General features: G+C 46.6%; 55 protein-coding genes (2 of these 55 only partly in view). 19 read left to right on the forward strand and 36 right to left on the reverse strand.

What is annotated here, in order from left to right; genetic code table 11:
- On the forward strand, nt 1-830 hold the final stretch of the coding sequence (locus QTP81_RS00320; protein WP_434532960.1) for a tetratricopeptide repeat protein. 2023 nt of this gene lie to the left of the window's left edge; 830 of the gene's 2853 nt are visible here — the last part of the coding sequence; the start codon falls outside the window, past its left edge; the stop codon is at nt 828-830.
- Between the two features lie 479 nt (nt 831-1309).
- On the opposite strand, the gene QTP81_RS00325 is transcribed toward QTP81_RS00320, so the two are convergent.
- Nucleotides 1310-2272, reverse strand: coding sequence for a GGDEF domain-containing protein (locus QTP81_RS00325; RefSeq protein WP_289362941.1), 963 nt, complete (start codon nt 2270-2272; stop codon nt 1310-1312).
- Nucleotides 2273-2694: 422 nt separating this feature from the next.
- On the opposite strand from QTP81_RS00325, the gene QTP81_RS00330 reads away from it, so the two are divergent.
- On the forward strand, nt 2695-3243 hold the full coding sequence (locus QTP81_RS00330) for a hypothetical protein (RefSeq protein ID WP_289362942.1): 549 nt from the start codon (nt 2695-2697) through the stop codon (nt 3241-3243).
- A 125-nt stretch (nt 3244-3368) separates the two neighbouring features.
- Here the strand turns inward: QTP81_RS00330 and QTP81_RS00335 are convergent, their stop codons facing one another.
- The 3 genes from QTP81_RS00335 to QTP81_RS00345 form a co-directional block, all read right to left on the reverse strand.
- Nucleotides 3369-3851 (reverse strand): DUF4112 domain-containing protein, encoded by a 483-nt coding sequence (locus tag QTP81_RS00335; protein WP_289362943.1) that lies wholly within the window; start codon nt 3849-3851, stop codon nt 3369-3371.
- A 2-nt stretch (nt 3852-3853) separates the two neighbouring features.
- Entirely contained in the window at nt 3854-4933 is a 1080-nt protein-coding gene (gene hemH, locus QTP81_RS00340; protein WP_289362944.1) for a ferrochelatase, read from the reverse strand.
- Nucleotides 4934-5033: 100 nt separating this feature from the next.
- Entirely contained in the window at nt 5034-6629 is a 1596-nt protein-coding gene (locus QTP81_RS00345; protein ID WP_289362946.1) for an AbgT family transporter, read from the reverse strand.
- 264 nt (nt 6630-6893) lie between these two features.
- Here QTP81_RS00345 and QTP81_RS00350 point away from each other — a divergent pair, with 264 nt between their 5' ends.
- The 4 genes from QTP81_RS00350 to QTP81_RS00365 are packed head-to-tail and all read left to right on the forward strand — an operon-like array spanning nt 6894 to nt 11856.
- Nucleotides 6894-7433 (forward strand): hypothetical protein, encoded by a 540-nt coding sequence (locus QTP81_RS00350; protein WP_289362948.1) that lies wholly within the window; start codon nt 6894-6896, stop codon nt 7431-7433.
- A 5-nt stretch (nt 7434-7438) separates the two neighbouring features.
- Nucleotides 7439-9226, forward strand: coding sequence for an OmpA family protein (locus QTP81_RS00355; RefSeq protein WP_289362950.1), 1788 nt, complete (start codon nt 7439-7441; stop codon nt 9224-9226).
- On the forward strand, nt 9226-9717 hold the full coding sequence (locus QTP81_RS00360) for a Rab family GTPase (RefSeq protein WP_289362951.1): 492 nt from the start codon (nt 9226-9228) through the stop codon (nt 9715-9717). Before QTP81_RS00355 ends, QTP81_RS00360 begins: the two co-directional genes overlap by 1 nt.
- A gap of 3 nt (nt 9718-9720) precedes the next feature.
- Nucleotides 9721-11856 (forward strand): putative bifunctional diguanylate cyclase/phosphodiesterase, encoded by a 2136-nt coding sequence (locus QTP81_RS00365; RefSeq protein WP_289362952.1) that lies wholly within the window; start codon nt 9721-9723, stop codon nt 11854-11856.
- 55 nt (nt 11857-11911) lie between these two features.
- Here QTP81_RS00365 and hflC read toward each other — a convergent pair whose 3' ends face one another.
- The 9 genes from hflC to QTP81_RS00410 form a co-directional block, all read right to left on the reverse strand.
- Nucleotides 11912-12799: a protease modulator HflC gene (gene hflC / locus QTP81_RS00370; protein ID WP_289362953.1), complete on the reverse strand. Its 888-nt coding sequence runs from the start codon at nt 12797-12799 to the stop codon at nt 11912-11914.
- Between the two features lie 2 nt (nt 12800-12801).
- Nucleotides 12802-13953 carry an FtsH protease activity modulator HflK gene (hflK, locus tag QTP81_RS00375; RefSeq protein ID WP_289362954.1) on the reverse strand — a complete coding sequence of 384 codons (1152 nt, stop codon included), beginning with the start codon at nt 13951-13953 and terminating at the stop codon, nt 12802-12804.
- 83 nt (nt 13954-14036) lie between these two features.
- Nucleotides 14037-15326, reverse strand: a complete 1290-nt coding sequence (gene hflX / locus QTP81_RS00380; RefSeq protein ID WP_289362955.1) for a ribosome rescue GTPase HflX — start codon at nt 15324-15326, stop codon at nt 14037-14039.
- Between the two features lie 17 nt (nt 15327-15343).
- Entirely contained in the window at nt 15344-15589 is a 246-nt protein-coding gene (gene hfq, locus QTP81_RS00385) for an RNA chaperone Hfq (RefSeq protein WP_289362956.1), read from the reverse strand.
- Between the two features lie 80 nt (nt 15590-15669).
- Nucleotides 15670-16575, reverse strand: a complete 906-nt coding sequence (miaA, locus tag QTP81_RS00390; RefSeq protein WP_289363363.1) for a tRNA (adenosine(37)-N6)-dimethylallyltransferase MiaA — start codon at nt 16573-16575, stop codon at nt 15670-15672.
- 23 nt (nt 16576-16598) lie between these two features.
- Nucleotides 16599-18305 carry a DNA mismatch repair endonuclease MutL gene (gene mutL, locus QTP81_RS00395; protein ID WP_289362957.1) on the reverse strand — a complete coding sequence of 569 codons (1707 nt, stop codon included), beginning with the start codon at nt 18303-18305 and terminating at the stop codon, nt 16599-16601.
- 12 nt (nt 18306-18317) lie between these two features.
- On the reverse strand, nt 18318-19679 hold the full coding sequence (locus QTP81_RS00400) for an N-acetylmuramoyl-L-alanine amidase (protein ID WP_289362958.1): 1362 nt from the start codon (nt 19677-19679) through the stop codon (nt 18318-18320).
- A gap of 21 nt (nt 19680-19700) precedes the next feature.
- The gene (gene tsaE, locus QTP81_RS00405) at nt 19701-20186 is read right to left on the reverse strand and encodes a tRNA (adenosine(37)-N6)-threonylcarbamoyltransferase complex ATPase subunit type 1 TsaE (protein WP_289363364.1); all 486 of its coding nucleotides are present in this window, start codon (nt 20184-20186) and stop codon (nt 19701-19703) included.
- A gap of 30 nt (nt 20187-20216) precedes the next feature.
- The gene (locus QTP81_RS00410; RefSeq protein WP_289362959.1) at nt 20217-21725 is read right to left on the reverse strand and encodes an NAD(P)H-hydrate dehydratase; all 1509 of its coding nucleotides are present in this window, start codon (nt 21723-21725) and stop codon (nt 20217-20219) included.
- 6 nt (nt 21726-21731) lie between these two features.
- Between QTP81_RS00410 and queG the strand changes: the two genes are divergently transcribed.
- The gene (gene queG / locus QTP81_RS00415) at nt 21732-22874 is read left to right on the forward strand and encodes a tRNA epoxyqueuosine(34) reductase QueG (RefSeq protein WP_289362960.1); all 1143 of its coding nucleotides are present in this window, start codon (nt 21732-21734) and stop codon (nt 22872-22874) included.
- Between the two features lie 52 nt (nt 22875-22926).
- Here queG and hemE read toward each other — a convergent pair whose 3' ends face one another.
- Nucleotides 22927-23991 carry a uroporphyrinogen decarboxylase gene (hemE, locus tag QTP81_RS00420; protein WP_289362961.1) on the reverse strand — a complete coding sequence of 355 codons (1065 nt, stop codon included), beginning with the start codon at nt 23989-23991 and terminating at the stop codon, nt 22927-22929.
- 230 nt (nt 23992-24221) lie between these two features.
- Nucleotides 24222-25034 (reverse strand): NAD(+) diphosphatase, encoded by an 813-nt coding sequence (gene nudC / locus QTP81_RS00425; RefSeq protein WP_289362963.1) that lies wholly within the window; start codon nt 25032-25034, stop codon nt 24222-24224.
- Nucleotides 25035-25126: 92 nt separating this feature from the next.
- Between nudC and rsd the strand changes: the two genes are divergently transcribed.
- From rsd to QTP81_RS00445, 4 genes are all read left to right on the forward strand, one after another.
- Complete coding sequence (gene rsd / locus QTP81_RS00430; protein ID WP_289362965.1) at nt 25127-25600, forward strand: sigma D regulator; 474 nt, start codon at nt 25127-25129, stop codon at nt 25598-25600.
- Between the two features lie 107 nt (nt 25601-25707).
- Nucleotides 25708-26151, forward strand: coding sequence for a transcriptional repressor (locus QTP81_RS00435; protein ID WP_289362966.1), 444 nt, complete (start codon nt 25708-25710; stop codon nt 26149-26151).
- A 5-nt stretch (nt 26152-26156) separates the two neighbouring features.
- Nucleotides 26157-26585 carry a secondary thiamine-phosphate synthase enzyme YjbQ gene (locus QTP81_RS00440; protein ID WP_289362967.1) on the forward strand — a complete coding sequence of 143 codons (429 nt, stop codon included), beginning with the start codon at nt 26157-26159 and terminating at the stop codon, nt 26583-26585.
- Between the two features lie 71 nt (nt 26586-26656).
- On the forward strand, nt 26657-27883 hold the full coding sequence (locus QTP81_RS00445; RefSeq protein WP_289362968.1) for an OmpA family protein: 1227 nt from the start codon (nt 26657-26659) through the stop codon (nt 27881-27883).
- A 44-nt stretch (nt 27884-27927) separates the two neighbouring features.
- On the opposite strand, the gene dnaB is transcribed toward QTP81_RS00445, so the two are convergent.
- The 4 genes from dnaB to QTP81_RS00465 are packed head-to-tail and all read right to left on the reverse strand — an operon-like array spanning nt 27928 to nt 31455.
- On the reverse strand, nt 27928-29313 hold the full coding sequence (gene dnaB, locus QTP81_RS00450; protein WP_289362970.1) for a replicative DNA helicase: 1386 nt from the start codon (nt 29311-29313) through the stop codon (nt 27928-27930).
- A gap of 46 nt (nt 29314-29359) precedes the next feature.
- Nucleotides 29360-30358, reverse strand: coding sequence for a DUF4097 family beta strand repeat-containing protein (locus tag QTP81_RS00455; RefSeq protein ID WP_289362971.1), 999 nt, complete (start codon nt 30356-30358; stop codon nt 29360-29362).
- A 16-nt stretch (nt 30359-30374) separates the two neighbouring features.
- Nucleotides 30375-30893: a hypothetical protein gene (locus tag QTP81_RS00460; RefSeq protein ID WP_289362972.1), complete on the reverse strand. Its 519-nt coding sequence runs from the start codon at nt 30891-30893 to the stop codon at nt 30375-30377.
- Entirely contained in the window at nt 30886-31455 is a 570-nt protein-coding gene (locus QTP81_RS00465) for an RNA polymerase sigma factor (RefSeq protein WP_289362974.1), read from the reverse strand. The genes QTP81_RS00460 and QTP81_RS00465 overlap by 8 nt, the downstream gene beginning before the upstream one ends.
- Before the next feature lie 186 nt (nt 31456-31641).
- Here QTP81_RS00465 and QTP81_RS00470 point away from each other — a divergent pair, with 186 nt between their 5' ends.
- Together QTP81_RS00470 and htpX are read left to right on the forward strand one after the other, a co-directional pair.
- Nucleotides 31642-32292 (forward strand): MOSC domain-containing protein, encoded by a 651-nt coding sequence (locus tag QTP81_RS00470; protein WP_289362976.1) that lies wholly within the window; start codon nt 31642-31644, stop codon nt 32290-32292.
- Between the two features lie 11 nt (nt 32293-32303).
- The gene (gene htpX / locus QTP81_RS00475; protein WP_289363366.1) at nt 32304-33179 is read left to right on the forward strand and encodes a protease HtpX; all 876 of its coding nucleotides are present in this window, start codon (nt 32304-32306) and stop codon (nt 33177-33179) included.
- Between the two features lie 67 nt (nt 33180-33246).
- On the opposite strand, the gene rplI is transcribed toward htpX, so the two are convergent.
- From rplI to QTP81_RS00500, 5 genes are all read right to left on the reverse strand, one after another.
- The gene (gene rplI, locus QTP81_RS00480; RefSeq protein WP_289362977.1) at nt 33247-33699 is read right to left on the reverse strand and encodes a 50S ribosomal protein L9; all 453 of its coding nucleotides are present in this window, start codon (nt 33697-33699) and stop codon (nt 33247-33249) included.
- A 25-nt stretch (nt 33700-33724) separates the two neighbouring features.
- Nucleotides 33725-33952: a 30S ribosomal protein S18 gene (gene rpsR / locus QTP81_RS00485; RefSeq protein WP_289362978.1), complete on the reverse strand. Its 228-nt coding sequence runs from the start codon at nt 33950-33952 to the stop codon at nt 33725-33727.
- Between the two features lie 11 nt (nt 33953-33963).
- On the reverse strand, nt 33964-34344 hold the full coding sequence (gene rpsF / locus QTP81_RS00490; protein ID WP_289362979.1) for a 30S ribosomal protein S6: 381 nt from the start codon (nt 34342-34344) through the stop codon (nt 33964-33966).
- Between the two features lie 98 nt (nt 34345-34442).
- Nucleotides 34443-35318, reverse strand: coding sequence for a DMT family transporter (locus QTP81_RS00495; RefSeq protein WP_289362980.1), 876 nt, complete (start codon nt 35316-35318; stop codon nt 34443-34445).
- Between the two features lie 349 nt (nt 35319-35667).
- Nucleotides 35668-36129: an NfeD family protein gene (locus QTP81_RS00500; protein WP_289362981.1), complete on the reverse strand. Its 462-nt coding sequence runs from the start codon at nt 36127-36129 to the stop codon at nt 35668-35670.
- Nucleotides 36130-36213: 84 nt separating this feature from the next.
- Between QTP81_RS00500 and QTP81_RS00505 the strand changes: the two genes are divergently transcribed.
- On the forward strand, nt 36214-36693 hold the full coding sequence (locus tag QTP81_RS00505; RefSeq protein WP_289362982.1) for a cupin domain-containing protein: 480 nt from the start codon (nt 36214-36216) through the stop codon (nt 36691-36693).
- A gap of 17 nt (nt 36694-36710) precedes the next feature.
- On the opposite strand, the gene QTP81_RS00510 is transcribed toward QTP81_RS00505, so the two are convergent.
- From QTP81_RS00510 to QTP81_RS00520, 3 genes are all read right to left on the reverse strand, one after another.
- A complete protein-coding gene (locus QTP81_RS00510; protein ID WP_289362983.1) occupies nt 36711-37835 on the reverse strand; it encodes an energy transducer TonB in 1125 nt (374 codons plus the stop codon).
- A 144-nt stretch (nt 37836-37979) separates the two neighbouring features.
- The gene (locus QTP81_RS00515) at nt 37980-40292 is read right to left on the reverse strand and encodes a carbohydrate binding family 9 domain-containing protein (protein WP_289362984.1); all 2313 of its coding nucleotides are present in this window, start codon (nt 40290-40292) and stop codon (nt 37980-37982) included.
- Between the two features lie 153 nt (nt 40293-40445).
- Nucleotides 40446-41105, reverse strand: coding sequence for a hypothetical protein (locus QTP81_RS00520; RefSeq protein ID WP_289362985.1), 660 nt, complete (start codon nt 41103-41105; stop codon nt 40446-40448).
- Nucleotides 41106-41296: 191 nt separating this feature from the next.
- Here QTP81_RS00520 and QTP81_RS00525 point away from each other — a divergent pair, with 191 nt between their 5' ends.
- The 3 genes from QTP81_RS00525 to QTP81_RS00535 all read left to right on the forward strand — a co-directional run bounded on the left by QTP81_RS00525 (nt 41297) and on the right by QTP81_RS00535 (nt 44528).
- Nucleotides 41297-42223: an aminotransferase class IV gene (locus QTP81_RS00525; protein WP_289362986.1), complete on the forward strand. Its 927-nt coding sequence runs from the start codon at nt 41297-41299 to the stop codon at nt 42221-42223.
- A complete protein-coding gene (locus QTP81_RS00530; protein ID WP_289362987.1) occupies nt 42216-42944 on the forward strand; it encodes a sulfotransferase-like domain-containing protein in 729 nt (242 codons plus the stop codon). The genes QTP81_RS00525 and QTP81_RS00530 overlap by 8 nt, the downstream gene beginning before the upstream one ends.
- 246 nt (nt 42945-43190) lie before the next feature.
- The gene (locus QTP81_RS00535) at nt 43191-44528 is read left to right on the forward strand and encodes a winged helix-turn-helix domain-containing protein (protein WP_289362988.1); all 1338 of its coding nucleotides are present in this window, start codon (nt 43191-43193) and stop codon (nt 44526-44528) included.
- Between the two features lie 10 nt (nt 44529-44538).
- Here QTP81_RS00535 and QTP81_RS00540 read toward each other — a convergent pair whose 3' ends face one another.
- The 3 genes from QTP81_RS00540 to QTP81_RS00550 are packed head-to-tail and all read right to left on the reverse strand — an operon-like array spanning nt 44539 to nt 46928.
- Nucleotides 44539-46101 (reverse strand): tetratricopeptide repeat protein, encoded by a 1563-nt coding sequence (locus tag QTP81_RS00540; protein WP_289362989.1) that lies wholly within the window; start codon nt 46099-46101, stop codon nt 44539-44541.
- Nucleotides 46102-46142: 41 nt separating this feature from the next.
- On the reverse strand, nt 46143-46613 hold the full coding sequence (locus QTP81_RS00545; RefSeq protein ID WP_289362990.1) for an energy transducer TonB: 471 nt from the start codon (nt 46611-46613) through the stop codon (nt 46143-46145).
- 18 nt (nt 46614-46631) lie between these two features.
- A complete protein-coding gene (locus QTP81_RS00550) occupies nt 46632-46928 on the reverse strand; it encodes a hypothetical protein (RefSeq protein ID WP_289362991.1) in 297 nt (98 codons plus the stop codon).
- 219 nt (nt 46929-47147) lie between these two features.
- On the opposite strand from QTP81_RS00550, the gene QTP81_RS00555 reads away from it, so the two are divergent.
- Nucleotides 47148-48668 carry an Hsp70 family protein gene (locus tag QTP81_RS00555; protein ID WP_289362992.1) on the forward strand — a complete coding sequence of 507 codons (1521 nt, stop codon included), beginning with the start codon at nt 47148-47150 and terminating at the stop codon, nt 48666-48668.
- A 31-nt stretch (nt 48669-48699) separates the two neighbouring features.
- Here QTP81_RS00555 and QTP81_RS00560 read toward each other — a convergent pair whose 3' ends face one another.
- Genes QTP81_RS00560 through QTP81_RS00580 form a run of 5 tightly spaced genes read right to left on the reverse strand, consistent with a single transcriptional unit; the run spans nt 48700 to nt 55626 of the window.
- Nucleotides 48700-50019, reverse strand: a complete 1320-nt coding sequence (locus QTP81_RS00560) for a sugar MFS transporter (protein WP_289362993.1) — start codon at nt 50017-50019, stop codon at nt 48700-48702.
- A gap of 5 nt (nt 50020-50024) precedes the next feature.
- Nucleotides 50025-51161 carry an N-acetylglucosamine-6-phosphate deacetylase gene (nagA, locus tag QTP81_RS00565; RefSeq protein ID WP_289362994.1) on the reverse strand — a complete coding sequence of 379 codons (1137 nt, stop codon included), beginning with the start codon at nt 51159-51161 and terminating at the stop codon, nt 50025-50027.
- Complete coding sequence (nagB-II, locus tag QTP81_RS00570) at nt 51158-52156, reverse strand: glucosamine-6-phosphate deaminase NagB-II (RefSeq protein ID WP_289362995.1); 999 nt, start codon at nt 52154-52156, stop codon at nt 51158-51160. The genes nagA and nagB-II overlap by 4 nt, the downstream gene beginning before the upstream one ends.
- Nucleotides 52149-53042 carry a glucosamine kinase nucleotide-binding domain-containing protein gene (locus tag QTP81_RS00575; RefSeq protein ID WP_289362996.1) on the reverse strand — a complete coding sequence of 298 codons (894 nt, stop codon included), beginning with the start codon at nt 53040-53042 and terminating at the stop codon, nt 52149-52151. The genes nagB-II and QTP81_RS00575 overlap by 8 nt, the downstream gene beginning before the upstream one ends.
- 4 nt (nt 53043-53046) lie before the next feature.
- A complete protein-coding gene (locus QTP81_RS00580; protein ID WP_289362997.1) occupies nt 53047-55626 on the reverse strand; it encodes a family 20 glycosylhydrolase in 2580 nt (859 codons plus the stop codon).
- A 196-nt stretch (nt 55627-55822) separates the two neighbouring features.
- Here QTP81_RS00580 and QTP81_RS00585 point away from each other — a divergent pair, with 196 nt between their 5' ends.
- Entirely contained in the window at nt 55823-56869 is a 1047-nt protein-coding gene (locus QTP81_RS00585; protein WP_289363367.1) for a LacI family DNA-binding transcriptional regulator, read from the forward strand.
- Nucleotides 56870-56888: 19 nt separating this feature from the next.
- Here the strand turns inward: QTP81_RS00585 and QTP81_RS00590 are convergent, their stop codons facing one another.
- On the reverse strand, nt 56889-57671 hold the 3' portion of the coding sequence (locus QTP81_RS00590; protein ID WP_289362998.1) for an acyltransferase family protein. The gene runs 318 nt beyond the window's last position; only the last 783 of its 1101 coding nucleotides appear in the window; the start codon falls outside the window, past its right edge — the gene reads right to left on this strand; it ends in the stop codon at nt 56889-56891.

The following is a 57671-nucleotide window of genomic DNA, read 5'->3' on the forward strand; positions in this document are numbered from 1 at the left end:
ATCAGCAGGCACTGACGATTAGTAAGCAACTGGTGGCACAAGACCCGCAAAACGCCGGTAATCAGCGTGACCTGTCGGTATATTATGAGCGAATGGGCGATACCCAGTGGCAGTTAGGTAATACCGAAGCAGCGCTAGAGGCCTATCAGCAGGCACTGACGATTAGTAAGCAACTGGTGGCACAAGACCCGCAAAACGCCGGTAATCAGCGTGACCTGTCGCTATCTTATAAGCGAATGGGCGATACCCAGTGGCAGTTAGGTAATACCGAAGCAGCGCTAGAGGCCTATCAGCAGGCACTGACGATTAGTAAGCAACTGGTGGCACAAGACCCGCAAAACGCCGGTAATCAGCGTGACCTGTCGGTATATTATGAGCGAATGGGCGATATCCAGTGGCAATTAGGTAATACCGAAGCAGCACTAGAGGCCTATCAGCAGTCTCAGGCGATTTTTGAGCAACTGGTGGCACAAGACCCGCAAAACACCGATTTTCAGCGTGGCCTGTCGATATCTTATGAGCGAATGGGCGATACCCAGCGGCAGTTAGGTAATACCGATGCCGCCCTTGAGGCTTATCAGCAGGCGCTGACGATTAGAGAACAACTCATTGCACAAGACCCGCAAAATACCGGGTTTCAGCGTGATTTGTTAGTAAGTTTGGGGAAATTGGCAGATACCCTGGATAGCTTAGAAAGATATGAAGAGGCTAAGAATTTCTGGCAAAAATGCCTTGAGCAACTGTTATTAATACAGAGTAATGACACACTCCAAACCGACGACGCCCGATTCATTGAAATAGTCAGAAGTCGACTAGCTAACTACAACTGAAACGCATGAATTTACTGTCTGCTTTTCCCTTCTTTGCCGTTGACTACCAATCAAACCTGAACGGCTGAAATACGTACTTTATTGCCCTACAAACTGCATTTATCTGTTGAAATCAAGACAAAAAACGGACACTGAGGCTTCTTCAAAAGTAAGTTAACAATCGAGTAACCTGAATTGAAAGTGCCTGTTCAGTTATTTAATTATGCAGCATGGGGTTGCTTTACACATTAGGCGGTGTAATCGCATTAATTTTGGTCCCATTGCTATCAGCTTTATTTCAGCAGCTGTTCATTAGTTAATTTGGCGCGAAAAATAGACGGTAACGAATTATTAATCGGCACGGTGTGGGCGTTTAGTTGCCATTCATTGGTACTTGCGGGCCTGAACAACGTAATTGCTTAATCCTTCAACAACATGTTAGGCACCAGACACAAAAATACAATGGGCCTGCTTATGCAGCGGCCCCGTATGAGAAAAAACTAGCGCGATCGTGTACCTTTTTGTGCATACATGGCGTCATCAGCTTGCTTAATCATGTCTTCTATCGGTCGTTCATTATCAGCTGTGAAAGTTGCCGCACCAGCACTATAGGTAATTTTGTAAGGTTTATCATTGGAATCATTTTCTTGATTAACCGCGTCAGCAAACCTCGCCAGTATTGCTTCAATTTGCTGATTGGATGCGTCCGCTAACATTACAATAAATTCATCGCCACCAAGCCGCGCAACAATATCCGACTCTCGAAAGGTCTGGAGCATAAGTTGAGCAAATGCTTTTAAAACATAATCCCCTTCGTGATGTCCATAATCATCATTGATAGGCTTAAACTTATTGAGATCAAAGAGGATGAAGGTAATGTCGACTTTTTGGCGTCTACACATCTTAATCGAATGGTCGGCAAGTGTCAGAAAACCACGTCGATTTGATATCAGGGTCAGTTCGTCCAACGTTGCCATTTGGATTGATTTTACTTCCTGTTCAATCATTGCCCCCAAATCAGCGAGTAATTGTTGGTCTTCCTCGTCCATTTCTCGAGGCTTAGAGTCAATTAGGCATAAAGTACCAATATTTATCCCCTGTCGAAGTTTAATAGGATACCCAGCATAAAAACGTATTTCCGGTGCATCAGTCACAAGAGGATTGTCATGGAACCTTTCATCTTCAACTGCGTTAGGTACTATAAATAGACTACTTTCATTGATTGCATGACCACAGAACGATATCTCACGTGGTGTTTCGGTAGCGTCTAAGCCTTGTTTCGATTTAAACCACTGTCGATCACTATCTACCAGACTGACCAGGGATATCTCAACACCAAACATTCGTTTGGCCATGCGTGTTACGCGGTCAAATCGCTCTTCATGGGTCGTATCCAGTATTTCTAGGGTTCTAAGCGCGTGAAGGCGTTCGGCTTCATTTTCTGGGATTAAGGGAGTTTGCATTGGTACTCCAACAGCAGTATTGACAGAACACAGTATGCAAGATGCGAAGGACTTGTCAAATAATTACCAAGTAATGCTTAGTGAGTCTGTTTGTAGTAAGTTTTCTAGCCAAAGTGCCGCTTGTTACTAAGACATCAAAGTAACCACAATGATCGTCACTTTATTTAAATTAAAATGTCACAATGAGCTTAATAGAGAGCGGGCGAAAGTCCGCTTTTCAAGTATATGGAAGGAAATCGAGTCTTTAGCCAACTTTGGCTATACGTACATTTTGAGCATTCATTGCTTTGAGTCTTGATTCAGGCATAACAACCTTATCTTGTCTCTCAAAGACAACGAGTTATGAATCGAGTTTGTATCAAGCTATTTTAATTGCGATAGTCTGGTAAAGAACTAAAGGACCTTAATCAAGTGCGGGTCATATGGCTAAATTAAGCAAAGATGTCATATATGAATTTGTTAAAACTAGACAACAGCGGTCTCGTTTATTTGTCAACATGGCAATCATGTGCCTGCTCTATAATTTAGGCTTGTCGCTTTACGTTAAATTTGGGTCAGTTGAAATACCGGAGTCATTCAGGCTTATCGCTTACTGGGTTTTTTCAGTTGCTAGCTTGGTATTTTTCTACATTGCCTACTGGCACCGAAAACATCCAGCAACTTATCGAGCTTTAGTGACAAAAGAGCGGCTAATCGTTGAATATCCGCAATCAGAACAGTGGTCATTCAATATTGCTATTGAAGATATAGAGCGTTTTGAATCCCGCCAAAGCCTTAGCCATGCAGGAAGCGGTGTTATGCAAACAGGGGTTTTATTATCAGATGGCCGTTTTTACTCAATACCGGTCAATTATGGTCTTAATCTTGGCAAACTTCACAAAGCAATTAAGACCATTCGGCCAGAACTTGAATTCCCCACCAAGGTTAATAAGCGTATCGAAGGTTTTTTAGCTAAAGACTACGACCGTTAGTCAAATTGATTGTCAATTTAGAACAGCAGTATCAGATGAGAGATGCTTTAAAGATCTACCATTTTGCGCGTTAATATTGCGGGGCGTTAGACCATCATAGGTCCTAAGTCATCAGAATAATTTAGTTAAGGCGTGTTGCTGTTGGTATCAGACTTTTCAAGTTCAGCCATGCGCGCTTCCCACTCAGCAAACTTCTTAGCCGTGTTTTGATCAACGTCTGACTTGTGAGTTTCAATCCACCAACGTTCCAATAGCTGTACATTCTTGCGATTAGCTTTATAGAAGATATCGACAACATCCCCCACCAGCGGGATAAAACCAAGACCAAAATCGATCATTACGTTACGCAACATCTTACTCTGGATGTGTTCTGGCGCTCCGAGTTTTTTACCAAGATAAACAATTCGCAAAGACGCCAGCAGCATGCTGGCGTCTCCGACTCCGGGGATCAGACCAATAATAGAGTCTAGACCAACTGGGATGCCGATAATGGGCAGTTTAATGGCGGTATCAAGTAAATTGGCGATATCCTGCGCCTTACGCAGTTCGGCCGGTGCCATGGCATCGGCTTGGTCATTTTGTTCAAAGACAACAGGTTCTCGCGCCATAATTATTTCTCCGCGCCTAATTGTTTGGCGAGTGCTTCGCGCTGCTGATAATCATCACCTACGCACCAATCGGCTAAATTGCGCGCAATCAGCGTAAATAGCATATCTAAATGCGCATCGTCACTGTTAAGTGCTTCAATGTATTCGTATCGCTCACCGCCAGATTCCATAAAGTATTCGCGGTTTTCTTCACCAATCTCTTCAATGGTTTCCAGGCAATCCGCAGAGAAACCTGGGCAGACGATTTGCACCGACTTCACCCCTTGTGCAGGTAAGGATTTTAGCGTTTCATCAGTGTAAGGTTTTAACCACTCCTCGCGGCCAAAACGCGATTGGAATGTTGTTATGTACTCGTCTTTATTCAGGCCTAAACTCTCAGCCAATAAGCGTGACGTTTTATGGCATTCGCAATGATAAGGGTCACCATTGAGTAAGTAGCGTTTTGGAATACCGTGATACGAGAAAATCAACTTTTCTGCGCGCCCGTGCTCTTCCCAATGCACTTTAATTTTTTCAGCTTGAACATGAATAAATTCAGACTCATCGTGATAATGACTAATAAAGCGAAAGTCCGGTAGCCAGCGAGAGCGTTGAAAGTAAGCACTAACTGCGTCAAAGGTACTCCCCGTTGTTGAGGCACAATACTGTGGATATAGTGGTAAAACTAATAACTTGCGTACACCTTGTTGTTGCATCTTCTCTATGGTGTCGCTAATTGCTGGTTGCCCATAACGCATCGCAAAATCGACGATGACATCGTCGCCAAATACCTGTTTGCAACGTTCAGCGATGCCAGCCGCTTGATTCTGGGTGTGAACCATTAATGGTGATCCCTGCTCTGTCCATACAGTCGAGTATGCGGCTGCCGAACGCTTCGGTCGAATATTCAAAATAACGCCATTGAGGATCATCCACCACAGCAGTCGGGGCACTTCGACTACCCGAGGGTCAGATAAAAACTCGCGCAAATACACCTTCAAGGCTTTTTTCGTAGGCGCTTGTGGTGTTCCGAGGTTAGTAATTAAAACACCTATTTTATCGGCTTGCGAATGGCTAAAACCGGTATTGCTCTGATACTTCATATACGTTTATCTATAACTAGATTCAAAAAAAGGGTTAACAGCAATACGCTATTAACCCCAATTTAGACTTTTTCTTCGTTAACTCGCAACCACAAAGGTGTTACGGTGTGTAATAAGTCGCTGCACCTGGTCCTACAGGTAGGCCAAATACAAAGACCCACAAATAGAATAATAATGTCCAACCGACGATAAAGACCATCGAATACGGTAGCATGGTTGCTATCAGTGTCCCCATTCCCAGGTCTTTTTTGTATCGCGCCGCAATTGCTAGGATCAAACCGAAGTAACTCATCATCGGTGAGATTACGTTGGTAACAGAATCACCAATTCGATAAGCCGCCTGAATCACCTCGGGAGCAAAACCAATTAGCATTAACATCGGTACGAATATTGGGGCAGTAACTGCCCACTGCGCTGATGCACTGCCTAACGATAAGTTCACAATACCGCACATAATGATAAATAAGAAAAAGACCTCCGGACCATCTAACCCCAAAGTCTGTAACAACGTTGCACCTTTAACCGCCAATACCGTGCCCAAGTTAGTCCACTTGAAAAATGCCACAAACTGCGCTGCGAAAAACACTAGTGTGATGTAAAGGCCCATAGAGCCCATACTTTTCGACATCGCGTTGATAATATCTTTGTCGTTTTTCATGGTCCCGGCAACGCGGCCATACACAAACCCCGGCACCGCAAAAGTGATAAAGATAAATGCCACGATGCCTTTTAAGAATGGCGAGCCAGCAACCGCGCCCGTTTCGGGGTGACGCAAAATACCATTTTCCGGCACAATGGTGAGTGCCAAGATCGCACACATCACGGCAAAAGAAACACCTGCCCATGCCAGCGCTTTGCGCTCCTGTGCAGTAGGCGCCTCCATTTTCTGCTCGCCCAAATCAATTGATGCTTCACTGGGATCATAAGCACCTAATCGCGGCTCGACGATTTTTTCAGTCACAAACGCGCCCATAAATGCCACTGCGAAAGTACTAACAACCATAAAGTACCAATTGACTTCGGGGCCTACGACGTATGAAGGATCGAGCATGTGCGAAGCGGCTTCGGTGATCCCCGAGAGCAACGGATCAACTGTACCCAACAATAAGTTGGCACTATAACCACCAGATACACCAGCAAAGGCAGCCGCGAGTCCGGCCAAGGGGTGACGTCCCAGTGAGTGAAATATCATTGCTGCCAGTGGGATAAGAACGACATAGCCAAGCTCTGAAGCGGTATTTGAAATAATGCCAGCGAACACAACGGTCACCGTTACAGCCCGCTTTGAAGCATTCATTACCAATGCGCGCATGGCCGTTGATAGGAGGCCGGAATGCTCCGCCACAGAAACACCGAGAAGAGCTACAAGCACCGTACCTAATGGCGCAAAGCCCGTAAAGTTTGTCACTAACCCAGTCACAATGCGCTGCAGCCCCTCTGCGTTAAGTAGGGAGATAACTTCGATCATACCGTCTGGGTCACGGCCAATAGCCCCCAAGGGACGAGGATCTGCTACGCCGTAATCGAAAAAGCCAAGTAAACCGCTTAGCAAAACGATAAACAGGGCCAGCATTGCAAATAATGTAATTGGGTGCGGAAGTAAGTTACCTAACCACTCTACCGTAGCGAGGAAACGATTAAACCAGCCACTACCATTTCCCGCCTGTGGCGGCTTTGATACATCTGAAGAAGCCAAAAGAAACCCTCTGTCATGGCGATGCTCAGGCGATTGAATTGCCGGCATCGTTATAATAATTATTTTTTAAGAAGCTTAAGCTCTAACGGCTATGTTACCTAATTTAGCGTTAGATGTGCAGTGAATAACAAAGTCGCCAACCTTGAAGTGGTTATAAATTGTTCAAACGTAAAAAAACAGTTTATATTTCAATCTAGTGTCAAGAAATGTTGGGTGGTTTGAAAACCCTAAAACTTGGCTAATTCTGCTGACAAGGAGGCTGTAATGGCTGATTCAAAGCAAAAAACTAAGAAGAATGATAGCTCAGCGCCCGATAATGAACTTGGCCAATTACGCGAAATAGTATTCGGTGCGGCTAAGCGCGACATTGAAGCGCGTATCAATGCACTTGAGGCAAGCATGCAAAAAGGCTTTACCGAACTCCAACAAAGTCAATCTGACAATGTCGCCATGCTGCAAAAGACACTGAATGACACCGCCAATCAATTGGCCCAAAAGCTAGAAGGTGTAGACCAGAGTCATCAGCAAAAATCCGAAGAGCTCAATCAATATGTCGACCGCTTAGCTTCTGAATTAGAGATGTCCGACACCTCCAGTAAAGAAGATGCAGAGCAGTTACATGCGCGCATGGACAAGGAGGTGCGCGAGTTAACACAAAACTTCAACGACAAGTACGCAGATGCAATGGCGAAACTGGAGCAAGTCACTCAAGAGTTAACCTCGACCAAAACCGATCGCAAAACGCTGGCGAAGCTTCTTGCAACTATGGCGGTTAATCTCGAGACCGATGCGGACAACGCGTAACAGTCATGTCTGCTGCGGATAACGATCTTCCAGAATCAGAGCCGCAAGCTTCTGATCAACTGGCGCAATTGCGGGCCATTATTCATGGTCGCGATGGTGAGCATTTAATTGCAGCTATACAACCACACACACGCAAATTGGTAGGCGATGTTTTAATACAAGCATTGCACGATAAGCAACAGTCGGGTGAAGCCATTAATCGCGTCGTTGCACCGATGGTAGAAAAAACAGTTGAGCGTTCAGTCGCTAATCACAGCGAACAGTTCACCAGTATTCTCTACCCTTTAGTGGGTAGCTTAGTGCGCAAGGCTGTGAGTGCCTTTCTCTCGCAATTTATTGAACGCACCAATGACATTATCGAGAATGCCTTGTCACCGAAAGGTTTAAAATGGCGCTTTCAAGCGTGGCAAGCAGGGGTCAATTATTCTCAGTTCGTTGCCGCTCAAACCTATATTTATAAAGTAGAGCAATTGCTGCTTATTCACCGTGATACCGGGTTATTATTAAAATCCGTGTCAGCGGATGTCGAAGATGACAGTGATGCAGATTTGATCTCTTCAATGTTGTCGGCCATCAATGACTTCGTAGCCGATTCATTTAATCCACAAAATGCTGAACAACAATTAGGTGAAGTTAAGACGGACGACTTTACGTTGTTGATATGTCATAGTCCTCATGCGCTGCTGGTCGCGGCGGTGACCGGTAATGTGCCAAACTCTGTGCGGGTAAATTTGCAAGCTACACTGGATGAAATCCATGCGATGTATCGCGAAGATTTACTCGCATTTCAGGGCGATACTCTGGCGTTTGAAGTTACCGACACTACATTACGTGACTCACTTACCGCCGAAGTAAAACCTGAATATGAAAAGAAAAAACGCATACCCTGGTTTGGCTGGCTATTCTTCGTTGCCATCCTCTGTGGTATCGGCTGGTGGGCTTGGCAGCAATACGAGGATTATACGATTGCACAGAAAGTAACCGAGCTTAACGCAGAGCCTGGCATATTGATCACCGAACTAATACAAGCCGATGATGGCTATTTTGACGTCACGATATTGCGCGACTCAGCGAGCATCTCACTAGAGCGTTGGTTGCGCGAGCATGGATTAGCTAACGCTGATATCCGATTTAATCAGCAAGCGTTTATTTCGGTGGAGCCCACGATTGTGGTTCGCAAGCTCAAAAACTTGCAGCAGCGCTTTCCTGAAGTCGCCATGCACGGCGCACAGCCGATAGTCCTAAGCGGTGAGCTAGGCTGGCGAAAAATGCAGGCATTTAATGCAGAACTGGCAGCGCTTCCAGGTATTCACACGATACACATTGATCGCACGGCATTGAAGTTAAGTGAAGTCAGTATCCAAGCCGCCGATCAACCGGCAATTCAACGCCAACTGTTCGAACAATTAGTCGGTGAAATTTCAAGAATTAACATTGAATTTGCTAGCGGGGCTGCACAACTAGACGACATTGCGATTGAGAATGTTGTAGCACTGAAAAAGCTACTCGATGACGCCTTGAAAACTGCGCAATCGTTAAATTTAAGTGCTAACCTAATTATTATAGGGGCAAGTGATGCTACGGGCAGTTCGTCAGCCAATCAGCGCCTGAGTTTAGCGCGTGCCAACGCGGTAAAAACGGCTTTAATCAATCAAGGTATCAATGTCAGTCAATTATTTGCAACAGGCATAGGCGAAATCAACCTGTCAGATGACGCAGTTGCTACTCGTCGAGTGATGTTTAACTTAATGTACGCTGAAACTAGCCGCATTTCGGAGTTACAGGGAGAGTAATGATTCAAAAAAAGGTATGCATTCTTGGCGCTACGGGGGTCGGAAAAACGAGCTTAATTCGGCAGTTTGTCGAAGGCAGCTTTTCTGAAAAATACCTGACGACCATTGGCGTTAAGATTGACAAGAAACAAGTTGACGTTGACCAAACCAGTACCCAACTTTTGATCTGGGATTTGGAGGGAATCGATCGCTATTGTGGTTTTAATCCGCGATATCTTCGCGGTACCAGTGCCTTCTTCGTTGTCATGGACCAAACGAGGTCACAATCCCTGATTGAAGGGATGGAAATCCTTCACATGGCGCGAGACCACACTGCCGTACCTGCCATCATGATCATAAATAAGTGCGATTTAGATTCGGCTTGGCATTGGGATGCTGACAGTGTTAATCAGCGAGCGAGTGAATTTGATAATTGTTTTTATACTAGTGCGAAAACCGGTGAAAATGTCGAGCAAATGTTCACTGAAATTGCGCGACTTAGTCTTGGATAACCCATGAATTCGTCATTGTTCCAAGCCCTAGGTATTATCGATTGTGCAATCCTGCGTTACATGGGACGCAAGCATTTCGAAGTGATCTTTACCAAAGACGAATGGTTCTTTGACTTACTACCAGAAGCCACCGGGAATAGTAAGTTTGAACTTGCCGAGAACTCCGCTTTTCTGAATGACTTCTTACTCGACGCTGAAGACTTTTGGCAAAAACACAATACCGGCCAAATTCACTCTGGGATCTGGACTGAAAACACCGCTAACCGACAATTGCACCTTGAAGCGATTGCGGCCTACGCGGGTGGCGAACGGTTTATTGTTATCAACAATATGCAGCACGAGTACAAAGAACAGCAGAAGACCCTGCAAGTCGCGCGTGAACTGCTAATTAGTAACGATAAAATCCAAGCGCAACACCAATATCTCAATGACCGGTTGAGTAAGGTTCTATCTCAAAACGCAAGCTTGTTAGAATTAAACCTACCCATTCAGCAAGCAATTGAGCATGCATCTATTGGCGTTATCATCACTGATCAGAAGTTTAAACCTATCACCTTTAACCCTGCATCATGGAGTATCTTCGAGCTTGACCCGCAAAGCGCTGATACAACACCATTGGCAATTGTCACCGATATGTTTGACGACCAGTTTCCGGAAATAGAGCGTCTGAAAGCTCACCGCTCTAGCTGGAGTGGTGACCTTTATTGGCACTATCCACCGCGTTATCACAAGTGGCTCCAATGTGAGATACACCCCGTCATGGATGAGGGATTAGGCCTTAAGCATTGGGTGATCACATTAGCAGACGTCACGCGAATTAAATACCTGTTACAAACCAACGAAGATTTAGCGTTACATGATTCATTAACAGGATTGCCCAATCGTCAGTATTTTTGGCAAACGTTAGAGCAATCAATTCGCGCAGAGGAACACTTCTTCGTGATGTATGTAGATATCGATAAATTCAAAAATATCAATGAGCTACATGGCCATCTTACCGGTGACTCAATGCTTATTTCCGTAAGTAAACGGATTAAGAAGCGCTTGCAAAGAAGTGACTTTTTGGCGCGTATTGGCGCCGATGAATTCGCAATTGTGATTAAACCAAGTCCCGACATAGAACTGGAGCCCGGTTCAGATATCCTCGACCGAGTCACCGATATCGCAGCAGTCTTACGAGAAGATTCCCGCTCTCCTCACTTTACCGAGCGAGATGAACGCTGCAACTTACCTCTGCGCATTGGTATTGCTAGTTACCCCGCTGATGCATCAACGACAGAGGCGATAATGAAGGCTGCTGATCTGGCTTTACATGCAGCTAAGCTGTTCTCACAAGATCCAATCCAGTTTTACTCCTCCGATTTAAAGACTGCATCTGAAGCGCGTTTACGGCTGGAATCTCAGCTCCGCGAGGCGATCGCCAAAGAGCAACTGCAAGTTTATTTGCAACCTATATACGATTTAAGTTCAGGTCGGATCGTCAAAGCTGAAGCATTACTGCGCTGGTTCCCCACTAAGGATTCCAGTATCGGTCCTGATGTATTTATTCCGATCGCCGAGCAGACCGGGTTAATTTACCCTCTCGGTAAATGGGTGATAACCAAAGTGTGTGAATTACTCACCGTGTTTAAGCAACACAACATCAATATAAAGCTTGCTATGAACGTAAGCCCTCGCCAAGTGAGTGACCGTCATTTATTTGAATTTATTAAGTCAACTGCTGAGCGACTCGGTGTTGATGCGCATAAGTTAGAGTTAGAATTAACCGAAGGCGTATTGGTTGATAACTACAATAAAGCACAGAAGCTGCTCAACTCGCTGCGAGAGATGGGCGTAACCATTGCAATTGACGATTTTGGTACTGGCTACAGCTCGCTGTCATATCTAAAACATTTACCCATTGATCACCTCAAAATCGATCGTTCTTTAATCAGTGATATTGATACCAATGAGGATGATCGGGCAATCGTTTTAGCAATACTCGCTATGGCGACGCAACTGAGGTTGAAAGTCATTGCTGAAGGGGTTGAAACGATGGAGCAACAAGAGTTTCTTAAGCAGCACCGTTGCGCCTCAGCTCAGGGCTTTTATTACGCCAAGCCAATGCCATTGGAATCCTTCATAGCCTTCATGAAATAAAATTAAGGCGTAAAAAAAGCGCCTCAAAAGGCGCTTTCTATTGTACCTCAACAACTTATTGCGTCTCGCCGCCTTGAGAATTCAAATAGCGGAAGAAGTCGCTATTTGGCTCAACCACCAAGACGTCTTGTTTGCTATTAAAGCTGGCGCGATAAGCATCCATGCTTCTTAAAAAGCTATAAAACTCAGGATTCTTGCTGTATGCACTAGCATAAATGTTGGCAGCCAGAGCATCACCCTCACCGCGCAAACGACGCGCTTCTCGCTCTGCGGTAGCTAACATTACTTCGACCGTTGCATCGATATTAGAGCGCAAAACTTCCGCTTGCTCTTGACCTTCTGAACGGTGTTCACGAGCAACACCCGCCCGCTCAGCGCGCATGCGTTGGAAGATAGAAGCACTGACCTCTGTTGGTAAATTAATTTGCTTCACCCGAACATCGACGATCTCGATACCTAATTCATCAGAACTGCTTGACGCTTGTTCCATGGCTTGGTCCATTAACGCTGAACGCTCGCCCGATACGATTTGAGCAATGGTACGCGCACCGAATTCAGAACGCAGGCCATTATTCACCTTCTGCTTCAACAGGGCTTCCGCTTGGAATTTATTGCCGCCAGTAGATAAGTAATAACGCTCAAAATCTTCGATTCGCCACTTCACATAAGAGTCGACGATCAAGTCTTTCTTCTCCGATGTTACGAAGCGATCTGGCGCATCATCAAGTGTTTGAACACGCGCATCTAGCGGGCGAACTGTATCGATAAACGGGATCTTAAAGTGCAACCCAGGTTCAAACACTTTAGTTTCACCTGTTTGACTGTCTTTTTGAACTTTACCAAATTGAATCACAATCGCTTTGTTGCCTTCAGAAACAACAAATAGCGAGTTAAATCCCAAGAAGATAAGTACTGCGATAATAATTAATCCAAAATTCTTCATGATTAATTGCCTCCTCGGCCAAAACGGTCACCACGGGTACTTTGACGATTAGTCGTTGTCACCGGAGTGTCTGGTGTTGCAGCATTACGTAGGGTTTCAAGTGCATTGCGTGACTCATCTTGCGTTTGTTGCGTGCCTTGACGTTCTAGAATCTTATCTAATGGCAAGTACATCATGTTGCCACCCCCTTCAGAATCGATCATCACCTTGGTGGTATTACTAAACACGCTTTCCATTGTTTCTAGGTAAATCCGCTGACGGGTGACTTGTGGTGCAGCTTCGTATTGAGGTAGTAGCTCCTCAAATCGAGCCACTTCACCTTCGGCTTGCAAGATAACCCGCTCTTTATAGGCTTGCGCTTCTTCGTTCATCCGATTGACTCGACCACGAGCACGCGGCTCTAACTCGCGCGCATACGCTTCGGCTTCACGAATGAAGCGTTGTTCGTCCTCTTGTGCAGCGATTGCGTCATCGAACGCATCTTTTACTTCTTCTGGTGGACGTGCGTCTTTGAAGTTCATATCAATGATTTGCACGCCCATATCGTAAGGCTCAATAATGTCCTGCAACTCCTGCCAAACACGTTGACGCGTCTCTTCACGGCCATCAGTTAATACGTCGTCCATTTTAGAGTGACCCACAACGTAACGAATCGCGCTATCTAATGCTTGGCTCAAACTCACCTCGGGCTCCACCACCGCATATATCCAGCGGTAAGGGTCGATCACTCGAAACTGCATTTCCATCTGTACACGGACGAGGTTTTCATCTTCGGTTAGCATTGAACCCGATGACGATTGGTCGCGAATAGACTGGATGTCTACCGGAATTACCCGATCTATAAAACGTGGTGCCCAACGCAATCCAGGCTCAACCTGGGTGTAATACTCACCAAATCGCAACACTACGCCACGCTCAGCTTCACGAATGGTGTAGAATCCGCTAACGGCCCAGATCACTACAATCAGGCCGACTACTAGCCCGATACCAGCACTGCTGACCCCCTTGCCTGATCCGCCAGAGCCACCAGTACTCTTCGAAAACTTACCAAATAAATTCTTAAACACATCGTCAAGGTCGGGTGGACCTTGGTCGCGCCCCCCCTTGTTTTTCCAAGGGTCGTTGTTGTTACCACCCGGCTCATTCCAGGCCATAGATACACTCCGTAAACTACTGATTTAAAATTAACTACGTTTTTGCTAACAATTCAGTTTTATTTCACTGCGATTATAGTCGTCTAATTTGTCAAAATTAGGTCTTCCAACGCGCCTTTTTCACGTTTCAACAGACGTTGCCAGTCAGCACTTGGCATTCTTACGTCTACTACCCAGTCGCCCTGCTCGTTATATTCTTCGGCAGTTATGCAATTAAGCCCAAACAATACACCGCGTAGATGACTTGCTTGGGGTGGGATCCGTAAGCGTCGCTCAACAATAGACTGTGATAGTCTTTCAATGAGGGCTTGCTGCAATAATTCAATGCCCAAATTTTCCTGGGCTGAGATCCATACGCGGATAGGCTTGTCCATTTCATCACGATCAATACGTGGCTGCATCCCTTCCATGCGATCTATTTTGTTACAAACCATTAGCTGAGGCACTTCATCAGCATCGATTTCCTCTAACACCGCCTGTACTTGATCAGTATTTTCCTGATACTTATCATCAGCATAGTCAACCACGTGTAAAAGTAAATCGGCTTCTTGCGTTTCCTGCAAAGTCGCTTTAAACGCAGCCACTAGATCATGCGGCAAGTGGCGAATAAACCCTACTGTATCAGCGAGGATAATTGGTCCTACGTCACTGAGTTCGAGTTTGCGTAACGTCGGATCTAAGGTTGCAAACAATTGATCCGCCGCGTAAACCGACGCTTCGGTTAAGGTATTAAATAGTGTCGATTTGCCGGCATTGGTGTAGCCGACCAGTGAAACCGTAGGTATTTCTGCGCGCTTACGCGACCGACGCCCTTGCTCACGCTGCTTAGCCACTTTTTCCAAGCGCCGCAAAATGGCCTTTATTCTGCCGCGTAACAAACGGCGGTCAGTTTCCAACTGCGTTTCACCCGGGCCGCGCAATCCAATACCGCCTTTTTGACGCTCAAGGTGAGTCCAGCCACGGATCAAGCGCGTGGATATGTGCTTCAACTGAGCCAATTCCACCTGCAACTTACCTTCGTGGGTGCGTGCGCGCTGGGCGAAAATATCCAAAATGAGTCCAGTGCGATCAATCACTCGACATTTAAACACTTTTTCCAGATTGCGTTCTTGCGAGGGTGATAGCGCATGATTGAATATCACAACGTCAGCATTGAGGGTTCGCACGATATCGGCAATCTCGTCTGCTTTACCAGAACCTATAAATAGTTTTGCACTGGGGGCGTTGCGTGAGGTGGTCACTACATCGAGGGTGTTAACCCCTGCTGATGAAACCAACATCTCCAACTCAGAAAGGGCTTCCTTACTGGCTTCATCAGAGAATTCAACATGCACCAGTACTGCCTGCTCTCCTGATGCATAACGATCAAACAAAATGTACTCCGGTTGATTTAATCCGCAGCGTTATTCTCATCACCTTGGGAAGGCATTTGAATCGCGCGAGATGGCACGACTGTTGAGATTGCGTGCTTGTAAACCATTTGACTCACAGTGTTCTTTAACAAAATTACAAACTGATCAAACGATTCTACTTGGCCTTGTAATTTGATCCCGTTTACTAAATAAATCGATACTGGGATCCGCTCCTTTCTTAGCGCATTTAAGAATGGATCTTGTAGTGATTGCCCTTTAGCCATCATGAGTCCTTAATTTATTATCATTGTTCTAAGTGAGAGGATACACCCCAACCCACTGATTGTATAGCAAGTTACCTTGCTTAAATAGTGACCATTTCTACTATCTTAGTCGAATTTTCTTCGTCAAAGGTATCCAACCACTGTACCTTTGGCCAATTATTGAGCCAAGTGTGTTGTCTTTTGGCCAGCTGCCGCGTAGCAATTACGCCTTTTTCGCGCATAGTCTGACGGTCAAACTCACCGTCTAAGTACTGCCAGACCTGCCGATAACCCACACAACGCATTGAGGGTAAATCCAAGTGCAAATCACCGCGTGCTCGAAGAACCATCACTTCTTCAACAAAGCCGTTAGCTAACATTTGGTCGTAACGTAAAGCTATACGCTCGTGCAGCACCTTTCGATCGCTCGGCGCAATTGCAAATTGCCATAACTGAATATCAGCTTCTGCATCAATACCCAGTGTTTTTTGCGCCTGCCAATAGCTTAGCGGTTTGCCACTGGAGCGAAAAACTTCTAACGCTCTGCCAATACGCTGTGGGTCATTCGGATGTACTCGCTCAGCGACTTGCGGATCCACCTGCCGTAACTCAGCGTGTAAACTTGCCCAACCAGACTCCGCGGCTTCTTTTTGCAATACATCACGAATAGTTGGGTCCGCTGCTGGTATTTCGGAAATACCGTGAACCAGCGCATTGTAATACATCATGGTGCCACCGACTAACAGCGGGATTTTTCCCCGTTGATGGATCTCGCCAATTAAACGTTTAGTGTCGCGACAAAAATCAGCGACTGAATAACTATCGGCAGGATCAACAATATCGATGAGGTGATGTGGCACCAAAGCCTGTTCGGCCGCCGTTGGTTTTGCCGTTCCTATATCCATGTTGGTGTAGATCAGCGCAGAATCAACACTGATGATCTCACAGTTTAAACGCTGTCCGATATCGAGCGAAAGGCCAGTTTTACCTGATGCCGTCGGCCCCATCAGGGTTATTACGGGGTGGCGACTCACGACACCTGGCCTCGAGCCACTGACGACTGACCTAAATCTATCCACACCCCGTGATTAGCGAGTAATGTGTGTTGATGCTCCACAGCCATCGATGCCCACCACTGCAACGCCTCTTCGATCAACGACTCTCGCTCTACCAGCTGGGCAGCGCATAATTGACACAACTGCTCGGCTATATTACTGAGGCAAGTGCTGAGTAATGGTGCAAGCACCATCGACCATGGCATGCCGCGCCACCCAGCTGGCACCTGCTTTAAAATTAATTTGCTCGCGACCTTATCAACATGGATATTTAACTCAGCTAACGCTTGGCGCAAACTTTCTGACCACGATTCCGTTGACGGAATGGCCACTGGCATTAGTAACGGCTGTGACGTGCTGCACTGAGCCAAGCTTTGCTGCAGGTATAGATGCAGGAATACAGAATTTGATACCACCCAAAGACCATTGTCATCACGCTTGGCAAATGCTAACTGATTAGCGAGACGCATACTGGCAAAACCTGAAATGCGTTGTGATGCCTCTGTTACCGACATTAACTGGGTATAGGATTGACCTGCCCGAGCGATGTCGCTGGTACTTTGCGTCCGTGCATGTTGATGACTACTGCTACTTGCGCTCCTGGATTGGGGGGTCAGCTGCTGGGGCGGCGAGTACTGATGGCTTTTTAATGGTTCTAGTGGCGCTAGCGATTCTTCAATTTTTCCAGCAGCGGCAGCTGTAGACAATGTCTGCTTAACCTGGCTGACGATAAAATCGTGCACTGTACGGGCGTGATGAAAGCGCACCTCATGCTTGGCCGGGTGAACGTTAACGTCAACGTCACTGGGTTCAACTTCGACAAACAAGACATATTGCGCTTCGACGTCTGTCAAACCAAGTAGCTCAAATGCCTGTCGGATTGCATGATTAATCAGCTTATCTCGCATCGGTCGATGGTTGACGAAACTGTACTGCCAGTCTTGACCCGTTTGCGGCGCAGAAGGATTTACAATAAAGCCTTGCAGCGTCGCTTCTTCGCATTGTGCCTCAAGGGCCAGCAGTTGACGTTCATCAGTTTTGCCAAGCAAGTCAGAAACCCGTTTATACAATGACTCCGTTGCTTTCACTTGCTTAACGCGCTTGCCATTGTGTTTCAGGGTAAAACCAATGTTTTGGTGGCCAAGTGCTATGCGTCGGAAAACGGTTTCAATATGACTAAATTCGGTTTTTTCCGTGCGTAGAAAGCGTCGCCGAGCCGGCGTATTAAAAAACAAATCATCCACTCGCACACTGGTACCCACCGGATGGGCGGCGGGCAAGATTTCAACCTCCATATCGCGGCCTTGTGCCTGTGCCTGCCAGGCTTCATTTTGCACCGCGGTTTTGGATGTTAAGGTCAAGCGGCTGACTGAGCTAATACTCGCCAGAGCCTCACCGCGAAATCCCATACTGGCAATGGCTTCTAAATCATCCAGAGACTTGATCTTACTGGTTGCATGACGACTCAAGGCAAGCTCTAGTTCGTCTCTGGGGATGCCTTTACCGTTGTCGCGGATCAGTATCTGCTTATGGCCGCCCTGATAGATTTCGACCTCTATCATTGTAGCCCCTGCATCAATGCTATTTTCAACAAGCTCTTTAACTACAGAAGCAGGGCGCTCAACGACTTCTCCGGCCGCAATTTGGTTTGCCAACTCAGCAGGCAAGCGTTGGATCGACACTCAAATACCTAATTAAATCGTCGGGATAGTTAACACTTGGCCAATGCGCACTACATCGTTGGTCAAGTTGTTAGCTGCTTTGATACTACTTACCTTAACGTTGTAGCGTTGTGCAAGCAATGACAATGATTCGCCGCTTACCACTTTGTGCTGGCGTACGGAGTTTTTGTTTGCCGCCCACAATGTCCCGTCAGGCGGAACCGCTTGAAAATAGCGTTTGGTTGCTGTGAACACAGATTCAGCCAGACGCTGACGGTGCTTTGCCCAGTTTAAGTTTTTCTCTTCCTGAGGGTTAGAGATAAACCCAACTTCAACCAATATAGAGGGAATATCAGGCGATGTTAGAACGGCCAAACTCGCAGCTTGCGGTCTGGTTTTATGCATACGTGTTATTTTTCGCATTTCAGCGATAACTTTTTCGGATAAATCATGACTGGTGGCCATCGAATGATCCATCGATAAACCGAGTATTGTCTCGGCTAAGTAGCGCTCACTGGTAGCGTCATTTATGACCTCAGCAGCACCGCCTAAGAGCTCTGAGTGACGCTCGGTACGCTCCATCCAGCGACCTAACTCAGTGTCAGCTCGACCGGTTGAAAGAACCCAAACAGAGCCACCTCGAGGTTGTGGCGTTGTAAATGCATCGGCGTGAATTGAGATCAACAAATCGGCTTTGTGTTCACGCGCCAGCTCAGGACGACGATTGGGCGAAATATAATAATCGCCGGTGCGGATCAATACTGCTCGCATACCCTCCTCGCCATCAACCAACCCGGCTAACTTTTTAGCAATACTCAGGACAATATTTTTCTCATAGGTACCGGTAGGACCAATCGACCCTGGATCTTCTCCACCGTGACCCGCGTCAATAGCAATAATGATATCGCGGTCACGATCGCTCTCATCGCTGCGCTTGACCACCGTGGGCTGGCTTTGCTGAATAGCGTACGGCAAATCAACGACCAACCGGTGACCGTAGGGTTCCGTTGGCGGCATCGCGAATAAATTTGGGGTCACCGGACTCGCTAAATCCAAAACTATGCGAGTACTTTGCTGGTTCTTTGGTGTACTTGTACGAATGCGTTGCAAAAGCTCATTGAGATGCTCGGGACCAGACAAATCGGCAGTCAGTGACGTCTCGCTGAAGTCAATAACTAGGCGATCTGGGTTTTGCAGTGTGAAATAAGTAAAACTCGGCTGTGCCTCAAGGTCAAACACCACTCGAGTATTGGTTGGCGAAGGCCAAACGCGCACGCCTTCAATACTATTTGATGCAGAAATCGTCGCACTAAAAAATAATAGAAACAAACAGCTGGCAAGGCGCAACCAAGCAATCAAACTTTTCTCAAGTTGTCTGTGGGTAAACCCTTCCATCGCTAAATGCCAATACTTATGTTATCCGTTATGCGCCTTTTCAACCATTGTAAGTAGGTACTCACCTAGTTGAGATTCTGCAGTGAAATTAATCTGGCGCAAAGAGTCACTGCTGATATCCATGTCGATATTAATGCTTAAATCCGCGTCTGCCAAGTGCTGTGCGCCTTTATCCGGCCATTCAAACAAACAGATTGAACGCTGCTGCAAATAGTCGCGAATCCCCATAAATTCCAGTTCTTCCGGATCAGCTAACCGATATAGGTCGAAATGATATACAGAAAAGTCTGGTAAATCATAAGGTTCGACCAATGTATAGGTTGGACTCTTAACCCGACCTGAATGCCCCAGACCGCCAATCAGTCCACGGCTAAAGGTCGTTTTACCTGCGCCCAAATCGCCGCGCAAATAGATGATAAGCGGAAATTTTGCGACCGCCTGAATCGCCGTTGCTAATTGTTGCGCAACCTGATCTGTCGCCTCAGTGTTCTCGACCGTAACGCGCATGGTTGAAAATTGACTCACAACCTACCCTGCTTAGACAATCTTATGATTGATAAGTGCGCGTAATGCGTCGAAAAGATCACTGGCTAACAAACCTCGTTGGCCAAACTCTTTGGCCAAAACATCGCCAGCTCTGGCGTGTAAAGAAACACCGTATTTGCATGCTACATCGGCCTTAAGTGCTTGAGCAAACAAAGCGCCTAACACACCACTCAAGACATCGCCCATGCCCGCTGTCGCCATACCCGGATTGCCATGACGAACAACCCATGCATGGCGTTCATTGTCGATGATACTGCCTGCGCCTTTGAGCACACAGGTGGCATGATAGCGCTGGGACAGCTGCCTAGCAGCATTGAATCGATCGCTCTCGATTTCATCAACACTTACATTTAGCAGCCTTGATGCCTCACCAGCATGCGGAGTGAGTACACACTGACTCATATTAAAAGTGCCTGAATACTTCGATAATAAGTTCAAGGCATCAGCATCAATCACAATAGGTTTAGCCTTCGACTGACAATACTGTAGCGTTTTATCAAACGCGTTTTGACTCCAATCGTCTTGGCCCAAACCAGGACCTATTACGACACAGGTAGCCCATTCTAGGGCTTGCTCAAGGCTGTCAGTAATGACCATCAATTCTGGTCGGCCGGCATTTATTTGAATCTTAGAGTCTTCGTGAGCATAGACTTTTACCAGCCCGGTACCACAGCGCAACGCAGCCTCTCCCGCCAGGCGAATAGCACCCGCAGTGCCCTTGTTACCACCGATACACAAGAGACGCCCATACGTGCCCTTATGAGAATGAATCTGGCGCGGTGCCATTTGCGCAAAGTTCTCGAGTTCAATAATGGTTGCTGTAGAGCGTGCTAAACTGAGAAACGCCTTACCGATGCCTAGGTCATCAAAAATTAATTGACCACAAGACTGCTTACCGGCACCTGTTACCAACCCCGATTTGATTCCGACAAAAGTCACCGTGATATCGGCTTGTATGCAGCGCCCCATCGACTGACCAGTATTCGCTTCAAGTCCGGAAGGGACATCAATACTCACCACGGGTTTTGACGATTGATTGACTGTATCGATAATTGTGGCGTATTCATTGCGGATGTCACTATTCGTTCCAGTGCCTAACAAGGCATCAATGACAACATCACATTTATCCAATAACTCGGGGGAGAAAACCGAGATTTCGCCACCAGAATCCAACCAACGCTGTTGCGCTTTGGCTGAATCGCCTTGCAACACTCGGTCAGGCTCAACGGCACAAACGACTACATGCTTGCCCGCATTCTTAGCTTCACTTGCAGTAATGTATCCGTCACCGCCATTGTTCCCATGGCCTACAAGCACTAGATAGTTATCACTGTTAGGCATGTGTAATTGGCATTTTTCAAACACTCTGCGACCAGCCCGCAACATCAGTGTATACATTTCACAGCCTGACTGTTTAGCCGCTGTTTGTTCGTTGTCTCTTACCTGATCGGCTCGGTAGAGTTTGTGTGCTAAGCTTTGCGCCAATTCAGTATCTAACATTGTCTAATGACCACCATAGATTCGATTGATTTAAATAACTTAGCAGACAATATCAAGGCTTGGGGCAAGGCGCTAGGTTTTCAGCACGTTGGAATCAGTGATGTTGATCTAGCTCAGCACGAGGCGCATTTGCAGCGATGGTTAGAGGCCGGCTATCACGGCGAGATGACCTATATGGAAACTCATGGATTACTCCGAGCGCGTCCGGCTGAGTTGCTACCCGGAACCCTTCGTGCCATCGCTGTTCGCTATGACTACTTACCCCCTGAGGCTAAGTTCGCAACGGATCTTGCCAACCCAAACACGGCGTACATCAGCCGCTATGCGTTGGGCCGCGACTACCACAAAGTCGTCAGAAAAAAGCTGAAGCAGTTGGGCGATAGAATTAAAGCCGAGGTCAGCACAACGAATTTCCGTCCTTTTGTTGATTCTGCACCTGTATTGGAGCACGCATTAGCAGAAAAAGCGGGCATCGGTTGGACGGGAAAACATTCGCTAACACTCAGTCAAGAAGCAGGCTCCTGGTTCTTTTTAGGCGAGTTGCTGATCAATCTGCCGCTACCCGTTGACCAGCCAGTCGAAGAGCAGTGTGGTACCTGCACCGCATGCATGACTATTTGTCCCACTCAGGCTATTGTCGCACCCTATACCGTCGACGCGCGCAAGTGCATCTCTTACCTTACGATAGAGCAAGACGGTGATATTCCTGAGGACTTGCGAGCACTAATCGGCAATCGTATTTATGGCTGTGACGATTGCCAATTAGTTTGTCCTTTCAATCAAGACGCCCCTATTACAACCGACGCGGACTTTTCGCCGCGCCAAGTATTGATGAGTAAGCCGTTAGCTGAGCTTATGAGTTGGACTGAGACTGAGTTCTTACAAAACACTGAAGGCTCACCCATTCGTCGAATCGGCTATGCGCGCTGGCAGCGCAACATTGCTGTTGGATTGGGCAACGCCGATTGCACTGAGGACAACTTGGCCGCATTGCGGCAGGCTAAAGGGCGTGTCAATGCCATGGTAGATAACCATATTGACTGGGCACTGGAACAATTAGCAGCGAAAACCGAACGCGCTGCTATGGTAACGCGCCAACAGCAACGTTTAGTCCGGTCAATTAGAAAAGGTCTTAAGCGAGACGCATAGCTTGTGCCGCCCTGTTGCGGACGCCTATTCGGGGACGCCTTTTTAGGGGCGCCTAGTCTTGGTGATATTGACGACTTAGTTTGTGCACGGCATCGACGAACACTTTGGCATTTTCCGGTGGTACATCAAGGTGAATACCATGCCCAAGATTAAACACGTGCCCACTGCCGTGCCCGTAACCTTGTAAAATACCGTCTACCTCTTGCTCGATCCGTTCAGGCGCCGCGTAAAGCATAGAGGGATCCATATTGCCTTGTAGTGCCACCTTATGACCCACTCGCGCACGTGCCTCTGCGATGTTAATTGTCCAGTCTAGACCAACGGCATCACAACCTGTAGCTGCAATAGATTCTAACCACATGCCGCCGTTCTTAGTGAAAAGCGTCACCGGTACTTTACGGCCTTCATTTTCGCGAATAAGGCCATCGACAATTTTATGCATGTACTGCAATGAAAAATCACGATAGTCCCGCGGCGTAAGTACACCGCCCCAAGTATCAAATACCATGACTGACTGAGCACCGGCCTTAATTTGCGCATTGAGGTATAGAATGACCGAATCAGCCAGCTTATCTAACAACGCATGAAGGGACTGCGGATCAGCATACATCATCTTTTTAATTTTAGTGAACGCTTTGCTTGAACCCCCTTCAACCATGTAAGTTGCCAGAGTCCATGGACTGCCAGAAAAGCCAATTAACGGCACGTCACCATTGAGGCCTTTGCGGATTGTACGCACCGCATTCATCACATACCCCAGTTCTTGTTCTGGATCGGGAACTGGTAATTGTGCCACAGCCGCTGCGCTGTCAATGACGTGCTGAAATCTTGGACCTTCACCCGTTTCAAAGTACAAGCCAAGTCCCATAGCGTCCGGGATAGTCAGAATATCTGAGAAAAGTATTGCCGCATCTAAGTTAAAGCGACGCAATGGCTGTAGGGTCACTTCACAAGCCAACTCTGCATTTTTACACAACGACATAAAGTCACCGGCTTCGGCACGCGTCGCCTTGTATTCGGGCAAATAGCGGCCGGCTTGACGCATCATCCATACAGGAGTTACATCTACCGGTTGTTTCAATAAAGCCCGTAAGTAGCGATCATTTTTCAGTTGCATGCAATGTCTCAAAAAAACTCTGTCAATATTGGCGCGCGAATATAGCAACTTTTACGCGCTTTTTCAGGATTTCTTATGCTTTTGCCACCGATTCACACTAATTTCTGTCTAAAACTTGCGCAATAAGTAAGTGTTTGCTATACGTATAACCCATAATAAAAAAAGAATCTCGTTGACGAGACCGCGCTAGAAGTATTTAGGCCCGAAAGCAATTTCGGGCTTTTTTATGCTTACTCTTTAGCTTTGAGTCTGGCTACCGTGGTTTCGATGAGTTGACCGGCAATTGACAAGGTGGGAGGGACTAACGGTAATTGATCAATGTGGTACCAATTTGCATCACAGATTTCATTCTCATCAGGCGTAATTTCTCCCCCAGCGTATTCAGCAATGTATCCGACCATCAATGAGTGCGGGAAAGGCCAAGGTTGACTCCCAAAATATTCGAGATTTTTGACTTTAACACCGACCTCTTCCATTACCTCCCGGTGTACTGCCTCTTCAAGACTCTCGCCACTCTCGACAAAACCTGCGAGCGTTGAGTACATACCGGTATTTTTATGTCTCGTGCCCATTGCCAGCAGCAACTCTTGCCCGCGATAAATAGCCACAATAATGCAAGGCGATACGCGCGGATAACAGCGGTGACCACAACGATCGCAGTGAGTTGCCATTTCCCAGTCCACTTGCCGCATCCTATTGCCACAACTCCCGCAATATCGGTGGGTTCGCATAAATAATGCGTATTGCCAAGCTTTGGCGAACAAACCAAACTGTTCGGGGCTGCCGTGCATCAAAGCACCACGCAATCCTACAGTTGGCAGTTCGTGCTCGAGTTGCTCATTTTCAGTGTCGAGTAAAAAAACTGATTTTTTTTCATATTCGCCAAGTACCACAATATTGTCTTCATAGTGCCTAACAAATGTGAGTGCCGACCAACGGCAAAGCATCATTAAAGATTGATCATCAGGCCTGATCATTCGATCTTTGTTAACAATTATCCAGAATGCTAAGTGATCGTTTTGTATGGCTTTTTTGATACTCAAAGTGTCTTCGCCTCTGTTTTCTTGTTGTTCATTTTTTGCTCAGTGATATACTCAAAATATCGATTCGACTGACCTATTAGGGAGGTTCATTCATGCTTAGTCAAGTGGAACCCGCAGCGGCGCGGTTCACAACTATAAATACGACAATCGACACATGGTTAAATGAGCGCCAGCAGCTGTTGATAGAGTATTGCGCAATAGCCGGGCTTTCCGGGAATAAGCTGGAAAGCGCACAGTCATTGCCTACGGGAAATGATGTTACGCAGTTTTGCGAGATCATGATGGACTATGTGTCAGCGGGTCATTTCGAAATCTTCGATATTATGGCAAGTGAAGATCCAGCGGGCGAAGAACTGCGTAACGCGCTTTATCCAAGTATTCTTGAGACCACAGATTTAGCTCTGGCCTTTAACGATCGCTACGCCGACGTCGACACCATTGATGCTCCGGCAGAGTTTGAATCGATGGTTGCGAAGCTGGGAGAAAACTTGGCCATTCGATTTGAGTTAGAAGATAAACTGATTCAGCATCTCTCTGATGCGCTACAGGCGAGTGAAGAAAACTGAGCTCTTTTTTAGTCCGTATTTGTGCTAGGCTAATCGCTAGTGACAGATTGTTCGATTGCAGTGCAATCTTTATCTAGTTCAAACAGTTAGCATTTAATGAAGGTACGATGAAAAGCATTCCTGCATTGATGGAACAAGCCAGCGAGTTTTGTGAGCAAAAAGGCGTTCGCTTTACTCCGCTTAGAGCAAAAGTTTATCAATTATTGTTATCCAAAAGCCGTCCGATGGGCGCCTACGAATTACTCGATGTCCTGAGAGAAACTGAAGCTAGCGCTAAACCCGCGACAGTCTATCGTGCACTGGATTTCCTACTGGATCACGATCTCATTCACAAACTAGAATCCACCAACAGCTTTGTAGCCTGCCATCACTTTGGTTGCAGTCATCCCGTCCAGTTTCTTATTTGCGACAGTTGTGGCGATGTGGCAGAGATTCAGTCTGAGGGCATTGAAGATAAACTAAATTCACAAGCACGTGACCGAGGCTTTCAAATCTCTAAACAGACCATTGAAGCACATGGCTTGTGCGCACAATGCCTGGAAGAGGAGTAAGCGCCATGCATTGGCAGAGTAAACAAGTAGTGCTGCCAGAATATCGGCGCGGTTTTCATTTAGTTACCCAGCATATCGTCGACGCGTTACCGCAAATTCGCGAATTAGCCCACGGCATGTTGCACATTAGCCTGTTGCATACCAGTGCCAGCTTGAGCATCAACGAGAATGCCGACCCGTCGGTTCGAAAAGACATGGAAACCTTCTTCAATCGCTTGGTACCCGATGAAAATAGCTATTTCATTCACACCTTCGAAGGACAAGATGACATGCCTGCCCACGTGAAGTCATCCTTGTTGGGCAGCCAATTGAGCTTGGCTATTGAATCTGGTCAGCTGGTATTGGGAACATGGCAGGGGATATATTTAGGCGAACATCGAGATCGAGGTGGAAAACGCAAGCTACACTTGAGTTTGTTCGGAGATCCGGCATGATAATTTCATACTAATACCAGTGTGAAGCTTTACAACACACAAAAAAATGACACTACCAAAGGGAACACACCATGTTGAAAATGACAATCAATAGTAAGGTTGCCAAAACCTTAGCAAGTTGTGCAGTCGCTGCGGCTATCACTGCACCAGTAGCCGCTGAGCACGATGCACCCGCCTATGAAAGATGGGCTGGTGGTTTTATTGAGTATTACAGCGCCGACAACGACAAACCCGAGCCAAACGGTTATTTCGATGAAGGTTACGGGTTTGGTGGTGAAATAGGTTGGCGCTTCGACCCACATTGGGCCGCTCGTGTTGAACTTGCGTTTTTAGAAATTGACGCGGATCCGAATCGACCATTTGGGATGGATGAGGATGGCCATAGCTATGGCATTGACGCCGTATATTTCCTTGATAACGATGCAGCCTATGTTTTTGGTGGATTACGCCAACAAAGTCTAGACATAACTTATCGCATGGCCGCTGCTGGTATTGGTAAGCACTGGGACTTCAATGATCGTGTTAAAATTATCACTGAAGCACAAGCCTTTCACGACTTCGGCGAAGGCTTCAACGATTATGCGGTTAAATTAGGTTTTGCCTATACCTTCGGTGAAACACCTAAGCCAGTGTCACGTGACAAAGACTCAGATGGCGACGGCGTTATGGACAGTCGTGATCAATGTCCCAATACACCGCGTGGTACTGCTGTAGATGCTAACGGTTGTAACAATGATTTGGATGGTGACGGCGTGTTAAATAGTCAAGACCAATGTCCAAACACTCCTCCCGGAACTGCAGTAGATGTGCGAGGCTGTGCACTCGCAAAAGATTCAGATAACGACGGCGTACCTGATGATATTGATCAGTGCCCCGACTCACTACCCGGTGATCGCGTTGATGAAACGGGTTGTGTGATTTTTGAAGAAAAAGACTTAAGCGTCTCGCTCAACGTGTTATTTGCCAATAACAGCGCAGAAGTAACTAACCCTGATGATGCACAGATCCGTGAGTTCGCAGAATTCTTGCAACGCTTCGTGAATACCTCTGCGGTGATTGAAGGTCACACATCAGCGGTTGGTCGTGCAGAGTACAACTTGGCACTATCTGAGCGTCGTGCACAAGCCGTTAAAGACCTATTAGTGAATAGTTACGGCATTGACGAAGGTCGACTAACTGCCGTTGGCTTTGGTGAGACTCAATTACTCGACAGCAGTAATACAGCAGAAGCTCACCGCATCAATCGCCGTATTGAGGCGCAAGTTTCGGCCACGGTTAAAGAGAAAGTTACAGAGTAAGTAATCTTTAAATGTAAAAAAAGCCGGTGTTCTCACCGGCTTTTTTAATACTCATCGGCCACTGCTGGGCCCGCATAGTTGTCAAATCTGGAAAATTGACCTTGGAAAGTTAAGCGCGATGTACCAATTGGCCCATTCCGCTGTTTGCCGATGATTATTTCTGCCACGCCTTTGTATTCGCTGTTTTCGTGATACACCTCATCGCGATAGATAAACATGATCAAATCGGCATCCTGCTCTATTGAACCTGATTCACGCAAATCCGAGTTTACCGGCCGCTTGTCGGCTCGTTGCTCCAAACTACGGTTTAACTGTGACAATGCAACTACAGGTACCTCTAGTTCTTTCGCCAACGCTTTAAGTGAGCGCGAAATTTCGGCAATCTCTAAGGTTCGATTGTCTGCCAAACTAGGCACACGCATCAACTGTAAGTAATCCACCATTATCAAGCTGATACCGCCATTATCGCGCGCAATCTTACGCGCTCTTGTTCGGACGTCCATAGGTGTTAGACCCGATGAGTCATCGACCCACAGATTGTTCTTTTCTTTGAGCATCGCCATGGTGCGTGAGATCCGCGACCAATCAGTGTCATCCAATTGCGCTGTGCGGATCTTGGTCTGATCGACACGGCTTAACGACGCCAACATACGCATCATGATCTGTTCTGCCGGCATCTCAAGACTGAAAACCAGCACAGGCTTATCCTCCGCCATCATTGCGTTTTCACATAAGTTCATCGCAAAGGTCGTTTTTCCCATAGAAGGACGGGCGGCGACAATAATTAAATCTGAAGGTTGTAAGCCACTGGTTTTTTTGTCGAGATCCTGAAAGCCCGTAGTGACACCCGTCACTTCCTTGCCTGATTTCACAAGCGCTTCAAGACGATCTACCGTTTTACCCAAAACCTTATCAATGTCTTTCGGGCCTTCATTTTCCCCAGTGCGCTTTTCCGCAATTTCAAACACTTTCGATTCGGCTAAATCGAGTAATTCGGCGCTATTGCGCCCTTCAGGGTTAAAGCCTACTTCAGCAATATTGTGGGCCACGCCAATAAGTTCACGTGTAATGGCTCGCTCTTTGATGATTTGCGCATAGGCCGCGACGTTGGCTGCACTGGGGGTGTTTTTCGCAAGCTCGGCAAGATATGCAAAGCCACCAGCCTCTTCCAATTTATCGTGCTTTTCGAGCTGTTCAGATACGGTGATTAAATCGACCGGCTGGTTGTGTTTGAGCAAATCGAGTACAGCGATGAAAATAGTCTGGTGCGCACGATTGTAAAAATCGTCAGCGCCGATTATCTCGGTCACAGTGTCCCAAGACTCTGGCGCAATTAGCATGCTACCTAGAACAGATTGTTCCGCCTCGATTGAATGGGGCGGTATCTTTAGCTTTTCAATATTAGTGTCTTTTGGAGACGAGTTTGCCACTTCCACAATTGGTCACGCGATAACAAAACGGTCGAGTATTATGCGCTTATTGATAGCGCAACTCAACTCGACCATTGACTGTTGACACTTCAACTTCAGCGGCACCATTACCTGTACTGAATTCTAGCCAACGACGCGGTCCATACTTAGCTTTTTGCGTTTTGTCATCGGTTAAGCGATTGACAAACTTACCTCCTGCATGGCCTTCAATATCAAAGTGCGCTGATACCCCTTCCTGAAAGATAAGCTCTACTGAGCCCCCGACGGTAGACACTCGCACGTCACCACCGGGTTGTAAGTTCATGCTGACTTCAATGCTGCCGTTCACTGAGGTTAAATCGAGTTCATCAACGGCTTGTAACTCCAGCTCCAAATCACCATTAACAGTTTCAACATGGATCTCTCGGCTATCAGAACTGATGCGAATATCGCCGTTTACGGATTCGAACTTGATATCGCCCTCGCCACTGTGGCGCCCCTCTATCGAACCATTAACCGTTTCAATTTTCACATCGCCCGATAAGTTACGAGCATTGATACTACCGTTAACTGATTCGAGACGGATCCGACCTTCAATATCATTGACTGATACTTCGCCGTTGACCACCTCCACATCTAAACCACCGTGCAAACTTTCGCCGTCGAAACTGGCGTTGACAGATGTGTAGTTCACTTCGCTTCCAATCGGTACATAAATGGTTAAGTCATCACCATGACCATAACCCCACTTTTTCCAGTCACCTTTATAGGAGCTACTTTCCATTTCTACCTTTATTTGCACGTTTCTGCCGCGACGTTCAAAAATAAACTCGCTTGCTCTATCACTGAGCTCGCCTTCCACTCGAACTTCTTCTCGGTCCCAGCCTTTGACCACAGCTGAACCATTTAGATGCTCAATTTCAATTCGGCTTTGCGCATCAACATCAAGCGTTTGATCGACCTTCTGCCCCGCTAACACGGGAGTTGTAAACAACATTATTCCAGTTAACATTGTCGCACAGAGGCATACACCCTTCGATTGCTGATGTTGTGTTAATTGTTTCATTTCGCTATACCTCTGTTTAAATTTGTCGCCACTTCGGTGAATGTACCCTTTCAATCAAGCTCATTTGTTGTTGATAGACATTTTGAAGCATCTTCAACAACGCTGTATTGTTGGGGTCTTGGGCCAAAGCGGCCTTAATTGCATTTGCCGCACCATCGAGTTCAGCCAATTGTTGCTGCCAATCCTCTGTCAGCGCTGGCTGATCTTTTAAACTCACTAACAAATTATCTCGCTGTGATTGATGTTGCGTTGATAGCGCTTCTGCCAGTTGTTGAGCAGTTAACGGCGCATTATTTTCTATTGGTGCAGTGGTTAACTGTTGTGTAACTAACCAACCGGCAATCGCTACAATGGCGAAACTGGCGGCCAGACTGATAGGTTTTACCCCAGTCTTAACTGGCTTTTGCTCAGTATTTTGCTTCATTTCCTGACGCTCAATGCCCAGCTCTATTCCTTGCCACAAGTCTCGCTCGGGCATTTTTTCCCGCGGTAATTGAGTCAATGTCTGTCGTAACTTTTGCTCTGAATTACTCATTACCCATCCACTCCGTAAGCAGTTGTTTAGCCCTGTGAAATTGCGCTTTGCTTGAACCTACTGCCATATTCAGCAGGTCGGCAATCTCTTCGTGTCGATACCCTTCAATTGCGTGCAGTACAAATACGTGCCGAGCGCGCTCTGGTAACCGCAGTACATAGTCATCCAGTGACACCGTGTCAGCCGAGGTATCAATCTGTTGGTCATGCACGGCTGACTCTTCAATGTTAAATGTGCGCTGAAACCAACCTTTTTGTTTGCGAATATATGAGATCGTAATATTCGAAGTAACGCTGTGTAGCCACGTCGAAAACTTACTCTGACCATTAAAATTACTCAGCTTATTCCACAGCTGAATGAACACTTCTTGGGTCGCATCTTCAGCCATTGTTCTCTCACCTGTCAGGCGCAAACAAAGGGCATAAACGCGACCTACATGAGCATCATAGAGCTTCTTATATGCTAGTTTGTCACCCTGCTGGGCAGCAGCTATCACATCACGCTCTGCTTTTTCAGCAAACGTGTGTTGTGCATCTACTACACTATTCTGCAGTTCTACCATGTCACTCGTGTTCCACTCTTAGGTGTGTCAAAGCTCACCCGGTTAATTATTCGCTTGAGTTACTATCTTTGTCGTTTAGTCGCACAGAAAGGTTTAAACACCTAAAAAATAATTTTCCAAAGTTGAAAATGGTCTAAACTCTGAACAACGTTGTGTCTAAGGATAGTATACGAAGTCTTACCAATTATGTTGATAAATCAATTATTTGCCGCCAAACCTATACCTTTTGGGCCCAAAGGAGCACCCAGTAGTATTGCCAAGCACCCCGTAGAGTCATTGACTGTTTACTACGATGGCACCGATGAAGACGAGCAGGGCAACAAAAAATTGCACGGAGGTGTCGAGAAAGTACTGCATCAATATTCCCTCGCTAGCTATACGCTGTTTCAACAACACTTCCCCGATGAAGCAACAAAGTTTGTTCCGGGTAGCATTGGCGAAAACATTAGTGTCGTGGGGATGGATGATACTAACGTGCGTATCGGCGATGTTTATCGTATGGGTAATGTTGTATTACAGGTCGGTTCGCCCCGCGTACCATGCAATAAGATATCGCACCGCTTTGGCATCGATGGCCTAGACCGATTCGTTAATCAGCATGCAATCTCTGGCTGGTATTATCGAGTGTTACAAACGGGTGAAATCAAAGTTGGTGATAAAGTTGAATTGGAAGCGACAGATAGCAGTAGCATGACCATTGCTGAATTTATGAAGTGTGTAAACGATCGCAATGCATCAAGTGAGCAGTTAACGCGTGCTGCAAATTTGCTAGATCTGGATCCCGAATGGCGCGAGCGCCTCAGTATGCGTGCCAGGCACGCGAAGAAGACAGCTTAAAGGTTACCGTCATGCTACGAATAGGTTTATTTCTGGCCGTCAATCTAGCCATAATTATGTTATTGAGCCTAACCTTCAGCCTGTTTGGCTTTCAAGGCTTACTGGCTGAAAATGGTGTAGACCTTAACTTACAAGCCTTATTAGTTTATTCCGCAGTGATTGGTTTCAGTGGCAGCATGATCAGCTTGCTGCTGAGTAAATTTATGGCCAAGCGCGCCATGAAAGTACAAGTGATTGAGCGACCATCTTCGCGAACTGAACAGTGGTTGCTTGACACCGTTGCACAATTGGCCCAAAAAGCCGGCATCGGTATGCCAGAAGTTGGCGTGTTTTATTCGCCGTCACCAAATGCGTTCGCGACTGGCGCGTCAAAAAATAATGCTCTGGTTGCCGTTAGCACCGGCCTACTCGAGCAAATGAGCGAGAATGAAGTGAAGGCCGTACTGGGACACGAAATTGCACATGTCGCGAACGGCGATATGATCACGCTGTCGTTAATTCAAGGGGTGGTAAATACGTTTGTAATTTTCTTATCTCGCGTCATCGGTTTTGTTGTAGACCGCGTTATTTTTAAAGTTGAAAGGGGGCACGGGCCCGCATTTTGGATAGTGTCTATTGTCGCAGAGTTAATCTTGGGGTTCCTCGCCATGATGATTGTCATGTGGTTTTCGCGCTATCGAGAGTTTCGCGCCGATGAAGGTGGTGCTGATTTAGCCGGTAATCAAAACATGATTGCAGCTTTACAACGATTACAAAACAGCAAGGGGCAACCCGATATTCCCGATGAGATGGCAGCGTTTGCAATTAACGCAGGGAAAATACACAAACTATTTGCCAGTCACCCGCCGTTAGAAGAGCGAATAAAGCATTTACAAAGCCGACGCTGATCTTTATGACGTACATAAAAAAACCGCCGGCTTTTGCCGGCGGTTTTCGTATTACTTAACGAGTAGCTTACGCTTCTGCGATGATGATCAACTTGATAGAAGTCATCACGTCAGAGTGAAGCTGAAGGTCGATTTCGAACTCACCAGTTTCACGTAAAGTACCTGTAGGTAGCTTGACTTCTGCTTTTGATACTTCTACGCCAGCCGCAGTGATTGCGTCAGCGATGTCGCGAGTACCAACAGAACCGAATAGCTTGCCTTCGTCGCCAGCTGGTGCAGCGATAGTCACTTCACCTAAACCTTGAACTTTTTCAGCACGCGCTTCAGCAGCGGCCAATTCTTCAGCAATTTTAGCTTCCAATTCAGCACGACGTGCTTCAAATTTTTCTAGGTTAGCTTTAGTTGCTGGAACTGCTTTACCCTGTGGGAACAAGAAGTTACGTGCGTAGCCAGACTTAACTGTAACCTTGTCACCTAATCCGCCTAAGTTGGCGATTTTATCTAGTAGAATGATATCCATCTACAATACCCCTTATTTTCGCCTATTACTTATGTGAATCAGTGTAAGGTAGCAACGCTAAGAAACGTGCACGCTTAATTGCAGTTGACAACTGACGCTGATATTTCGCACTTGTGCCAGTAATACGGCTAGGTACGATTTTGCCACTTTCGGTAACGTAGTTTTTCAACGTTGCGATATCTTTGTAATCAATCTCTGCTACGCCTTCAGCTGAAAAACGGCAGAATTTACGACGTCTAAAAAAACGAGCCATGGTAATTCTCCTTATTCTGAATCTGCTGGTGCAGCAGCTGGTTTCGCTGATGCTTCTTCGCGACGCTCACGACGTTCTTCTTTCATCATTGGTGACGCTTCAGTCACGGCAGACTTAGTACGCATAACTAGGTTACGCAAGATAACATCGTTAAAACGGAAAGCAGTTTCAAGTTCTTCGACAGCTTCTGCAGTTGCTTCGGCATTGATTAACACGTAGTGTGCTTTGTGAAGCTTTTCGATTGGGTACGCTAATTGGCGACGACCCCAGTCTTCTAAACGGTGGATTTGACCGCCGTCTTGCTTCAGGATGGTCGAATATTTCTCGATCATCGCTGGGACTTGTTCACTCTGATCAGGGTGAACCATAAATACGATTTCGTAATGACGCATGTCTGCTCCTCACGGTAGTAGTCTCGGACAGTACAGCCCTCTGTATGGAGACAAGGAACTAGTTGGTTGGCTGTAAGGGCGCGGAGTATACAGGTGCCCTAAGACAAAATCAACACACTCACACCAACAAGTGCGGTTAAGGACCAAATAAAGGTCTTTTTATTCACTTTATCGCCGACAAATACTGCCACCAGTAGTGATAGCACAACACTTGTGGCAAATAGCGTTTGCACGATTGCCGCCTTGGTGTTGGCAAACGCAATCATCTGTAAATAAAGCGCAGCAAAAGTCCCTAGCAGGGTTGCCCATAGAAGCAATTTTACGCCTGATTTACCCAATGGCTTAAGTGGTGTAAAACGGCGACGCATAAATAGCATCAAGATACCGATTGCCGCAAGCCCGCCGAGCAGACGATACAGGGAAGCATTCGCCGCATCGATCCCCGTTGAAGTCAAAACGTCACGGCTTATAACCGCTCCCACCGCCTGACAGACAGCTGCTAAAGCAGCAAAAACATAACCCGACAACGAAAATAACTGCTGCTCATTGCGCTTTTGCAATTTAATAATGACGTCCACCGATAGAATGACGATGGCAATGCCGATCCATTGCTGCCAGGTCAGCCATTCATTGATCCAAATCATCGCGAGTAATGCGGTAAAAATCGGTGCGAGTGTTTCTGCAACTAAAATCGATTGACTGTCGCCAATAGTGTTCAGTGCGCGGAAGAAAAACGTATCACCGAGGCCGATGCCGATAAAACCGCTCAATAGTAACCAGTAAATTGTGGTAGAGCTTAAGTCTACATCTATTGGATTGAAGAGTGTAACAATTGACAATACTCCCGCAGCAAGAACACCCTTCCACAAGTTCAGAGCCAGCGGGGAAAAGTAAGCGCCCAGCAACTGAAACATGCGCGCAGCTATCGCCCAGCAACAGGCTGTAGTAAGCGCAGCTATTTCACCAACATACATCAATTAAACACTCTTTGGTTGCCCCGTATTAACGACAAGTTTGTCACCGCTTGGTACGAATTTCGCTTATTAGCATACACAAACGATTCAACCTTAGCGGTAGTACACGGGGTATAAATGAAAGTGGCGAGGATATTACTTGTTTTAGTGTTATTTGTCTCAGCACCGATACTGATATTTGCACTATTTTACTCACCTAAAGTATCAGGACGCCTAATGCACTGGCTTGTTATCGGGTATTTGCTGGTGTTGGCGGTGAGACTCTATCTTGTTCTGTTAGGCGGCAAGAGGCGTGCCCCACGAGCCAACAGCTCGTCGTAGCGGCAAACCGTTACCCTATAGCGACTACTTAGAGCTCAGGTCGCGGTCGAATAGTAAATTCCCCCAAATCAGCACGGACAACTTCGACCCAAGTGCCTGCTTTAATTGCATCTTTACTGCGCAATCGCCATGCTATACCTGAATAGTGATGCACGGCTTTGTGTTTGTCCGATACGTCGTCGACCAGTAAAAAGCGATAACCGACTAAATCACTTGCAGCCCGAGTTGGATCAACACTGGCACGCAAATCTTTAAACGCAGGGCGAAAAATTAGCAAACTAAATGCTGTCGTTAAAAGCATACAAATACCAATGTAATGCGTTTCATTCGCGAGCAAGCTCCAATCGGCTAAAATACCAGAGACAAATCCCCCCATGCCAAACGAAAACAAAATCAACGAATTAAATCTAAATAACAGCATTTCCAACAAGATAAGTGCGAGGCCCCCCCACACCAAAGTCGCGATCAGATTATCTGCTAGCCAAGCCACAAAAATCTCTCCAAAGACAGGTCTACTTGCGTTTTATTATTATTGCGTCACGATACGGTTATAGATTACCGAATTGTAGATAAAATGCACTCACTGATTGAAAAGTTGAATCTCAAACCTCATCCAGAAGGCGGCTACTATGGCGAGGTTTATCGCTCACAACAAAATGTCGCCAGCCCAGCTCATCAGCAGCAAAGAAGCGCGGTAACGCACATATATTTTTTATTACTAAAAGGGCAGCGCAGTCGTTTCCATCAGGTTCAACACGATGAAATTTGGAATTTCTACGCTGGCGCGCCACTCAAGTTACTGCATATCGAAAGCGATTTAGCGCTAAGTAGCCCTGCCAACACAACGACTCAAGCGGTCACGATAGGCAAGTCTGACAGTTATGTCCATGTTATCCCCGCAAAACACTGGCAGGCAGCAGAATCTAGTGGAGAATATTCACTGGTGGGGTGCAGTGTTGCGCCCGGTTTTGATTTTGCTGATTTTCGCTTTATGAGTACCACTCAGGTGGGTTGGATTGAGCAACACCGACCTGAGTGGCAAGACTTCATTTAACTATCTAACGTTACTGATTAACGCCCGATATAAAAGTCCATTTGTACGCGGCGATTTTTTGCGATTTGAACTTCACCATCTTGAAACTTGGGCGCATATCGCCAGCGCTGCAATGCCTCAATAGATGAGTCTGCGAATTTTTCGCCGCCGTCAACTTCGAGAACTCTGGGGTTAGTGACAAATCCACCTTCACTAATATCAAACTCAATAATTACTTTTCCCTCTTTTCGAGCACGTGCGTAACTTATAGGGTATTCAGGATTTACACGAAACAGCGGTGTAGGCTCAATGACATTTTCATCCCAAGGTGTCATTTCACCAATCGCTATACAGTGTTCAGTCGCCTCTTCAGAGCGGCCCATGGTTTCATAAATATCAACTAATTGGGCATGCGCAGATAAAGCCCAAGGGTGAGTAAATTCTACACTCTGCTCAATTACACTGACGATGGTTTCAAACTTTTCTGCAGAGCCTCGCAATTTATTGTTCGTTTTTAGCAATTTGGCTAAGTAGAATTGTGTTTCGATAACGCGAGTATCGCTGGCTCCAAATGCTTCCAACAAAATACCTTCAGCCTTTTCCGTTAACTTAATCATGCGTCGCAGGGACAAGAACCCACTGTTCGATCTTTGCATGATTGCCATTAACGCTGCGTAATAATTTCCTTGCTTTTCAGGCTGCTGTGCTGAGAGTTGCTCAACGAGATCGACCAATGAGCGACCAATACTTTTCTTGTACTTTTCGTAACTAGGCTCGCTGCTATGAGATTTGACGCTGGCATAGTAACGCTCGATACGCACTTCAAAGGTTTGTTCAGACACTTCGCCATAGCGGTCCATTGTGGATTGTTCAAGCGCTTCAAGTTCCTCGTACGCTTCGGAAAACTTGCGATTAGCAATAAGCATATTGGCATAATTGAAGTGCAAATTTCGCAGGTTCTCTGAGCTTGGATCAAAGCGCTGCTGTCCGGTGCGGAACGAATTCTCGGCGTGCACAAGCGCCGCTTTGTAGTCTTCGGCTTCGATAGCCTGCAGGTACTGTTGATAAACAGCCTGAAAATTATCCGTTGCACTTGCGTTAAACGGTAATTGGATGAAGAGTGTTATTATTGTTGCGGAACAGAGTTTTCTGAATGTCTTCATTCGGTGCTAATTCCTTGTGTGGTGTTGCTCCATGATTGGCGAGTATCGCAAACTACACGGCTATTGAAAAGTATGCATCGATGGCATAACTGCGATTCAGGCCTTAGTGATATCCCTTTGCCACTACAACTGGGGCTTGTGAGATCATTCAAGCCACGCGTAGCTAAACTTCATAAACACCGATTGCTCAGCGCTGGTTAACCGCGTAAGGCTGTCATCGTTGAAAGATGTATCCGACACGCCAATAAAAAACTTAGTCAGTGGATTAACTTTATAGGAATAAAGCAACTGCCACCCCAAATCTTGAGACTCAGCATCCACGGCATCAATATAGTTATCTTGGTTTCTTTCAATATATGAATAAGACACTATCAATCGCAAGAACTGACGTGCGTCGACCTGGTAGGTAAATCGTGCATCAAGCAGATTAGCGGTAAACAGAGGTTGATTATCAGCGTCAAATTCGTTGTGTAAAAAATAGCCACCAACAAACAAATGCTGGCCAACATTCAACTCAACTTCGCCTTCAATAAAAAAGCGCTCACCCAAGCGATTGTTAGCAAAATCGATTTGGTCACCGTAACTCATAAACGAATTCAGATACAAAATTTCATTAGGTTGAGTTTCAACAAACATCCGCCACTGGCGTTCAGTAAAACGGTCGCTATTGCCGTCAATAGCTAGGGTCGATGGATCGAGGCGCAAACCGGCTCGATCACGACGCAAATAACCAATCTCCGCGAAGCTCTGATAATCACCACGGATACTGACATTGGCCTCTAGTTCTTTCTCAAGCAACTCTCCATCGTCATTGTGTGCGATATCCCAATCACCGCTGATACGGATGCGATTCCACCAACTATTTTCATTCCACCAATAATAGCCGCCACCGATAACACTGGTACTGCGATCGACTCGCGACACAAAACCTAAATCAGCGCGGAAATCTTCACCATTGGAGTAGTGGTCTGCGCGAAAAAACCAATCGCGAGCCTCGTGGCGATAGTTAATTCTAAAGGCTTGCCCGGTAAAGGCGTCAGTGCGTTGTGTGCGGAGCGCTTCCTCTGAAAAGTCTTGCGGAACTGAGCAATCCTCAGAACAGAAATCGCGGAATAGGAAGTCGGGATACTGAGTTTCAGACACAACAAACTGCGCACGCAACGTATCATTATCGGTAATTAAATAACGGGCATCAATGCCATTGACGTAATTGTGATAACTATCCGATTTTCGCAAAGTACTCACAACACCCACCGAAAAATCGGACGAAAAGTCATAGCGGTAGCGAATCGCAGTATTGTTGGAACTCTCTTGAATCTCAGCGACTGATGAGCCTAAGTTACCCGGCACTAAAAACGTGGTCGCCACATCATCGGCAACAAAGACACCAATGGAGTGATCATCGACCCTACCAGTTACCTTTGCACCGTAGTCCGGAGAGCCGATGTTACGGGTGTACACCAAATTCAAATTCGACGAGAAGTAGTCGGCATTTTCAGTAAAAAACGGACGCTGCTCGTCAAAGAATAAAGCAAAGGTATTGTTAATACTCAGCTGTGCAACATCGGCCTCGACCTGGGAAAAATCGGGATTTAGCGTAGCTTGCAGCGTAAATTCAGGGGTTATGCCCCAGTTGACATCCAATCCTACTTCTTGATTGTCGTCATACGTCCAATCTCGTGTCTCATAAATATCTCGGCTGCGAGACTTTCCGGCGACAATGGTTGGAACTATCGCTAAATTATTGCCTTGGGTGGCATTTTCGAAGCCACTGATTTCTTCTAACTGACACAGTAAACATGAATTATTGCGGTCGCGGGGAATATTCGAAATACGCAAATAATCTTCGCGTGGATAAAAGCGCAAAAATTCAGCGCCCCATACTTTGGTGCGCTGGCCTTCGTCGAAGTTCATGGTGCGCAATGGCAGAGCCATTTCAACGATATAGCCACTGTCATTGACTTGCCCAGCCGACTCCCAAATCGCATTCCACGCATCGCTTTCTTGACCGGTCATTTCATTTTCGATGACATCAGCTTGGACCCCAAAGGGATTTACAAAAAACTGATAGGCAAGTCGCGAATCGTTAAAAGTGTCTAATTTAACACCGACCATATCACCGCCAAAAATTAAATCACGGTCGCGATAAAAGGCTCGAATAGCACTCGGATCGGGATCATGTGCGCGAAATGCAATGAACAACGAAGTACCATCTTCGTAGATGAACACTTCAGTTGCTACCGGTGAGGCCGTATTCTCAAATGGCTCGGTAACGTATACTAGGGATTGTTTTGCAGCCTGTTGCCATTGAGGTTCATCCAATACACCATCAAGTGTTGCAGCGCCTTCTAAAAACGGAATAGTGAGTTGTGAAGTATTTTGCGACTGCTGTTCCTGAGCTGCCGTTGTTGATATCGCGGCCAACAACACGCATAAACCAAATAGGCTTCTTATCATTATTTTTGTACCAAGGGCTTGATTAGATCCGTGAGAATGTCAGCTGTAGCAGACACTCCTTTTTTACGCCCGGCAAGTATCGCACAAATTGTGTATTTACCAAACGCTGATCGATAAAGCCGATATTTTGCGCGCTCAGTGATTTACAACTAATTATTGAAACGCCTCGGTGTTGTAATACAGTGGTTTAATAGAGCCGCAAAACAACAGCTTCATCAACAGTTCCTGCTCACTCGGCACTGCTTCTGATGTAAAGAACTGAGTCACACAGTTGCGCGCCTCTTCAACCAAAATAATATGGTCAAAACTTGGCTTGTGCTTAATGCGATGGACAAACATCCGGTTTTCGCCGCCTAGCTCAATCATATCGTAGGTTTGGCGAAGCCCAGACGGCTCTAGCTTTTCTAACGGACGATAGTAAAGCTGCTCAACAAAGTTTATCGGTACCTCAGGGAACATTAGGCTTCCTCCCTGTTCGTAATTACCCAAATAAACATCAACCGCGACTTCGACAGTTTCGCCGCGCATTAAGCGTTGTAGATTGAAAGGTTTCGTCTTGATAGTGACGCGATCAGCATCGCGGGTTAAGAAAAATACCTCTGGCCCCTTAGCGTCAATTAAATAAATGAGTTGCTGTTGTTTACTGCCACTTAATTCCGGTAAAAATGACGCGTAAAGATCCGATTCACTGGACATCAGAACCATGCCATGACTGCCCATAAACTGAGGGTCTAGAGGCGGCGGAGCTTCCTCTTCGGCTTGAACTTGAGCAAATACCAAAACAAAACCGAGCACAGCCAACAGCTTTCGCATACTAAAAACCTTTACCAGATATCAACTCCACTATTATATCGTATTTCTAGTCAGGCTCAGACAAATTTTACCGACTTTCGAGTACTCTAAACTTGAACTGATTGATTAACACTGTTGAACTAGGGCGTGTTTATTTTTGCGGCGTGAAGATCAACACGCCCTACTATTTTAGCTAAAGAGCGGCAATAAATATGGCAACAGGTACCCACCAATACGCAGAAGACCCGCGTAACAATGATATTTTGATCAATATTAATGGTGAGCTATTTCATCGTGATGAGGCGAAAATTTCCGTATTCGACAGCGGATTTATTCTCGGCGATGGCGTGTGGGAAGGGATCCGCTTACATCACGGACGTTTAGCCTTTATTCAGCAACATATGAAACGACTATACGATGGCGCTAAAGCGCTGGATATGAATATCGGCATTAGCCCGGAGGCTATGGTCGAACGCTTATATGCAACTTGCGCAGCGAATAACATGACGGATGGTGTGCACATTCGTCTCATGGTTACCCGCGGACTGAAAGCGACACCGTATCAAGATCCTCGGGTCACCATTTCGCCAGCAACCATTGTAATAATCGCTGAGCATAAAAAGCCCCTGGGCTCGACGCACGGTAAAGGCGTAAAGCTGTACACGTCACATGTGCGCCGCGGTTATCCTGACGTGCAAGATCCGAAACTCAATACGCACTCCAAACTGAACTGCATTTTTGCCTGTATCCAAGCGGCTAAGGCCCAAGCAGATGAAGCGTTAATGCTCGATCCACATGGCTTTGTAGCGACGTGTAATTCGACCCACTTTTTTATTGTCCGCGAGGGCGAGGTGTGGACTTCAACCGGTGACTTTTGTCTGGATGGCATTACGCGTCGCAATGTGATTAATGTCTGTAAAGCCAACGATATCCCGGTTTTCGAACGCAACTTTTCGCTCGCCGATGTATACGCTGCGGATGAATCCTTTATAACCGGCACCTTCGCTGGTTTAACGCCTGTGAATAGTGTGGATGGACGCACAATAGGCAATGGTTCTAATCGAATGACCCAACACCTAGAGCAGCTATACATTGCCAAGATTGAAGCTGAAACTGCGGGAGTGTTGCAGGGTGACTAAGCGTATAGCCATGTGGTCTGGCCCGCGAAATATTTCCACCGCAATGATGCGCAGCTTTGAGAATCGACCGGACTGCACGGTGTTAGATGAGCCGTTTTATGCCTACTACCTAAGCCAAACCCAAAGCCCTCATCCAATGTTTGACGAAGTGGTAGCCAGCCAACCCGTTGACTATGCTGAAGTCGCTGAAGCTATGTCCTCAGGTCACTGTCTATCGCCATTACAATATCAAAAACAAATGACCCACCATATGCTACCTGGTTGTGATTTAACCTGGACAGTAAACCTACAGCATTGCTTCTTAATCCGCGACCCTGCAGAGGTCATCAATTCATACACTAACGCGCGCGGTATTTGCACCAGTGACGACATCGGTATTATTCGCCAATTCGAACTCTACGAGACAATCAGCGCGTTGTCAGGGCAAAATATCCCCGTGGTCGACTGCAAAGATGTACTGCAAAATCCTCAAGTTATGTTACCGAAAATATGCCAGGCACTGGGCATAGCATTTGAGCCAAACATGCTGGCATGGCCCCAAGGCCGGCGTGATAGCGATGGCGTATGGGCCGAGCATTGGTATGCCAGCGTTGAGCAATCTACTGGCTTCTCACCACGCGTTGTTGCCGAAGTAACACTTAACAACGTACAACGGTCACTGGCAGTGAAACTTCAGCCGTATTATGAAAAGCTCAAAGCCAAGGCTATCTCTATGAATTAGTGCCTGTTAGCCATTATCAATTGAGGCGCGGTGTCGAGTAACGCCTCGCTGTCAAACAACTGGTCGGCTTGTAATGTTCTCAGTGGCAGCAAGGTGTAAACCAATCGCATAAGTAATCTCTTTCAGAAACAAAAAACTCAGCATGCGTGCACATCAGTATAAATGTCCTGACAAAACTCGCCTATTCTGCTTACAAAGCTCTGATGATACACTGTTAACAAACTATTTAAGCCGCAATAATTCTCAATGAAGGATGAAAAACTACAGATAAATCAATGGCTAGTAGAGTTAAAGACCGGAGATTTACGCCTGTTTGACACATCAAGCGATATCACGATGTCGTTCGATCCAATTGAGCGGCTCGATCCCAAAGGCGTTCACCTGCTCGTTTTACTCGCCAAACACCCAGGTGAGCTTGTCGGTAAAGAGCAATTGCTAAATCGAATTTGGTCTGACGTGGTTGTCACTGAAGATGCCCTTACCCGCTGTGTTTCGCGTTTGCGTAAGGCGCTTAACGACAGCGCGAAAGCCCCCAGGGTGATAGAAACGTTACCTAAACGCGGTTATCGATTAGTGGCTGAAACAGTGAAATGGCACCGTATCGCGAGTGAAGTTAGCGCCGAGAGTCAGGATACTGATTTAATTGCCAAAGAAGTCATTACTCCAGAACCAACGGTAGTTGAAAAAGAACAGCCGGCATGGCAAGTGTGGGGCGTTGCGATATTGATATTTTTTGCGTTTGTAGCAGGCCTTTACTTGGTGAATCCGCAAGAAGTTGACGAGGTCAAAGACAATGAAATTGCATTGATCATTAGCCAAGCTGACGATTATTACACGCAAATGCGACGCGCTGACAATGAAATGGCGATTGAATTATATCAGCAAGCAATTGCGATGCGGCCTGACTCTGGTCAGGGACAGGCTGGATTGGCTAATGCATTAGTGCAACAAGTTTTGCGTTGGCCCAACCCGGCGTCAGAGCCAGAGCTATTGACCACCGACCTAGAAGGCGCTATTCAATCCGGGCGAACAGCTACCCCGGAAGCAGAACAAAAGCTCAACCGGGCATTGTCATTAGCACAACGAGCAGTAAGAGTTTCACCTAATGATGCGCGCTCCCATAAAGCATTAGGATTTGTATATTCGGCCCAGCAAAAATTCGATTTAGCCTTGGCAAGTTATCATACCGCGGTAGAAAAAGAACCCGATGCATGGGACGCCATGATTAATATCGGTGACGTATTAGAAATAACTGGTCACGATGCCGAAGCCATCCATTATTTTGAACAAGCATTCGCTGCCATGGGCCGAGTATATTCAAGTCAGACTGCACGAGTGCGCCCTTGGTATGCTGCATTAGGTGCTGTCATTGGCGATAAGTATTATTCAATGGGACAAATACAAGACGCAGAGGCCTGGTATCGCCATGTTATGAGTTTTGCGCCGTTCCACGAGCCTGCAGCTTCTGGACTTGTTGCTGTGCTAATGCAACAAGGCGACGAGCAATCAGCGGCCGTGATTTGCGAGCAGTTTTCTCAGCGTGTTGGCATCAACCCTTGCAATAACCCAACCCCACAAGATTAAAGAGCTTTTATCAGTCTCCCGATAATGTCGGTATGGTTAGAAGATCAATACGCTCTCGCTGGGTTGCTTGACGCGCCTGCATCATAAGTAAAAGTTCGCGGAACAATCGATTATCTGCCAACTGCTCAAACGGCATTAACTGTTCGATGTAGCGATAGTCCATATAACCAAGCCGTTGGGCACGTGACAACATAACCAGAGCAGTTTCTATATCTTCATGTGCTAACGCTAAGATACTTTTTGCAACGTAGAGCTCCGGATGACTTTGCTCAGACAATGGGATCCGATCCAACGCCGTTTTTATCGGTTCACCCGCTTGATAATCTAACCAAGCTCGCCATGCTAGAGCATTAAAGTCATTCGGTGATAGTTGCAATGCCTGCTGTAACGAGTCGGTAACTATTGACTGCTCGTTAAGTAAAAGCGCGGCACTCAGGGTGGTCAAGTGGCTATCGACCGTACCCCCTGTTAACCGATGCAGTTCTAACAAAGTATCTAATGCTTGCTGATGCTCGTTTTGTGTGATTAAAAATTGGGCAAAACGAATTCGCGCAGCATCGTTGTCGGGATTTAACTGCACAGCCGCAGCGTACCATTCACGCGCTAACTCTGGCTGTTCTGTCAGGTGAAAAATATATCCAATAGAAGCGAGCGGGTATCGTTGATTATCACTGAGCTGGCGCAAATAAAGTGACATGGCATCGAATAATCGACCTTTTTCTACGTACAAAGACGCCAAGCTCAGACTGACAGAAGCATCGGCACTGTCTAACTGAGCCGCTGATTCAAAATGGTCGATAGCCGTAGGTAATTCACCAATTACTTCGAAATAATAACCTCTAAGCCATAAAAAGCGTGGCTCTGTAGGCTGCTGTAATAACAGCTCGCGACTGATTGCCTCTACTTCGGGTAAGACGGTACGATCGCCGTCAAACTGCGCGACATTATCGATGAGTACACGAGCCAATCCAAACGCTACCAGAATGTCGTCTTGGTTATCAGCATATAGATCGCGATACATCTTTATCGCAATACGATTCGCTTCTGCGGTCGGTGCGCTTGCATATTGCTGCGCTCGAGCGAGTTTAACTCGAGTGTAAACACTGATATCTAGTCCGTGTTCAATGGGTTTTTGTACTGTAGGGATTGCCTCTGGTTGTGGCTTGTATGCGCTGAACCAGAGCATAAATAGAATGCTGAATACGGCCATAGCCCCAATAGCAAACATGGTTAACGGCGACTTGCGCTTAGGTTCATCTTCCGTCTGCTGTTTTTTGATTGCTGGTAACCAGCGATAACCCTCGCTACGGACAGATTCGATATAATTCTCGGAGTCATTCGGCAAAGCTTTGCGCAGCAGTGAAATCCGCTGCGCAATTGTGTCATCACTGACGACTTTTCCTTTCCATACTTGCAGCGATAGCTCTTCGAGCGACACAATATGATTGCGCGCTTCTACAAGTGCCAACAGCATATCAAAGGTCAGCCCTTTGATTGGTAATACTTGCTGGTTGTGCGAGACCGTTCTTTGCTCAAGGTTAATTTCGAGCTTAGCAGTAACTAATACATCCATTGTAAATCTAAATACCTAGTGGTGTTCGTTAACTAATGTGATTACTTACTGCAAGGCAAAGTAGCCTGATATTCGCAAATCGCAGTTGCCTCTTCTTGAGTTGCACCGCCAGTGCAAAAATCTAGACGCAAGAGCACAGACTCCTCAATACCACCATCTTCTGACTTTGGTTCAAACCGCCACGATTCAAGATAATTTTTGGCGTGACGTCGCAATCCAAAGCTCGGTACGACCTTTTCAGTCGTTATGTTGGTAGGCTCTCCATCGCTATTGATATTAAAACTAAATATCGCGCATCCTTTCGCTCCCGCACGCACAGCACCCCGTGGCATTGAAAGTTGTTCAGGAAACACTCGCTGCCAAGAGAGTGCGTCTGCGGTTTCTGGAACTAGTAAAGTTTCAATGACGTCGGTTTGCAAAACAACTCGATCCTGGTTCGCTCCACTTAGCGGGCTGAGCAACAGTCCCGCTGTGGCGACAAAAAGTGCCGCTATTATCGAGTTTTTCTTCATACCCGTCTCCGTCTTTACTTAGCCATCTGCATTTGTTGTCATGCTGCCGCGTTGCAACCTTAACATGCCTTCACGGCCTGCTTCTTCTTGCGCCGCGCGCTGTTCAGCTGTACGACATACGCGCGTCATCATATTTGAACCAACGCGTCGCTCCATCTTACAAATCACGCCATCATCATCTTCAGCGGTAGCAGAGTTACCTGTTGGCCCTGTCGAAGCAGTTTGGCTGCTTTGACATCCTGCCAAGAAAGTAATTGCAATCGCCCCGACTAGGCCTACAAAATTGCTTGGTTTTTTGATTGTCAGTGTCTTCATGACTTTATCCTCTGTGAAAGTTCACGGTCAATAGTGGATAAAGCGCTATCTAATGCAATTAACAATTATTGAATTTCCCTGAAAAACCCAGTTTCAGAAACCTTCAACCAAACTAAAACTACTGTTTTTATTGATTTTTTTCAACTTATGAGCAATTCGTGATAAAGCGACTAAATTGCTTTACAATTCGCAGCTTAGTTTCGCAACCCTATAATTTTTATGGCAGCTATTGGTATCGACTACGGTACATCAAACTCAGAAGTCGTTTTTTTTAACGGCGAAGGCCACCAGCATATCAAGCTGGATCCGCATGTTGAAAACAGTAATAAAATCCGTTCTTCAATCTTCATTTATTACGAAGACGACTTGCCAACACCACCTGCTTCTATGGTCGAAGCTAAAGTTAGCCAGATCCAACGCTCGATTAGCGAGCAACTAGACAAGGCCAAGCAAGGATACTACGACGCTCAAGATCCCAAAGAGCAAGAAGTTTTCAGTCAACGAATCGATAGTTTACGCGGCCAATTTCACGATAAACCAGCGCTGCAACGCCGCGCCATCCAACTATTATTGAAAGACATGACGGTACAAGAGCTGTCTCTGCAACAATTGGTGGAATCGGGTAAATTTGCGTTTGGTGAAGAAGGGTTTCGGCGCTTCTTAAAGACGCCGGAAAAAGGCCGGTTAATTTACTCACCGAAAAATTTCTTGGGCGCAAGTTTAGAAGAAAGCCAACAACAAGCATTCGTTGGCATGATTGGCAAACAGCTTAGTTATTTTAAGCAATGTGCGGAACAGCAACTAGGTCAGCGAGTAACTACTGCGGTTATTGGAAGACCCGTGCGATTCCATGGCACACGGGGCGAAGAAGGGAATCATCAAGCGATAAACATTATGCGCCAAGCAGCAGCTTTGGCTGGGTTTGATGACGTGAGCTTCTTAGAGGAGCCTATCGCAGCCGCTTATAAGATAGAACAAACATTAGAGCAACAAACTACAGCGTTAGTAGTCGATATTGGCGGCGGCACGACAGATATTGGTTGTATTAATCTGGACCCTTTAAAAGTACAAGAGCTTGAGCGGCGCATCGACGTCTTATCGGTCTCAGGCAAACGCCTTGGCGGCATGGAGTGCGATAAAAATCTGGTAATCAAAGCAATAGCACCGCACTTGGGGCAAAATTTGACTATGCAAAATGGCCTTCCTGTGCCACCGACTTATTTTTCGGATATGTGCGCTGTAGATGATATACCAAAGCTTACCCGATTCTTTACGCCAGAATATGGCTTGGACATAGCGCAGACCATGTCAATCACGAAGAATCCCAAAACCTTAGAGCGATTATTGATTATTCAAGAGGAAAAGCTTTCGGCGCGCGTGGTCAATTCGGCCAGAATGGCCAAAGAGCTGTTGTCGTCAAAAGAGTCAATTACTCTGCCACTGCATTATATTGAGCCTGATTTTGATGTGGCTATTGATATCGATTTATTGCACCGTTCGATGCGCTCTTGGTTAAGCAAAGTCATTAGTCTCATAGACGAGTGTTTAGAAGGTTCGAGCAAAATGCCAGAAGTGCTTATGATCACTGGCGGCATGAGCCTATCACCGATAGTCCGTAAAGCGATTTATGCGGAGTTATTCGCAGAGCTACCGTTATTAGAAAACGACGCCTTTAACTCAGTATGCGAGGGCTTAGCCATTCAGGCAAGTAAGCTGAGTTCGGTCGGCGTCAAATCCTAACAACTAGACCGGGACGACGGAGATCAAATTTTTAAGACCTCCGCCACTGACGCATTTGATGGCCAAAATACGCATAAAACAGAATAAACCCATAACACGGCAGCAACATCCAGTATGCAGACTGCCCGCCAATAGTTTCAGATAGTACGCCATAAATTAATGGGATGATGGCACCACCGGCGATGCCCATAATCAGCAATGCTGAACCGCGGGCCGTGAGCTTACCTAAACCGTCCAGTGCCAGTGGCCAGACAGCTGGCCAAACAAGTGCGTTGGCAAGGCCCAAAAGCGCGATGTAAGCCACTGTGTCAGGTACTGTTGGTATACCCATCCAGCCCCACAGTAGATTGGCAATCATATACGAATCCGGTGCGGAGAAAACCACTAACAGCGATAAGACCAAACCCAACCAGGCGGACATTGCCAAAGCCTTAGATTGAGACACAAAACGAGGGATCACGGCCAACCCGATGAGGTAACCCAAGACCATAAAGGCCATAGTGTAACTCGTTAATGAGGTGGCATTTTCGACACCCAACTGTGAACCAAATAGTCCGATGGTATCGCCTGCAACAACTTCAACACCGACATAGACAAATAAGGTCAGTGCACCAAGGATGAGTTGCGGGTATGCCAGCAAAGATTGCGACTGGCCGTCTTGGCTTTGCTCATTACTTAAATCAAGCTCTGGCAGAGATGATATCTTCAAGAGTCCTGCTAACAGCACTAGAGCCACAGCCATACCTAAGTAAGGCATTACCAAGCCATCGGCTAATTGAGCGACTTTATCAGCCCGTGCCGTATCACTAAGCTGTGCAACGGATTGCGCAGTCACACCGGCAAACTCACCTAAAACCAATGCCGTAAATACGATTGGCGCAATAAATCCAGCTGCTTTATTGAGAAAGCCCATAACCGAAATGCGCACCGCCGCAGTCTCATGCGGACCAATCTTCACAATGTAGGGGTTTGATGCTGTTTGCAGAATGGTCAACCCCGAGCCCACCACAAACTGTGCAATTAAGAAAATCGCGAAGGTCTGGCTGTATGCCGCAGGGATGAACAGCAAACAACCAGCCGCGATGATCAACAGTCCAATCACCATTGCCCACTTGTAGCCGGTTTTATCGAGCACCCAAGACATGGGCAATGCCATTACGGTGTAAGCAATGTAGAACGAGAAGGCAACCAACAATGCTTCGGTCTCTGTTAAATCGCATACAATCTGTAAAAAAGGAATCAATGCACCATTAAGCCAAGTGATGAAGCCGAAAATGAAAAACAGACCACCGATGATTAGCATTGGCACTAAGGAGCTTTGACTGCTGGCTGTTATAGGTTTAGTTGTCATAGTAATTATGCTCCGGAATTCTCAAATGTGGGCTGCCCCGCTTGATAGACTTCAGTAACTTGTAACTGCTGATCCAACGCGACAAAGTTTGCCTGCTGGCCAACTGCAATTGATCCCTGAGATTGCTGCAGATCAAGGGCGGTTGCTGGTGTAGTCGATGCCATATACAAAGCATCCTCTAATGCAATGTTGCAATGCTTAACAGTATTGCGAACAGCATCAATCATAGTTAAGCAAGAACCGGCCAGAGTACCATCAGGGGTAGTCAGTCGATTGTCAGACTTAGTAATCGTGGTTTCAAAAAACGGCATTTGCGTAGCTTCACTAGCCGCCAGCGCCATAGCATCGGTTACTAAGCAAATTCGCTCCTTGCCTAAAGCGCGTGCAGCTACCTTGCAACAGATAGGATCGACGTGATAGCCGTCAACAATTAAACCCGCATAGGCGTTTGGCGCTGCCAATGCAGCACCTACCATGCCGGGTTCACGGGACTGCATTGGGCTCATCGCATTAAATAAATGAGTAAATCCAGTTGCCCCTGCGTCTAATGCAGCACAGGTTTGTTCAGCAGTCGCGGCTGAATGACCTAAAAATACAATGATCCCATCTTCAACCAATTCCCTAATCACCGCTGGCGCAACATTTTCGGGAGCAAGCGTCACCAGAACCTGACCTAATCCCGTTGCGCGCAGCATAGCTAGTTCCGATTCTTTTGGCGCGCGAATATAGCGTTCTGGATGGACACCCTTGCGCGCTCGACTCAACCAGGGCCCTTCAAAGTGCACCCCCACAATCGCGTTAGGTAAGGACTTTCGTGCAATAGCGATAGCGCAAGTCGCTTCCTGCATCTTGGCTTCGCTATCGGTGATCAAAGTTGGCAACATTGCCGTTGTGCCGAAGCGCTGGTGGGCATAAAAGATTTGCTCTACAGCATTCGCGTCGGTTTGTTGATTGAGTAAAAATCCGCCGCCACCATTAACCTGAATATCGATAAATCCCGGAGCTAATAGCTCGACTGTTTTTGAGCCGGAAGCATCCGATGTCTGTGGCTTAATAGTGGTAATAATACCCTTATCAATGCATATCGTTTGGTTTTCCAGCCACCCTTGTGGGCTTAAAACCTTTCGACAATTAATCATCATAACGTTTGTGTCACTTTCTTAAGCCCAATTGGCTCATCTGGATTCAATCCCAAGTCAGCGGCAATTGACTCAATATCGAGATAAAAGCGCTGCATTACTAATAATGCGTGTAAACGCGGGTGCAACTCACTCGGTACCGTTAAGCTACGCACGCGAGCACCGCGCGTTTCCACATCGCGAATTTGCTGCTGGTGCGATTCAAGCGATTCGTCAGCAATACCAATATCCAATACCAATAAGTGGTTATGCGCGAGCGTTACAGGGCCATGTAAAAATTCAGCACTACTAAAGGCCTCAGCATGAATACCTAAAACCTCTTTGAGCTTTAGCGCTACTTCTCGTCCAATCGCATACCCGAAGCCACGACCTAACACTACGCAGTGTTTAACATCTTGTAAATCGTCGGCTGTCAGTTGCGCGGGTAACGCCTGAACCCGCTGCAATTGAGAAGGTAATAAAGTGAGAGAGTGATTTAGCGCTTCATCACCCATCCAGCAGCCGAACAGCTGACACAGCGCATGCAGGGTAGCTAAATAGCTCTTGGTCGCAGCGACCGCCTTTTCTTGATTGGCGTGTAAGGGTAAAACAAAGTCGACTACTTCAGCCAGCGGAGACTCAACGTCATTTACCAATGCCAACGTTGTTGCACCACCGCGTTTTGCTGCTTCTGTCTGACGCAAAATATCGGGGCTACGGCCTGACTGAGAGATTACGATAGCTAATGCACCGCGTAAGTTTAATTGACTACCAAATACACCTGCAACGGATGGTGCGGCGGCACACACAGGAATACTGCACCCCACTTCAAACAGATACTTAGCAAAAACGCCCGCGTGATCAGAGGTGCCACGGCCAATCATAAAAATCATTGTTGGAGGCTGTTGGCGCAAACGCTTCGCCAGAGCCTCACAGGCCTGTTGGTTTGCTTGGCGTTGCTGAGCGACTACGTTAGGGGTATCGCTCGCTTCTTGGAACATCAAGCTTACATTAGACATCTGAATCTCCGTGATAAATATGCTGAAAATAATACAGGGCGCCCCACTCAGGGCTTTCTTTGGGCGAACAACATACAGCTTGAATCGCTGGACTTAACCAAGGCCTAATCGCATTAGCAACGCCACCGACTAGGGCCAACGAGCCACCTGAACGCTGTAACGCGTGGTCGGCAATAATATTTAAGTAGTCACAGGCTTCATTAACGATAGTCAAACCAATAGGGTCTTTTTGCTGCGCGGCTTCGATAACCATCGGCGCTAACTGCGCAAATAGTGCTGGCGAGCGCTGATTAAAGGCGTCGACCAGCATTTCTGCTGAATTACACTCATAGTTATCAAACAATTGGCAAGTAAGATCGGATTCTGGAACAACACCATCGATGCTGTTTAATGCGTAGCTCACTAAGGCTTTACCTAACCATGCGCCGCTCCCCTTGTCGCCTAAGAGGAACCCATAACCGCCAAACTGTTGAATTTTGTTAGCGTGCAAAGAAGCCGCACATGAGCCAGTACCTACGATTAAGACTGAACCGTCTTTGCCGGCATGTGCACCAATGACGGCAGAGTAGAGATCGGACGTAAATGCAAAAGACTTAAAAGGGTGGTGCCATGCAGAAAGCGCCCCGCTCGCCGATGCAATATTGGCGCCCGCAAGTCCAGCATAGACAGGCAAATTAGGGACTAAGTCCGCAGGGTCAACTCCGGCGCGTTGTAACGCAAGTTCAATTGACTCAACAATTGACTGCTGTGCCACTTGAATTTCACGCGATACATTCGCGGGGCCTGCCACTCCGTCGGCTACAGGATTTAAATCTGCATCAAAAACGGTCGCTTTACATTTAGTTCCGCCACCGTCGACACCGATTAGAAAAGGGGATTGATGCATATAACTATCTCTTTTTTGGCGCTAAGCAGTCGTCAGCGCACACACTTCGACTCGCGACTGAGGTGTCAGGCAAGCGGCTGCGAAATATCGTATCAGCCGCATACGCTTGTTGTTTATTCACCACTTGCCATGCATTGTCGACATAGGCTTCAGTGACTAAATTAGGATAAAGATTATTGAAACTGTACTCACCTTGGCTGCCTTTCACACCCGGTGGCGGTAAACGGAAATTAACCCCGCGTGCTTCTAAGCGCGGCAAGTGGAAACGCGTTAACTGCTGGGCAAAACTCACCCATGCCTTTTGCTGGTGCGCTAATAACTGCTCACGGCCCTGACCTTTACTCGTCACCACTTGCTCAGCGCTTGCGCTCCACTCAGGCTTTGCCCAGGCGCGCTCTGCAAGCGCATAGAGCCGCGGATACAACATGTACTCTAGGGTTTGGGGAGAGCGAATCACTTCACTCCAAACCTGTCCTTGGATCCCCAATGGCTGGCTGTTGCTGAGTGCATGTTCATATGCAAAATCGTGCCCCTTGCGCTCGGTCCATAACCATTGATGGACCGGCAAAACTTGCGGCGTAAACTGGAATACTTTAAAGACATCAGTATTTTTTGACGCCCAATAGTAACCGGGCTCATGGGGATGATTCTGATAAGGAAAATCAAAATAAAGCACATCAGGGAATGAATATACGCTGTGAGCGGGTGATTCGTTCCAGGCATGCGCAGTTTCGGCGCCACCTGCCGCCAATGTGGTCCATACAGTCACTAACATATCCGCGGCACGTTGCTCGGTTGGAATAGTGCCCATACCATCACTCCAGCCCGCCAGATTCAGCCCTTTCTGTTGCGTCATTGCATACACTTTCTGGACAAAGTGGCCGAGTAAATCATGCACATCGTCAAGCGTCAGAACTCGCCCCAATAGTGCCTCACACGCGGGGGAATTGACCCATGCACCAGCAGTTTCGTCGGCACCTAAATGGAAAGTCTTAAGTGAGTTACCCGCCTGTTGATGCATAGCCTGAAGTCGCGAGACAACAACATCAACAAAGCGATAACTTGAATCGATACATGGGTTGAGAGTATTGTCGTTGTAATACTGAATTGACGAGTAAACAGTCTTATCAGCTGGGTCAACCAAACGATAAGTATGATCCCCTGATGCAGACCAACGCTGCTCCATAGCTTGCACCGCAGCGCGCGCGTGACCAGGTGTATCAAACGATGGGATCACTTCGATATTGCGCTGCTGGGCGTACTGCAATAACTCAATATAGTCTTGCTCGGTTAGATAACCATTCACTTGCGCTGTGCGATGAGGTCCTGCACCCAGTTGAGGTTGTAAACACTGAGTATCGTCGGCACAACGAAAGGCGCCCAATGACGTTAACTCAGGAAACTCTTGAATCGCGATACGCCAGCCTTCATCGTCGGCAAAATGCAAATGCAAACGGTTCAACTTGCCCAAGAACATCTCGTCAAGGAGAGTGAATAGACTATTCTTACCGTTGTAGTTCCGCGCAATATCGATATGCATGCCACGGTAGGCATATTCGGGCGCATCATCAATCGCGCCGACAGGTATTTGCTGGGTAGGCGCATCGTATAATTGCGCTAGTGACAGCAGTGCATATTGTACAGACTGAAGGTTACTTGCTTGAACAATAATACTATCTGAGTCAATCACTAAACCGTAGTGTTCATTTGGCAGCTCATTGACTTGCCAATTAACGACTAAACCGTCATCGTTGAACACGATTCCCGCTTGTAGAAGCTCATCTAAAGCCGGCTTTACGCCGCGATTAATTAACGCCCGTACATTTAATCCTTTAGTTAACACAATGTGTTCACCTGACCACTGTGCAACTTTCACATTAGGAACAATGCGTGGTTCAGAAGGTTCTGAAGCAACGCTAGCAAATGCTGAATAGTAATCGTATAGCCACTCACTGGTCGCAAGCGGTAATTGATCATCTTCGCCCCGCGTAAGGCGATTTTGATCATTGAAGTCACCAGCATGAGCGGCGTAGTTAATCTTAGTATTTTCATCGACCACAGCTTCAGTCGATTTGACAATACGAGGCTGTAAGCCGGCGCCACTGACATACATATTGGGGACAATGTCAGAACGGCTCACATGCCAAAACTGGGCGATAAAGGGCACCTTAACAGTCTCACCTGCTGCAATAGCATTGATGAAGTTGACCTTGTGTAAATCACCATTGACGTGCTCTATACTCACCACATTACTATCTACATCGCGAATCGGCACAAGATGACTAAAGAACAAGACCCAATCATCTGCGGGCGCTGCGTGTGGGAATGTAAAGGTCAACTCAGCGGTAAAACACTCTGACAACTCAACCCTAGCGCAAGCAGCTTTGTCTGTTGTACTCAACACCTGATACTGAACGTCGAGTGTCGCTGCCAATAAATCTAAGTCGGCCTGTTTAAAAGGTTTAGAGTCTACTGACAGGCAGCCAGTGACAGCCATTACACTTAGTAATGAAAAAGCGCGCACAACCGCTGAAGCACTGTTCAACCTTTTTGCTAATACTGCCATAATTGATAACGCTGTCATTTTCTTGTCAAACCTTCGTGAACGGTTGTAAATTTGTCTAGAAACACGTCTTTGCGTTGACTTTAGAGAGATTTAACTCAACCCTTTTGACAACGCTGTCATTAAAATAACTTTACAACATGCAGGTATTGCATGCAAACTTTTGTTAACAATTGCTGAAAATTTTCTTCAATAACAATCTAACCAACTGTATTTAATAAGGATTCTGGTGAAAACTACCATAAAAGACGTAGCCAAACTGGCCGGTGTATCATTTAAAACGGTCTCTCGCGTCATCAATAATGAGGCTTCCGTAAAGCCACAAACGGTAGAAAAAGTTAATCAAGCAATTGCGCAACTCAACTATCAACCTAATACAGCGGCGCGTAATTTGGCCAGTGCCAACACCTATGCGATTGGTTATGTTTATGACAATCCAAATGCGTATTATGTGATCAACATGCAAAATGGTATTTTGGCTGAATGCCGCAATCGCGGCTACGAGTTAATCATCCATCCCTGTCATGCCACTTCGCCGACGCTGACCGAAGAAATAATTAAAATGTGCAAACGGTCGCAGCTAGCCGGTTTAGTGTTGTCACCACCGATGTCAGAAATGGCGGGGGTTATGGACTCATTGGATGAACTAGCCATACCCTACGTGAGGATAGTGTCGGGTAGCGCAACAAAGCGCAATCATCGTCCCTGTGTGTTTGTTCACGATAGAGATGCCGCACGCAATATTGTTGAACACTTGATTGCACAAGGTCATACCCGCATCGGCTTTATCTCGGGAGACCAAGGTCACCGCTCTACAGAAGAGCGCAAATTAGGTTATCGCGAGGCACTGACTAATCACGGTATTCCACTGGATCGCGAGCTGGAAATAGACGGTACTTACTCGTTTGAAAGTGGCGTCAAAGGTTTTAAGCAACTCCGCGCCCTGGGCGATCAGCCGACAGCCATTTTTGCCTGTAACGATGAAATTGCCTCAGGTAGCCTATTCGCTGCCCGTCTCAATGGCTTAGACGTGCCTTCGCAGCTAGCCATTGCTGGCTTTGAAAACAGTCCATTTTCACTGCAAACATGGCCCAAATTAACTACAGCTGCGCAACCGACCGGGGAGATTGCCAGTCAGGCGGCAGCTACATTAATTGAAGAAATTCAGTCAAAACGCACAGGGCGTCTGCCAAGCGAAGTAGCACAGCATACCCACTTCCACCCTGAATTAGTGGTTCGTGAATCGACGTATATACCGGATTAAGGAGCCAAAAGCGCTCCTTCTACAACTTAATAAATATCCTTTTCATATAAAGCAGTTTAGCCAGCCCATACAGGATTAACGTGAATGCTAATGCATAAACTAGCGATGCTAATTTGTCTGGCATTAAATCCGCGAGTTGCTGATAGGCAAAGGTTTTAATCGCAATCGCAGAATCATCCACGGTAATATCGACATCGCGCAATAGTGCTGCGAATAACCACGCAGCGATGTACAGTGCTAATGCATTACTACCGTATATTCGCAATGCATTGAACCCCAATTTAATATCTCGCACGTTCCAGCAAGCGACTATTAATGCCATACACAAACACGCTATGCCATTGGTCATGAGCACAAATGAACCTGTCCACAGACTCTTGTTGGCCGGATGAATCAGAGACCACACATAACCAATGCATAGAAATGCGACGCCTACTATCAGCAAGCGTCGCAGCTGTTGAGTATGGTCGGGGTTTGTAAATACTTGTACTGATACTAGGTAACCACTTAACACCGTAATGCTAGCGGGCATGGTACTCAACAACCCTTCAGGATCAAACGCCATGCCTTTGCCTTGCCACATATGCTCCGATCCTAGAATGGCTAGATCGATATGTCTGACTAAATTTCCTGCCACGCTGTAATCAAAGTTACCAACGCCTACTAGCAACCACCAATATGCCAACAACACCAACCCGCCAGTAACTGCCAAAAGTCGCTCAGGAACCACTGAAATCAGCAGTGCTATTATTAAAAAACATAATGCAATACGCTGTAGCACGCCAAGAATACGCAATTCATC

The organism is Neoalteromonas arenosi (assembly GCF_030362855.1).
GTDB lineage: Bacteria > Pseudomonadota > Gammaproteobacteria > Enterobacterales > Alteromonadaceae > Alteromonas_E > Alteromonas_E arenosi.

Excerpts from the sequence above, each read along its gene's own strand:
- QTP81_RS00325 (WP_289362941.1), bottom strand. The coding sequence starts at position 2,272 with ATGCAAACTCCCTTAATCCCAGAAAATGAAGCCGAACGCCTTCACGCG.
- QTP81_RS00330 (WP_289362942.1), top strand. The coding sequence starts at position 2,695 with ATGGCTAAATTAAGCAAAGATGTCATATATGAATTTGTTAAAACTAGA.
- QTP81_RS00335 (WP_289362943.1), bottom strand. The coding sequence starts at position 3,851 with ATGGCGCGAGAACCTGTTGTCTTTGAACAAAATGACCAAGCCGATGCC.
- hemH (WP_289362944.1), bottom strand. The coding sequence starts at position 4,933 with ATGAAGTATCAGAGCAATACCGGTTTTAGCCATTCGCAAGCCGATAAA.
- QTP81_RS00350 (WP_289362948.1), top strand. The coding sequence starts at position 6,894 with ATGGCTGATTCAAAGCAAAAAACTAAGAAGAATGATAGCTCAGCGCCC.
- QTP81_RS00355 (WP_289362950.1), top strand. The coding sequence starts at position 7,439 with ATGTCTGCTGCGGATAACGATCTTCCAGAATCAGAGCCGCAAGCTTCT.
- QTP81_RS00360 (WP_289362951.1), top strand. The coding sequence starts at position 9,226 with ATGATTCAAAAAAAGGTATGCATTCTTGGCGCTACGGGGGTCGGAAAA.
- QTP81_RS00365 (WP_289362952.1), top strand. The coding sequence starts at position 9,721 with ATGAATTCGTCATTGTTCCAAGCCCTAGGTATTATCGATTGTGCAATC.
- hflC (WP_289362953.1), bottom strand. The coding sequence starts at position 12,799 with ATGAAGAATTTTGGATTAATTATTATCGCAGTACTTATCTTCTTGGGA.
- hflK (WP_289362954.1), bottom strand. The coding sequence starts at position 13,953 with ATGGCCTGGAATGAGCCGGGTGGTAACAACAACGACCCTTGGAAAAAC.
- hfq (WP_289362956.1), bottom strand. The coding sequence starts at position 15,589 with ATGGCTAAAGGGCAATCACTACAAGATCCATTCTTAAATGCGCTAAGA.
- miaA (WP_289363363.1), bottom strand. The coding sequence starts at position 16,575 with ATGGGGCCGACGGCATCAGGTAAAACTGGCCTTTCGCTCGATATCGGA.
- QTP81_RS00400 (WP_289362958.1), bottom strand. The coding sequence starts at position 19,679 with ATGGAAGGGTTTACCCACAGACAACTTGAGAAAAGTTTGATTGCTTGG.
- tsaE (WP_289363364.1), bottom strand. The coding sequence starts at position 20,186 with ATGCGCGTTACGGTCGAGAACACTGAGGCGACAGATCAGGTTGCGCAA.
- QTP81_RS00410 (WP_289362959.1), bottom strand. The coding sequence starts at position 21,725 with ATGTTAGATACTGAATTGGCGCAAAGCTTAGCACACAAACTCTACCGA.
- queG (WP_289362960.1), top strand. The coding sequence starts at position 21,732 with ATGACCACCATAGATTCGATTGATTTAAATAACTTAGCAGACAATATC.
- hemE (WP_289362961.1), bottom strand. The coding sequence starts at position 23,991 with ATGCAACTGAAAAATGATCGCTACTTACGGGCTTTATTGAAACAACCG.
- rsd (WP_289362965.1), top strand. The coding sequence starts at position 25,127 with ATGCTTAGTCAAGTGGAACCCGCAGCGGCGCGGTTCACAACTATAAAT.
- QTP81_RS00435 (WP_289362966.1), top strand. The coding sequence starts at position 25,708 with ATGAAAAGCATTCCTGCATTGATGGAACAAGCCAGCGAGTTTTGTGAG.
- QTP81_RS00440 (WP_289362967.1), top strand. The coding sequence starts at position 26,157 with ATGCATTGGCAGAGTAAACAAGTAGTGCTGCCAGAATATCGGCGCGGT.
- QTP81_RS00445 (WP_289362968.1), top strand. The coding sequence starts at position 26,657 with ATGTTGAAAATGACAATCAATAGTAAGGTTGCCAAAACCTTAGCAAGT.
- QTP81_RS00455 (WP_289362971.1), bottom strand. The coding sequence starts at position 30,358 with ATGAAACAATTAACACAACATCAGCAATCGAAGGGTGTATGCCTCTGT.
- QTP81_RS00460 (WP_289362972.1), bottom strand. The coding sequence starts at position 30,893 with ATGAGTAATTCAGAGCAAAAGTTACGACAGACATTGACTCAATTACCG.
- QTP81_RS00465 (WP_289362974.1), bottom strand. The coding sequence starts at position 31,455 with ATGGTAGAACTGCAGAATAGTGTAGTAGATGCACAACACACGTTTGCT.
- QTP81_RS00470 (WP_289362976.1), top strand. The coding sequence starts at position 31,642 with ATGTTGATAAATCAATTATTTGCCGCCAAACCTATACCTTTTGGGCCC.
- htpX (WP_289363366.1), top strand. The coding sequence starts at position 32,304 with ATGCTACGAATAGGTTTATTTCTGGCCGTCAATCTAGCCATAATTATG.
- rplI (WP_289362977.1), bottom strand. The coding sequence starts at position 33,699 with ATGGATATCATTCTACTAGATAAAATCGCCAACTTAGGCGGATTAGGT.
- rpsR (WP_289362978.1), bottom strand. The coding sequence starts at position 33,952 with ATGGCTCGTTTTTTTAGACGTCGTAAATTCTGCCGTTTTTCAGCTGAA.
- rpsF (WP_289362979.1), bottom strand. The coding sequence starts at position 34,344 with ATGCGTCATTACGAAATCGTATTTATGGTTCACCCTGATCAGAGTGAA.
- QTP81_RS00495 (WP_289362980.1), bottom strand. The coding sequence starts at position 35,318 with ATGTATGTTGGTGAAATAGCTGCGCTTACTACAGCCTGTTGCTGGGCG.
- QTP81_RS00505 (WP_289362982.1), top strand. The coding sequence starts at position 36,214 with ATGCACTCACTGATTGAAAAGTTGAATCTCAAACCTCATCCAGAAGGC.
- QTP81_RS00510 (WP_289362983.1), bottom strand. The coding sequence starts at position 37,835 with ATGAAGACATTCAGAAAACTCTGTTCCGCAACAATAATAACACTCTTC.
- QTP81_RS00515 (WP_289362984.1), bottom strand. The coding sequence starts at position 40,292 with ATGATAAGAAGCCTATTTGGTTTATGCGTGTTGTTGGCCGCGATATCA.
- QTP81_RS00520 (WP_289362985.1), bottom strand. The coding sequence starts at position 41,105 with ATGCGAAAGCTGTTGGCTGTGCTCGGTTTTGTTTTGGTATTTGCTCAA.
- QTP81_RS00525 (WP_289362986.1), top strand. The coding sequence starts at position 41,297 with ATGGCAACAGGTACCCACCAATACGCAGAAGACCCGCGTAACAATGAT.
- QTP81_RS00535 (WP_289362988.1), top strand. The coding sequence starts at position 43,191 with ATGAAGGATGAAAAACTACAGATAAATCAATGGCTAGTAGAGTTAAAG.
- QTP81_RS00540 (WP_289362989.1), bottom strand. The coding sequence starts at position 46,101 with ATGGATGTATTAGTTACTGCTAAGCTCGAAATTAACCTTGAGCAAAGA.
- QTP81_RS00545 (WP_289362990.1), bottom strand. The coding sequence starts at position 46,613 with ATGAAGAAAAACTCGATAATAGCGGCACTTTTTGTCGCCACAGCGGGA.
- QTP81_RS00550 (WP_289362991.1), bottom strand. The coding sequence starts at position 46,928 with ATGAAGACACTGACAATCAAAAAACCAAGCAATTTTGTAGGCCTAGTC.
- QTP81_RS00555 (WP_289362992.1), top strand. The coding sequence starts at position 47,148 with ATGGCAGCTATTGGTATCGACTACGGTACATCAAACTCAGAAGTCGTT.
- QTP81_RS00560 (WP_289362993.1), bottom strand. The coding sequence starts at position 50,019 with ATGACAACTAAACCTATAACAGCCAGCAGTCAAAGCTCCTTAGTGCCA.
- nagA (WP_289362994.1), bottom strand. The coding sequence starts at position 51,161 with ATGATGATTAATTGTCGAAAGGTTTTAAGCCCACAAGGGTGGCTGGAA.
- nagB-II (WP_289362995.1), bottom strand. The coding sequence starts at position 52,156 with ATGTCTAATGTAAGCTTGATGTTCCAAGAAGCGAGCGATACCCCTAAC.
- QTP81_RS00575 (WP_289362996.1), bottom strand. The coding sequence starts at position 53,042 with ATGCATCAATCCCCTTTTCTAATCGGTGTCGACGGTGGCGGAACTAAA.
- QTP81_RS00580 (WP_289362997.1), bottom strand. The coding sequence starts at position 55,626 with ATGACAGCGTTATCAATTATGGCAGTATTAGCAAAAAGGTTGAACAGT.